Below are 42,888 nucleotides of genomic sequence, written 5' to 3'. Positions count from 1 at the left end.
CCGTTGAGCTTCCGAATCCGCCGACCGAACGCGTCGTATTCGAAGTGCGTCGTCCCGACACCAAGCCGGTCCTTCGTCACGACGGTCTTCAACTGATTCCAGTCGTCGTACTCAAGCACCAGCTCTTTGGCCGGCCCGTGCCCACTCAGCTTGCGAACAAGCCTTCCATATACGTCGTACTCGAAGCGCTTGTCCTCGAACATCTTGAGCCGGTTGTGCTCAACGAAGCCTCCCGGGTGATCGCTCGACACCAGGTTCGCCGCCGCATCCCGGCGAAACACTTCCGACGGCAATCCCGCCCGGCCGCCTGTTCAATGCGACCGGTCGCGTCATAGCGATAACTCGTCGTGCCATAGCGCAGATCCCGCTTCTGGATCACGTCGCCTGCGGCATCGTATTGCCATTGCTTCGCCAACAACTCGTCCGCCGCCCGACCTCGCTGTGCAACTTGCCGAGCACGACGACCAACCGCGTCGTACCCAAAATGACTCGTCAGCTTGCCTTGCGTCCGCAGAACTTCCCGATGCAGATCATCGCGCTCAATGTCGGCGTCAGCTGGTCAACGGATAATTCTCGAGCACCTCTCCGCACTCCCGGCATTTCTACTTAATCCGATTTTTCAGCGACGGGCTACAAGTGACCAGCGTGTGCAACTCGGCATCGCAAAGATTCACATGTGCATCCCTTGCTCACACTCAACTTGAAGTTTGAAAAATCAGCAGCGTCTTTGCTCTGGATGCCGTCACGTTCGAATCAGCCAGCGACGCGCATAGATCGATGAGAATGTCCGTCACAATAGAAAAAGCTTCCGGCTCTAGTACTTTCATACGACCAGCGTTTGGCCAGAAGATGGCTATTCTCTCCTGCTCCACTTCGCTCAAACCCGACCACAGAGAATCTGCTAAAGCGTCCCAACTCCGATTGCTGTATAACGGTGGAACTAGAGGGCACGTGCTACGAACCGCATCAAAGAGCTGATCCTTGGATGCAATTCCTGCAGGCAAAAAAATGATCAACCAATCACCATGACCGCACTCTTCAGCGATGTGCTTCGCTTCGGTCGATTCGATCACATAAAGTCCCGGCCTATTCCGCATCATTAATCATCCGATCCGAACAAATGCGCGACTACCCGTACCGACACAACTCTCCATGCTCAACAATTAGTAGACAGCGTTCCGCACACCAACACGCGCAGGTTATACATGTGCGCGACGTGTAGCTATCCGGGCCGCATATCCGCATCGCACCCCAAGATGAATCCGCCCACAAAAATCAATTTCTAAATTCATCATTTTCACGATAACAATTCACCTCCTCAACAAACCACCTTACCCCCTCCCTCTTGGCAATCTTATTTTTTAAAATATAGTCCAGCTGATCCACCAACATCCAACACCTCAAGTTGTATTTCTCAACCGACTTCGGCATCTCCATATCCTCATCATCCAGATATATTTCATCAGCACTCAAATCCTGGATGTAATCCCACGGAATGTAAAAAAATCTCGACTCTTCCGGATTACGCTTCCACGAATTCAAGTTGACATAAATCCAGTCCTTTCCAGGCAAAGATGGAATATTTTCAATCAACTCAATCAGAGACTTATAAATTTTCACATTCGCATCGGTCATACATGACTTACTTTGTAGCCCATCGCCTGATCGCATTTCACCCGCACCACCGCGTTACCGATCCGTTTTTAATGAAAGGGACGTGATGCATACCACCCTTTACAGCCGAATATTTTGCGGTTGCAGCACGTGAGCAGGCATTGACATCACATCGTGCGCCTGCTCCCAATGCCGCTCCTATTCATCTACAATTTCTACTTTATCGACCCTAACCTTCTTCCATTTTTTTTGGCTAATTTTTTCGTAAACATTTTCGTTGACCAATATCCCAAGCTCAGCACAAGAAATCGGATCTATTGGACACTCTGATTTCGGCAAAAAAAACGGCCCTCTTTCTCGTCGAGATTTAAACCCGCATTCCGGACAGATATAGATCCGCTCATCCTCCGGAAATTTTCGGCCACCCAACATTAATGGAGTTCGCCCTCTCAATGTGACATAAGGACGAACCCCTGTGAAAGCGACGTAAGGCTGCTCTTCTCTTACCTCACCTACCTGAGAAAACACTTTCCCGATGTTTATATATCTATCGAGATCCTGCCCGAGTGCATCGCACATGTGGCGCGACATAACCCCAGGAATCAGACCAGAAAAAATTATATCTGCACGCTCACGAACTTCCTCCTCAAGAACCACGTCGAGAGCCGATTTGAAATATTTTTGGCGATGACAGGTTTTACAGAAAAAATCCTCATTCTGCTCATGCCATGAAGAATCGAAATCGTGCCTATCCATTCCCGAATAGCACAGGAGATAAATAAACTCATTTTTCATGGGTACACCTGAAATCTGCCATTAACAATATTATCCCAAACAGCACTTGTTAGTTGTGTTCCGTACTTTGCATCAACTGTTCTAGCCGCGTCCAGAGTTGCATCAAGTGCTTGACGTTGCATTCCAGGCGAGCTTCTCATTGCGGCTGCCCAGTCAGCAGTTCCGCCGCCCGGTCCGCCACCTCTCATACCAAACAGATCCTTTAGATTGCCATTCAATTGATTATGAAACTCAACGTGAGGATCTTTTGCAAGACTGATTAGATTTTGCTTCTGATTTCCGCCCAGGAATTTTGGAATAGGATGGTGACCTTGAGATGCACCGCAAAACCATCCCCACGGGTCGACCTAAGAAATAGGGTTCCGTGCATACTGGTATAAGTTGCTTCCCCCATCAACCCGATTGGATCCGGATTGATAAAGCGCCCGATGTCAGGATCGTAGAACCGGAACGTGTTGTAGTGCAGCCCGGTTTCCCGATCCAGGTATTGCCCTTGGAAGCGCAAGTTCTGCGGCCGTGGCACGTGGGCAGGAGTTGCAGAAGCCAATTGCGCCTCGCCCCATTCCGGCACTGACTGCTGCGGGGCCCGCGCGATCCATTCCTCCTGTACCGCGTTGCCCCAAACCTTGTAGCGCGCCTGCCAGATCAACTCACCATCGGCGCTGGTCAACTCCTCCGGCAACCCCGACACATCGTTGTGGAAATAGTAGACCGCATCCCGTGCGTTAGCATCGTTAGCCGCCGCCTTACCCTGATCGATCCGCGCCAGAGGCACATAGCTACTGGACGCATACAAGTACGTCAGTGCTTCCTCATCCTGACGATTCAGATACGCACGGCAAGTTGCTGCCTCCCGATTTACTTATCAAAATCACTCGCATCGATTCAACCCTCGCTTGCGAGCATTGACCTACATCACTTAGATGATTGAGCTACAAAATAGACAAGTGCGTTGTTAGTTAGATATTTTCCGTTCGAGCCATTGTATTTCGCTGCAGCATCCGGCCCAGAAAAAAAACGAGTTTCCGGCTTTTCACTTACGACTTCGGTCTCACGATTAACCAAGTATGTTTTAAGTGCGAATTTCTTGAATATTTTCCAAACCGATTTAACAAAAGCATCCATATCCGGCTCTGAGTCGGAGTCATAGGAAGCTGCCAAGCGTCCGTCTCGTAGGCACCCTGGCGCATATTTAGCCTCATGCGACCGGAGAAACTGAATCATTCCCGGGCCTACATTTCCGCCAATATAACCACTCCCGCCGGGGTGAGCGCCAACGAATTCATGCGTATAGCGTTCAACGCTGCAAATAGACTCGTCAATAATGACAATGTTGGAAAACGGCTGCCCGCAGCACTCTGTCATGCTGTCGTAGGCAGGGGGAATCGGCGCGCTCCAAATGTACGAATCGATAAACTTGACTCGCGGAATATGCGCTTTCAGTAGATCCGAGAACACTGCTTCATCGGCTGGCGTCATGAAGGTCTGCAGCGTCGGCATCTTGGTAGACAAAATGTACTCCTTTCATTCATTTGATGGCGACAGTGCCAGGGATCATCGTCGACGTATTCAGGTCGCCAGGTTGCAGTGGCGCACCTTTCACGACCGTGACAACAATTGCACTCGGATCCTGCTGTGTGATGCGATTCGCATTCGTCCATTCTCGTTGCGACATCCCATTCACCGAACCTTTATCGACTGTCTGGACATGGATGCTATTGCCTTGAGGATCCTGGAATGTCATGTCAGTATAAGAGCTTCCCTTACGTCCATTGCCACTGACCGGCGGAAGGTACGTTTCCGGTAGTTCGTTACCCATCAAAACATCACGTCCACCCGCAACATGCATATGAGTCGGATTATCAGCAAGATATTGATCTCTGACGTTATCCATATGGTTCTTGGTCGCCTGATTACCTCGGCGACACCATCCCCACGGATCGATCCAGGTTAGCGGGTTCCCGGCATAGTGATACAAGTTGGCGCCGCCGGCGAGCCCGATCGGATCCGGGTTGATGAACCGACCGATATCCGGATCGTAGAACCGGAACGTGTTGTAGTGCAGCCCGGTTTCCCGATCCAGGTATTGCCCTTGGAAGCGCAAGTTCTGCGGCCGTGGCACGTGGGCAGGTGTTGCAGGTGCCAGTTGCACCTCGCCCCATTCCGGCACCGATTGCTGCGAAGTCCGCGCGATCCACTCCTCCTGCACCGCGTTGCCCCAAACCTTGTATCGAGCCTGCCAAATCAACTCGCCTTAAGCGTTAGTCAGTTCCTCCGGCAACCCCGACACATCGTTGTGGAAATAGTAGACCGCATCCCGCGCATTGGCGTCGTTAGCCGCCGCCTTACCCTGATCGATCCGCGCCAGCGGCACATAGCTGTTGGACTCATACAAGTACGTCAGCGCTTCCTCACCCTGACGGTCGTGGTACGTCTCCTGCACGAGCCGCATGCCGTCCCACAGGAAGTCCGTACTCGCGTAACCGCCGTTGAGCTTCCGAATCCGCCGACCGAACGCGTCGTATTCGAAGTGCGTCGTCCCGACACCAAGCCGGTCCTTCGTCACGACGGTCTTCAACTGATTCCAGTCGTCGTACTCAAGCACCAGCTCTTGGGCCGGCCCGTGCCCACTCAACTTGCGAACCAGCCGCCCATAAACGTGGTACTCGATGCGCTTGTCCTCGAACATCTTGAGCCGGTTGTGCTCAACGAACCCTCCCGGGTGATCGCTCGACACCAGGTTGGCTGCCGCGTCCCGGCGAAACACTTCCGACGGCAATCCCAGCCCGGTCGCCTGTTCAATGCGATCAGTCCTTCAACGAAATCGGACCTGAGTACATATTGATAGAGAGTTATCTCTCCGTGAGTATCTTTTGGACAAGATCAAACCCACACACTTCCATCGTTGTGTATTTTGCGTAATCGGAAACAGGAATGCGCTCTATCTCTTCATCCCCATTGAATAGTCCACCCGCATAATTAAAAATCCTCATTTTCATTTTTTCATCAGATAAACCACAATTCCCGACAATAGGCCACTCGCCTTTCGCAATAAGCTGATTACCGGAAAATATAACCTTGACCTCCTTCTTGAATTTCAGAAAAATCATCGGGGGAAAGTCATCGATTCTATCGAGATTAAAATCTCGCCCCTCCTGAATTGACAAAACGCAAAAAGCAAATGCTTTTTTAAATTTACCTTGAGAGGAAAAAACTATCTGGCAGACGGAAAACCTCCCATCATTCAACTCAATGGTAAAAACATCTCCCTCTTTGTATGCAACATTCATAGTCCGTGACCTTGCAAAACAGAAAGTGCATCGTTCAAGATTTTCTGCCCCCATCCAGCACTATGCCCCGCGATGTCATAGGTGCTCGCATTAGGATTTTGGGGGCTATACGATCGAATCTGATTAAGAAGATTCGTTAGCGGATTGGTGGATTGCGCACCACCATTCAAGTCCATAATCTTCTGCTCCAAAAATTCCGCTTCAGACTTCGTCAAATTATTATCGAAAATAGTCAACTGTGCCAACTGGGACTTACCTGGCGTATTGGCATGAATTCCCAGTCGCGAAGGCGCATCGCCTCTACCGACGCACAAGATTTTCTGTCCATCATGCAAAACATAAAGTCCCTGTCCGTTGACTCGATCATAACTAGATCCGGTACCACCGGACTTACGTGTTGACGGCAGACCACGGCAGGGCGTCAAACCCCAAGGATCAACCCAGCTTATCGGGTTGGGCGCATATTGATAGAGGTTGATCCCACCGCGCAATGAGATTGGGTCGGGGCTGATGAACCGTCCTATGTCCGGATCATAGAACCGGAACGGGTTGTAGTGCAGCCCGGTTTCCCGATCCAGGTATTGTCCCTGGAAACGCTAGTTCTGCAGCCGTGGCACGTGAGCAGAAGTTGCAGAAGCCAATTGCACCTCACCCCATTCCGGCACCGACTGCTGCGGAGCCCGCGCAATCCACTCCTCCTGCACCGCATTACCCCAACACCTTGTATCGAGCCTGCCAGATCAACTCGCCATCGGCGTTGGTCAGTTCCTCCGGCAACCCCGACACATCGTTGTGGAAATAGTAGACCGCATCCCGCGCATTGGCGTCGTTAGCCGCCGCCTTACCCTGATCGATCCGTGCCAGCGGCAAATAGCTATTCGACTCATACAAGCACGTCAGCGCTTCCTCGCCCTGACGGTCGTGGTACGTCTCCTGCACGAGCCGCATGCCGTCCCACAGGAAATCCGTACTCGCGTAACCCCCAATTGAGCTTCCGAATCCGCCGACCGAGCGCGTCGAATTCGAAATGCGTCGTCCCGACACCAAGCCGGTCCTTCGTCACGACGGTCTTCAACTGGTTCCAATCGTCGTACTCAAGCACCAGCTCTTTGACCGGCCCATGACCACTCAATTTGCGAACCAGTCGCCCATATACGTCGTACTCGAAGCGCTTGTTCTCGAACATCTTGAGCCGCTTGTGCTCAACGTAGCCTCCGGGGTGATCGCTCGACACGAGGTTCGCCGCCGCGTCCCAGCGAATCACTTCGGACTGCAATCTCAGGTTTCAGGATAGACACGAATTTTTTCTTTATCACGAATTTCGAATATCGTTACACTATCCCCTTCCCCAATTACTTCAAGCACACGGTCCGGAAACGGGCCATCCGGCCAATGAACGGTAATGTTGCTGACGACTCCAGAGGAGCCCCGAGAATAAATCGTCTCAGTATATTCGAGATCATCCCTCTCAATTTGAAATGCCTTGTCAACTCCATCATTTATATTAGCAAACTGAACAATGCGAGTTATTTCCGAATCCGGATCTTCACGGAAGGTATCGTCATATACATATCGTGTCGCGACACCATCAGAGTAGTCATAAAACTCATCCGAGCGTACCCAATCACGGTTTTCAGCGGGCCCCATCAATTTTCCGTATTTGACTACATGTATGACACGTCCTTCATCGTCGTACGAATAGCAATATCGCCGAGGACCCGGTTCTGACTCGCCTTTCAACATACGACCGGGTTTGATTCCCAACATTTCCATACGATAAGGCTCGAGAGACCACGGCGCACCAACTCCCGTTCCCCATCGCCGTGATTTAGTGTTCTCCATGGCTGTTTGGAGAAATCGTGGATAAGCGCCGTCGCATTCACTCAGCAGTTTTACTAGACTCTCTTTTTTCATTTCTCACCTATCGCTTCGTGGGGAAAGTTTTCCCGCCTTTTAATTCACCCCTGAGATTATCCAACCCAGCGATGAACTCAGGTTTTGTTTTCGCATCAATCAGATTATCGAAAACATACTGCTTATACGCATCACTGTGAACCCCTTCTCCTGAATGAGCTGTCGACAAGTCGCCAGTGAGTCGCGAGTTCGCATCTTTGGGTAACCACGCGCCATTCTTGGCTCCGTTCAGCGGAACACCTAAATCCTGCATCTGTTGTCGTAGTGCGACCATCCTCGGATCTTTCGAGTTAGACATCACAATATGGTGAGCTCGATAGTCAACACTAGGTCTATTGCGAAGATTTTCCGCCAGTTCTTTCGCATCACTAGAGCAGGACCAGCCCCATGGATCGATCCAAGAGACCGGATTCGGTGCGTACTGGTATAGGTTGTCTCCACCTGCTAGCCCGATGGGGTCCGGATTGATGAACCGCCCAACATCCGGGTCGTAGAACCGGAACGTGTTGTAGTGCAGCCCGGTTTCCCGATCCAGGTATTGTCCTTGGAAGCGCAAGTTCTGCGGCCGTGGCACGTGGGCAGGAGTTGCAGAAGCCAATTGCGCCTCGCCCCATTCCGGCACTGACTGCTGCGGGGCCCGCGCGATCCATTCCTCCTGTACCGCGTTGCCCCAAACCTTGTATCGTGCCTGCCAAATCAACTCGCCTTCAGCGTTAGTCAGTTCCTCCGGCAACCCCGACACATCATTGTGGAAATAGTAGACCGCATCCTGTGCATTGGCGTCATTAGCCGCAGCCTTACCCTGATCGATCCGCGCCAGCGGCACATAGCTGTTGGACTCATACAAGTACGTCAGCGCTTCCTCGCCCTGGCGGTCATGGTACGTCTCCTGCACGAGCCGCATGCCGTCCCACAGGAAATCCGTACTCGCATAACCCCCATTGAGCTTCCGAATCCGCCGACCGAACGCGTCGTATTCGAAGTGCGTCGTCCCGACACCAAGCCGGTCCTTCGTCACGACGGTCTTCAACTGGTTCCAATCGTCGTACTCAAGCACCAGCTCTTTGGCCGGCCCGTGCCCACTCAACTTGCGAACCAGCCGCCCATAAACGTCGTACTCGAAGCGCTTGTCCTCGAACATCTTGAGCCGGTTGTGCTCAACGAAGCCTCCCGGGTGATCGCTCGACACCAGGTTCGCCGCCGCGTCCCAGCGAAACACTTCGGACGGCAATCCCGGCCCGGCCGCCTGTTCAATGCGACCGGTCGGGTCATATCGGTAGCTCGTCGTGCCATAGCGCAGATCCCGCTTCTGGATCACATCTCCCGCAGCGTCGTATTGCCATTGCTTCGCAAGCAACTCGTCCGCCGCCCGACCTCGCTGTGCAACTTGCCGAGCACGACGACCAACCGCGTCATACCCGAAATGACTCGTCAGCTTGCCTTGCGTCCGCAGAACTTCCCGATGCAGATCATCGCGCTCGATGTCGGCCACTGCAGCACCGTCAACGCGAATCTGGTGCACGTGCCCCGAACCGTAATGCAGCCAATCGATCGTCCGCTCGCCCGAGATCGTCGTGCTGACGCGGTTACCCAGCTCATCGTAAGCATGCGCAAGCCAGCCCGTCGGCGTGTATTCCTCTAGCACCTCACCGCGCGCCCCGTACTTCAGGCTGACCCGATTCTTCAGCGACGAACCACGAGCGGCCAGCGTGTACAACTCGGCCGACGCGATTCGGCTTGCCTTGTCGTACAGGTATTCACATCGCTCATGCGTGGCTTGCTTCGCCGTCAGTCGTCCGATCGCATCGCGCTCGTATCGTGTCTCGATCTTTCCATCCCGCACGATCGTGCCTTGGCCGCACACGTCGTATTCGTACGTGCGCTTGTGGCCATCGAGCCCGACCTGCGCAGCTACCAGATCGCGACGGTCATACTGAAAGCGATACGACTCACGATTTTCGTTGGTCAAGCTCGCGAGCCGGAACGCATCGTCGTACCCGAATCGCACGACGCGATTAGCCGCGTCGGTACGCGAAAGCAGCAATCCACGCGGATTGAGTTCATACCGCGTGCTGCGCTGATTTGCATCGACAACCTCAATGAGACGCCCAGCCACGTCATAAAAGAACGCCTGACGAGCACCATCGGCCGTCCCGATCCCCGTGACCCGCCCCATCGCATCCGTTTCGTACACGGTCGCCTGCCCGGCCGCATCGGTCACACGTGCCAACGCACCACGTGCGTCATACGCAAACCGCGTGACCTTACCGGAACAATCGGTATACGACGTCAACTGCGCACGGCCGTTCCACTCGAGGAACTTGTACCCACCCCGCGCATCACGAATCGTATGCACGAGCCCGCGCTCGTCCCGGTGATACTCGGTCGCAAAACCCGCCGGATCGCGCGTCATCGTCAGGTTGCCGAGATCGTCGTAACGGTAAATCCAGCGCGAATTCGCCGGATCGGTTTCCGCTACGGGCAGGTCGTAGTACCCGTTCCACTCGGTCCGCTCGACCTGGCCAAGCGCATCGATACGCTGCGTCTGCCGCCCGCGCTCGTCATATTCGAAGCGCGTCGTGTTCCCGGCCGGATCGGTCGTGCTGACCAACTGCCGCTTTGCATTCCACTCCAACTGCCACACGTGGCCTTCGGCATCCGTATGGCTCGTCGGCTGTTGATCCTCGTTCCACGTCCAGTGCGTCACACGACCGATCTGGTCGGTAATCGTCACCGAACGCTGCGCGAGATCTGCGTTGAACGTGTACGCTTCGCCGTCGTTGGTCCAGTGGCGCACGACGCGCGCATCGCGACCAACACCCTGCCACGCGTAAAAACACTGCAGACCGCCACGCAGCGTGTGCTGGACCATCAGTCCACGCTCGTATGCAAAGCGTCGCCCGATATGGCCGCTGCGATCGGTAACGGCCACCAGCTCGCCGGCATTGCTATACGCATACCGCACCAACGTGTCTGGTTGTTCGCCGTCGACACCTCGCGTCAGCTCGATCGCGGCAATACATTGCGAATGCAACTTATCGTAGGACAGTGTCAGCAAGCGACCGGCGCTATCGTGCAACCGTACGGGCCGCGCAACGTCGTCGTGAGCCTCTTGCTCAACCTCGATCCAGTTACCGTTGCGATCTTCGAGGCGCCACAGCTTGAGCGTCTCGCCATCCGCATCGGTACGAGCACGACCGAAATCGCGATACACACCGTCGACCGTCTCGACCACGTAGTGGCCACCCTCGGTGCAGATCAGGTAAATGCCTTCCGGCACACTGAAATGGCTCTCACCCGGCGACACAGCCGGGAACACGATCTCGCGCCCCTGCTCGTCCCAGTACGTAATCGACGCAACCTCGCCATGTTCACGCGCAAGCCGCAACTCGACGCTGATCGGCACACTCCATCCTGTCCCGAACAGGCTGTCGGCACGATCATCGAGGCTGCTATAGAAACGCTGCCAGACGATCGGCAGCGGCCCGGGCAATACGAAGTCGGTATCGTCCGTGCCATCGAGCACCTTGCTGCCGGTAATGACGTTAACCGGATGCCCCGCCGACGGCCGCGCCAGACTACCCAGCCAGGTACCGAACGCACCCGCCGCGAAATTCATCGCGATACACGGCACCTTGCTCTTCAGAAAGTTGCCCCAGCTCATCTTCCCGCGGCCGCACACCGCGAGCGCGATACCGAGCGCAGCCCCCAGCCACCCGAGCCGCGTGGCCGACTTCACGTCCCGCACCCGCTGCGTCCCACCGCCGATGAAAACGTTGTCCGAGCCTTCGGCAATCGTCCCGTCGCACGTCGTCTTGTCGCCAACCCGCGCGGCCGGTTGATCGTTGATATAAACGCTGCCCGACCCGTCCGCAATCATCTGCGGCCCCGGATGATCGGTACACGCAACGGTATCGAGATCGCCCGGCTTCGCCGCCCGTGAAGCCGGCTTGTTGTTGACGTAAACGTTCCCCGACCCGCTTGCGATCTTGCCTTTGATCACGGGCGGCACGAGCGAATTGGCCACCGACTTCGCACCGTCGTCGATGGCCTCGTTCATGCCGCTCGCTTCCATCAGCGCGCCCGAGCCGACCGCCACGCCTACACCGATCGCAATCACGAGCGGCGTCGCCAACCCCGCGGTGCCGATCTCGAGCGCAGCGAGGCCGGCGAAGATCAGCCCCTCCATCGCCTCTGCCACCAACGCACCGACGATGGCGCCGCCGACCACGGACCCGACCGTGCCGACAAGCTCCCCCATCAACGTCGTGTGCTGGATCGGATCTTCGAAGCGAGCGGCCGCGAAGTTTTCCGCGCTCACGACGCGTCACCCGGCCCGAGCAGGGACGGCCGCGCCGCGCGCGGCTGGAAACTGGCGAGCATGCGTTCACCGATCGCCTGCTGTTCTTCGGTCAGCGGTGCCGCGCTGGTCAACGTCATCACCAGCACGCGGCCGGCGTCGTCCGACGGAAACATCGTCTGCACCTGGTGCCAGAGCCTGCCGTCGCGCTCAAGCGTGGAATCGATCTGAACGCCCGCACGGGAACCCACCGTCACCGGCCGACGCGCTTTCTCGGTCAGCATCCTGGCGTCGCGCGACGCCACGTCCCATTCGCGCGCGACGAACGCGTCGAGATTCTCCCCGTCGCGCAACCGCCCGCGGGCGATCACGAGATTGAGGCCGCCGGGGCCGGCGTTCATCACCAGGATGTTGACGGTGCGGTCGAGCGCAGCGTCCGGCAGTTCGAAGGTGCCTTCGTGGATTGCGTAGTGCATGGCTGGTTTCGTTCGTCTTATTTGTTGAGGTCGATACGCGTGCCGTTGACCATCACGCCGTCGTCGGTCATCAGGATCACGGAGCCCTTGTGCTCGAGGCGGATGCCTTCCGGCGCGAGCGAGATCGAGCTGTCCATCACCTTCAGCAGGATGCCGCGCTCGGCCATGTGGACCTGCGTGCCGCCGCCGCCATCCTTGGCCGGCGTCATCACCTCGACGGTGGTCGCGGTCGTGCTGCGCTTCTCGGCGATCGTCTCGGTCAGGTTGCCCTGCGGAATCTGCTTCTCTTCGCTGCCCGTCGCCACCAGCACGGTACGCATCGGCCCCAGCACCTTGTGCGTCTCGTTGTTCTCGACGACGGTATTCATGTCCTTCTGCGCATGCATGAAGAATTCCTGCATGCCGTTCGTGTCGGTCATGCGGATTTCGTTCGACCCCTGCCCCTTGTGCGTCTGGCTCTTGATCCCCATCGTCTGGCCGGCCGCACCGTGATACGGGTTGCCCTGCTCGCCGTTGAACACGCGGCCGACGATCACCGGGTTATCCGGATCGCCCTGGTTGAACGCCACGAGCACTTCCTGCTTGATGCGCGGAATCGCGGCCGCGCCCCAGCCGTCGCCCGCCCACGGTTGCGATACACGCACCCACATCGAATCGGAGCCGTCCTTCTTGCCGCGCCGGTCCCACGGGAAATGCACCTTCACTGCGCTGCCGTTCGTGTAGATTTCCTCGCCCTTCGGCCCGACGACCATCGCCGACTGCGTGCCGTGAATCACCGGCTTCGGCGTGCCGCGCGGCGCGCGATACGGCACCTTCTTCGGCAGCAGCGCGAAGCTGTTGCGGTACGGCAGCTTCGCGCTGTGCTGCGTGTAGTCGTTCACCGCCTCGTGACGCACCTGCAGGATCACGTATTCCTGGTTGTTCTCGAGCACCGGGTGATTCGCCACGGTGACGGCGCCCGCTGTGGTCATGCGCCACGCGTAGCCGCCGCCGGTAAAACGATGGGCCTGCGCCTCTTCGGCTTCCATCGCGAAACGGGCGTAGCGGTTACCGTCGTCGCCGTGGTCGTACAGCGACTGGTGTTCGAACCGCTCGGTCGCGTCGAGCCGCGCATGCTTGAGGTTCTGCGGCCCGGCCTCCACCAGCATCAGCGGCGACGACGGGTTCTGGTGGTTGAAGTCGCGGAACGTGACCTTGCCGACGCCGAAACGCCGGCCTTCGTGCAGTTGGTCGATGCCGCTGTCCTCGCTCGCCTCGGTGGCCGCGAACGGCACGGTGGCGAGCCCGTCGATCGGGCGGAACAGCAGGTTCGAATCGCCGATCACCAGGATGTGCTTGTCCTTCTCGTAGCGGTGCGTCCAGACCAGCCCCTCCTGCTCCATCAGCCGCGCGCAGAAGTTGAAGTAGCTCTCCTGGTACATCACGACGTATTCGAGCGGCTTCTGGGCCGTCCGGATATCGAACACGAAATCGGAGAAGCCGTGCTCCTGGAAGATCTCGGTGAGGATGTCCTGCGCGGTCTTGTTCTGGAAGATCCGGCAGTCGGTCGAGCGTGTCAGGAACCAGAACCACGGCACCGCCGTCAGGTGATACTGCGTGACGTTGCCGGGGTTGCCGGCCCGGTCGAACGACGCGACGTAGCCGTCGAAGTATCGGTCGTTGTCGGCCGCGCCCGATGCGACGACGCGCTCCAGCGTCGACAGGCGAGCCTGCTGGTCGAACCGGATCTTCACTTGCTGACCGATCAGATCCTCGGGGCGCAGGTCGTGGCGATGCGACAGCAGGTCGAGATGGATTTCCGGCAACCGGTTCACGTGCTCGTCGACGACGGCGGCGCTGACCAGCAGCACGTCCGGGCCGAGCGGCGTATCGAGCGTCACGTAGCGGTTGAGCTGGGTCAGGCGCGCGGGGTTCGCGGCGCCGTTGATCGCCTCGGCGATCGCACCAGGCGTCTTGTCCATCAGCGAAAAGCCGGTCTGCGCGAGCTGCATCGCGCGCTGGACGGTGTCGACGTGCCCGGCCAGGCCCGCGAGCGGCCCGAGACTGCCGGCGACACTCGACGCAACCGGGCCGGCGAGTCCGCCGAGCGCGCTCAGCGAGCCGAGCGCACTACCGCCCATTCCAGTGGGAATACCCCCGTTCGGAGCGAAACTCATTCTTGTTCCTTCTTGTGGTCTCAGGTTCCAGGTGCCGGCTGACCGGCCCGAAGCCCCGATAATGTAGGACAAAACCCGGACGCGTGAAAGACACCCGCAAACGTTTCCGCTCAGGCCCTCGATAATACAAAAACGGGCCGCCCAGGCGCGGCTGCTCATACCGACGCACCGCGCCGGCACGCGCGGAACACGACACAATCTGCATGAAACGTGTGACAGATCCGTACGGGGCGAGGCATCGCCCCTGTCACGATGGAATAGTGCGAACACTCTGGAAGGAAACGCGCGCCGGCTGGCGCTACAGCGCCACTACGCGCTATCGATCATCGCGTTCGATAGCATGATTTCCGGCGCTTGCACGCGCCTTTCACCCTGCCCGGGGAAACCGCCCCGGTTCAGCGCGGCGACACCACGATCGCCGCCCGCCGGTTCTGCGCCCGCCCGCCAGGCGTCTTGTTATCCCCGACCGGATCGCTCTTCCCCTTCCCGACGATCGCGACGCGCTTCGTATCGAGCCCGACGTCGACCAGTTCAAGCGCAACGACCTCCGCCCGCCGCCTGGATAATTCGAGGTCATACTCGTCCACGCCTTCCTGGTCCGAGTAGCCATAGACCCGTACCCCGTTAATCCCCGCCGACCGGAGCGTGCGACCGATCCGTTCGACGATCCGCCGCACATCGGGCTTGAGGTTGTACCGATCGAAATCGAACAGGATCGGCCCGGTCGAGCCGAACTCGAAACCCTGCTGGGTTTCCTGGAAGCCGGCCGACTTGAGCGCCGTGACCTGCGTCTGCGTCAATCCACGATGAAGCGGCGGCGCCTTGCAGCCGCCCAGCAGCATGCACAAAAGCAGCGCGCTGCCGACGCACAAGCGCCCAATGCCCACCGGAAACATGTTGTTCATCATTGACCCCTTCGATTGCACCCGCATCGCGAGCGCTCTTTCAACCCACTGCCGCGGCCTCGCCCGCAGCGTGAAACGATGAACCTCAAGCCGCCCCCGCGACCCCTTCCGCCAGTTGCCACGAGCCTGGGCGGGCGCGCTTGGCGCGGTACATCGCGGCATCCGCCGCCCGCAGCAAACCGCTCGCATCCGACGCGTGATCGGGATACAGCGCAACGCCGGCACTCATCATGGTGGCCACCACGCGGCCGTCGGACAGCTCGATCGACGGCGCCATGCCGGACAGGATCTCGTCAGCAATACGACATACGCTACCCGCTTCGCGCACGGCCGGCAGCATGACCGCGAATTCGTCGCCGCCCAGGCGCGCGACCAGGTCGGCCTCACGCACCTGCGTGCGCAGCCGTGACGCGATGCCGATCAGCACCGCGTCGCCGGCGTCGTGGCCGAGACAGTCGTTGATTTCCTTGAAGCGGTCGCAATCGAGATACAGGATCGCGACCCGCTGCCCCGTCACCCCGGCTTCGCCGAGGGCGAGTGCCAGACGCGACTCGAACTGCACGCGGTTGGGCAGCCCCGTGAGCGCATCGTGCGTCGCCTTGTGTTCGAGCGACGCGTTCTCGTCGCGCAGCGTGTTCTGCCAGTCTTCGAATTCGTCGAGCAGCGCATTGAAGTCGTCGCCGAGCTGGTTGAGTTCGGCAATCGACGCCGGCTCGACGCGCTGCGCGAACGCACGTTCGCGCCGCACTGCGTGGGCGACGCTGGCCAGCGCACGCAACGGCGAAACGATATTGCGCAACAGGCGCTTCGAGCTGATATACGCGCCGATCACGCTGACGGCCAGGCAACCGAGAATGCCGCCCACGCCGCCAAGCAGGAATCCGAAGAACTGATGGCCACGGCCGCGCACGACGACGTGGCCGACGACGATGCCGTCATGCACCACCGGCGCGGTCACGGGCCCCGGCAGCGCGAGGTCGGCGACGACGCGCTCGAGCCGCGCGATCCCGCTGCCGGCAGGCAGCTGCCACGTCGCGAACGGCTGGCCCTTGCTATCCGTCACCACCACCTGTGCGACGTCCTCGTCGCCGGCGATCAGCCCGATCGCCTCGGCCGCCGCGACGCGGTCGCCGAACACGAGCGCGGCCTCGACCGTATAACCGAGCGAGCGGGCCAGCAGGTTCAGGTTGTTGCCGGCATATGCACGCAATGCGATCACGGCCACCACGATCAACGACACGGCGGCCATCGCGACAGCGACGAACGCAAGGCGCAGGTGCGCGCGACGCAGCACGCTTTGCAGCGTCGGGCGCGGCACGCGCCGCAGCGAAACGGGCGGGGCGGGCCGTGTCATGGTGCCCCCGGCCGCCGCGCGAGATTGAGCACGTTCGGATGCACGCGCACGCCGCTGCGTGCGACCGCGTCGAGATTGATGTCGAACGACACACGTTCGCCGTCGACGTTGAGACAGAACATGCCGCCCGCGGTGCACGATGGATCGTGTTCCGAAATCGTCAGCACCGGATGGCCGGCCACCGCAACTCTCACGCGCGCTCGCTCATCTGCGCCCAGGTTGCCGAGATAGACGATGTCGCAGGCGATGCCGAGCGCGGGATCGTCGAAGCGCACACGCTGCACGTCGAGCAGTGTCGAGCCGGCCTGCAGCGTGTCGGTCAGGCCGCGCGCGTAGTCGGGGCGGCCCGTGACGCACAGATGCAGGCGAACGGGTGTCGTCGGCCAGTGGGTGAAGCTGATGATGCCCAGCACGACCTGACGCACGGCCGTGTCGTGTGATGCAGCAGAGGAATCGGCAGAGTCCGCGGGACTTGCGGCAGCAACGATGCTCACCGCGTCGGCCGGATCGACAACCTCGGCGGACGCCCCGGCAAGCACGGCCTGCGCGGCCCCCAGAACGCAAACGATTGCGGCCAGCGCGTGCCGCAGCGGAGCGGTTCGACCAGGACGGCCGGGCACCGTTCGCGCGGCGATTGCCGCCGCGTCCGCTGGCGTCGCTGCAGTCGCGAGACTGACAGCCGACGCGCACACTTTCGCATCCATGATGGCAACATCCGCTGGCGTCGCTCCGGCGCTGCCTCCCGCCTCCCTCCATGCGCGTGCAGGCACCGAATTACGCGCATGATGGCTTCATCTTAGGTAAAAATTCGCATCACCAACCAGTGGGAAACACCCGCGAGCAGCGGGAGAAAGTCTGCGGAATCGGCACTAGCGCACGACGATGCCGGCGAACGCGTTCGCCGACGTCGATCCGGTTGCGACGTCGGCAAATTGATCAGCGGATTGGCGGCCGATGCAGGTCAAACTTCATACGTTCCGCCACGCTACGCGATCGCCGACAAATCGAAAGGCGTCTCCCGCAACCGCTTCCCCGTCAGCCGGAACACCGCGTTCGCGATCGCCGGCGTCACCGCCGGGCTCGACAGCTCGCCGACACCGCCCGGCTTCGCCGGATCGCCCTGCACGATATGAATGTCGGTATCCGGCATGTCGCTCATCCGCATCACGCGATACGTATCGAAGTTCGACTGCTGCACGCGGCCGTGCCGGAAATCGATGCGATCGGACGTCGCATGGCCGAGCCCCCACATCAGGCCGCCGTACAGTTGCTCGTCGACGCCGGCGGGCGACACCGCGATCCCGCAATCGGCGACGCACGTCAGCTTCTCCACGCGCACCGCGCCGTCCTTGCGCACGACACGCGCGACCACCGCGACATAGCTGTCGTACGCCTGGTTCGTCGCGATGCCGAGTGCGACACCGTCCGGCAACGGCTGCCCCCACCCCGCCCGTTGCGCCGCTTCACGCAGCACGGCCGCATGGCGCGGCCGGTCGCGCATGTGTGCAAGCCGGAACTCGACCGGGTCGCGCCGTGCCGCATGCGCAGCCTCGTCCATCACCGATTCGACTGCGAACACGTTCGGGATGTAGCTCACCGCGCGAAACCAGCCGGTCGGCACGCCCGTCTCCATCCGGATCCAGCCGATGTCGCGATGCGGCGCCGCGTACGCGAACTCCCATTTCGTGAGCGCCTCGGTCGTGCTGAAATCCATCCGGTCGGTGCGCTCCAGATAGCCGGGCTCCCACTGTTGCGGCGATGCGGGCATCACGCCGCGCAGCCACAGCGAGGCCAGATTGCCCTGCGCATCGAGCACGGCGCGCGCGCGGTGGTAACTTGCCGCGTGATAGAACAGCGCACGCATCTCGTCCTCGCGGCTGTTCATCAGCTTCACCGGCTTGCCGGTCTTCACCGCGAGCCACGTCGCCTCGAACAGCCAGTACTTCGATTCGCGCGCGCCGAAGCTGCCGCCCGACACCAGCTCGTGCAACGTCACGCGATGCGAAGGAATGCCACCGATCACTTCAGCCGCTTCCATTGCGGTGGACGGCACCTGCAACCCGCCCCAGTATTCGATGCCACCGTTGCGCGCCCACACGGTGAGGTTGATCGGCTCCAGCGGATTCGCGGCCTTGTGCGGCATCGCATACGACGCCTCGATCGTGCGCGCGCCGGCCGCGTGCGCCTTCGCCGGATCGCCGTCGGCAATCGTCGGCACGACGCGCGCGGCCGGATCGTCGACCCACGCGGCCTGGCGCGCGGCGAGCGTGCTGCTGTCGAACGTCTCGAACAGGCTGTCCTCCCATTCGATCGTCAGCGCGGCCTGCCCCTTGTGGGCTGACCAGTAGTCGTCCGCGAGCACCGCGACGCCGGCCTGGTTACCGCCGAGCACGTCGGGGCGCGGCGGGATCTGCAGCACGTCGCGCACGCCGGGAATCCCGAGCGCCGCCTTCGCATCGACACTGCGCACGCGGCCGTCGATCACCGGCGCACGCGTGACGACCGCGACCAGCATCCCCGGCAGCGACACGTCGATGCTGTACGGAAACGACCCGTCGGCCTTCTGCGCGGCGCCGCGCTTCCTGCGCAGCTTGCCGATGTAGCGGAACTGCGCGGGATCTTTCAGCACGACCTGTTTCGGCGCCGGCAACTGCGCGGCCGCCGATGCGAGCGAGCCATACGTCGCCCGGCGGCCGCTCACCGCATGCAGCACGGCGCCGTCTGCCGTCGTACACGCAGCGGCGGACACGCCCCATTGCTGCGCCGCCGCCTCGACGAGCATCGCACGCGCGGTCGCGCCCGCACGACGCAGCCGGTCGTACTCCATCGCGACGCTCGTGCTGCCGCCGGTCGAAAACACCTTCCACAGCGGGTGGATGTAGTCCGCAAAGAACGGATCTTCCGGTGTGATCACGTCGACCCGGAACGGATCGGCGTCGAGCTCCTCGGCCACCACCGCCGCGAGTGCGGTGCGCGTGCCGGTGCCCGAATCGTGCTTGTGCACGACGAGCTTGATCGTGTCGTCGGGCAGCACGCGCACCCATGCGTTCGGTTCGAATTCGCCGGCGGACGGATGGGGATCGCCGCTCGCGTTCTTGCCCGCGGCCGCCGCGTCGGGCATCCGGAAGCCGATCGCGATGCCTGCGGCAAGCAGTACCGAACTCTGCTTGAGGAAGCGACGGCGCGGCGTGCCGTCGTCGTGCGGTGCGTCCGATGCATCCGGTGCGTGATCGTCGCGCATGTCACGCCTCCTTCGCGGGTTCGACCGCGGCCTTCAGCGCCGGATCGCCAGACGCCGCACGCTTGATCGCACGGTGAATGCGCGCATACGTACCGCAGCGGCAGATGTTGCCCGACATCGCCTGCACGATCGCGTCGTCGTCCACCGGCTGCCCGCCCTTCAGCAACGCGGCAGCCTGCATCAGTTGCCCCGGCTGGCAATAGCCGCATTGCGGCACGTCCTCGGCCACCCACGCGAGTTGCAGCGGATGGCGCCCGTCCGGCGACAGCCCCTCGATCGTCGTCACGTGCCGCCCGTGCGCGGCGACGGCCGGAATCAGGCACGCGCGTACGGCCTGCCCTTCGAGATGCACGGTGCACGCGCCGCACAGGCCCTTGCCGCAGCCGAACTTCGTGCCGGTGAGCTTGAGCCGGTCGCGCAGCACCCACAGCAGCGGCATATCCTCCGGTACATTCTCGAGCGAATGGCGTGTATCGTTCACGACGATGTCGATCATGCGCTGTCTCCTGATTCGCATTCATGATGTCGGCCCGCGTCCGTGGCGCGGTTCCGGAGCATTATCGAAACGCGATGCACGGGTACGCCAGCGATCATTTCGTCGATTCCCTGTCAGTCGGACTAACAGATGCTCAAGCGATACCCTTCGATCCAGTCGATGCAGGCGTTTCTGCAGGCCGCGCGGGTCGGCAGTTTTTCCAGCGCGGCACGCCAGCTGGCGCTCACGCACAGCGCGATCAGCCAGCAGATTCGCTCGCTCGAGGAATTCATCGGCCAGCCGCTGTTCGCCCGCGCCGGCGGCCGCGTGATGCTGACCGATGCCGGCACGCTGTTCGCGAACCAGTTGTCGGACGGGCTCGAGCAGATCGATCGCGCGCTGTCGTCGGTAAAGGGGCGCACGACCGGGCCGTCACTGCGGCTCGACGTCGATCCGGAGCTGATGCAGGGCTGGCTGCCCGCGCGGCTGCCGGCACTGATGCACACGCTCGACGGCACGACGCTGACGGTCCTGTCGGCACCGCGCCACGACCGCGATGCATTCGATCGCGTCGATGTTGCGCTGCGCTACGGCTACGGGGAATGGGAAGGCGTGGACAGCGCGCTGGTCTGCCCCGACCGGCTGACCGCGATGGCCGCACCCGCGCTGCTCGAACGTTACGGGCTGACCGCGCCGCTCACGCCCGAACAGGTGCTCGAACTGCCGCTGCTCGGCTATACGAAGCGATCGTGGATTCCGTGGCTCGAAGCGGCCGGGCTCGAACCCGTCGAACCGGAGACGATCGCCGTGTTCGACAACGCGGCGGGGCTCGTCGCGACGCTCGCATCGGGGCTCGGTGCCGGGCTGGTGCGCGGGTTGCTCGCCGCCGATGCGCGCCGCGACGGCCGGCTCGTCGAACTCTGCACGATCGCGATTCCAACGCACTACAACCTGCATGCGATCTGGCCGCGCGAGCGCCATGCGCGCGTGAAGCCGCTGATCGACGCGATCGGCGCGCTCGTCGCGCAATCGCTCGGGCACTGATACGCCTCGCTACGCGCTGAATTCCGCCGCGACCTCGCGCACGGTGTCGAGGAACGCGCCGAGCACCGCGGACGTGTCGTCCGCGCGGTAGCGCGCCTGCAGCGATACCTCCAGCTCGGGCGGCAGCAGCGGCACGAACACGACGCCGCCCGTCGAGATCTGCCGCGACGACGCGGGCAGCAGCGCGACGCCCAGCCCTTCGCGCACCAGCGACAGCAGCGTGTGCACCTCGACGACCTCGTGCGCGATCTGCGGCGTGAAGCGCGCATCGACGCAGCTCTGCTGCAGGAAGCGCGCCAGTTGCGAATGCCGCAAGCCGAATGACACGAACTGCTCGCCGGCCAGCTCGCCGAGCGCGATTGCATCGCGCGACGCGAGCGGATGGCCAGACGGCAACACGGCCACGGCCGTTTCGCGCACAACGATCTCGCTGCGGATCGACGGATCGTCCTGGAACAGCCGGAAGAAGCACACGTCGAGCCGCTTCTCCTTCAGCGCGTCGATCTGCGCGGCCGGCGTCATCTCGTGCAGCGACCAGTGCACGTGCGGATGGCGCTCGGCGAACACGCGCAACGCACGCGGAATCGGCACGACCATCGCCGAGCTGATGATGCCGACCGCGAGCCGCCCCACTTCGCCACGCCCCGCGCAGCGCGTGAGATCGATCGCGCGATCGAACTGCGCGACGATCAGCGGCACCTGCTCCTTCAGTGTTTTCCCTGCCTCGGTCAATTCGACGCGATGTTGCGAGCGCACGAACAGCGCGGTGCCGAGCTGCTCTTCGAGCAGCCGGATCTGCTGGCTCAATGGCGGCTGCGAGATATGGAGCCGCGCGGCTGCGCGCCCGAAATGCAGTTCGTCGGCCAGCACCGCGAAGTACCGCAACACACGCATGTCCATATCGCAAACGTATCAAGAGCGTCAGTAAAAAATATTGTACAGAGCACATTCGGCTGGTGACACTCGGTCCCAAGCAGCAGTGCACGTCGCAGTGTGTCACTCGATGCCGGCGAGGGGAAGGCGCGAAAAAAATTGCGCCTTGCAAAGGGCCGCATGAATCCGACCGACCGGTCGCTTCATCGACGTGCCTGCCCGCGATACGGCAACCGGCTTTTCCGGTTCCTCTCAAGGAGATCGAGTAGATGATCATCGACACCAGCTGTTACCCGACGAATCTCGTCGACCTCGCATGGCGTCACGACGGCCCGCCGTTCACCGGCGAGCGCCTGATCGAGACGATGAACGGCCCGTTCCTCATCAACGGCAAGCCGCGCCGCGTCGACAAGGCATTCATCCAGCCGCCGCAAGGCAACACCATCTATACGTATACCGACGGCGAGAAGTCGGGCGCCGAATCGATCGACGCGTACATGGCGTACACGGTCGAGATGGTGCGCAAGCACCCCGACCGCTTCATCGGCTGCTTCGTCTACAACCCGCGCTGCGGCGTGGAGAACGGCGTGAACGCGATCGATCACTACGTGCGCAAGCTCGGCTTCAAGATGGTGCAGTTCCAGGCCAACATGCATGCGTACCGGCCCGACCGCGCGCTCGACTGGCTGCGCCCCGCGCTGAAGAAGTGCGCGGAGCTCGGCGTGCTCGTGAAGCTGCACACCGGCGACGGCCCGTACAGCATCCCGACCGAGTGGGTGCCGATGATCAAGGAATTCCCGACGGTCAATTTCATCATGGCGCACTTCGGCGTGCAGACCGGCGGCGTCTACTGCTTCGAGCCGTTCCAGCTCGCGATGGACCTGCCGAACGTGTATTGCGAATCGGGCTGGTGCCTGCAGTCGCGGATCGTCGAATTCGCGAAGGTGCTGCCGAAGCACAAGATCCTGTTCGGCTCCGACACGCCGCCGAACGAACCGGGAATGTGGCTGCGGCTGCTCGAAGTGCTCTGCTTCGATCCGCCGCAAGGGATGAATCTCGACGAGGACACGCTCGAGGATTACCTCGGCAATAACACGGCCCGGATGATCGGTCTCGAACCGACGCCCGCGCCGCGCACCGTCGACGAAGCGAAAGCACTGCTCGCCGCCTGACGCTCGCGCCCCTCTCTCCCGATTCCGGAGCATTGCATGATCATCGATACGCACCTGCACCCGACCAACCTCGTCGACGAGGCCTGGCGCCACACCGGCGAACCGTTCACCGGCGAACGCCTGCTGAAGATGATGGACGGCCCGTACATCATCAACGGCAAGCCGCGCCGCATCGACATGGGCTTCATCCAGCCGCCGCCCGGCAACACCGGCTATCGCGACGGCAACCGTCGCGGCCGCGAAGGCATTCGCGACTACATGGCGTACATCGCCGAACTCACGCAGAAGTACCCCGACCGCTTCATCGGCAACTTCACGTACAACCCGCGCTGGGGCCCGGAAAACGGCGCGGCCGAGCTCGAATTCCACATCAAGGAGTACGGCTTCAAGATGGTGAAGCTGCACGCGAACATGCACGGCTACCGTCCCGATCGCGCGCTCGACTGGCTGCGCCCGGCGATGAAGGTCTGCGCGAAGTACAACATCGTCGTGCTGATCCATACCGGCGACGGGCCGTACACGATCCCGACGCAGTTCTATCCGATCATCCGCGAGTTTCCGATGGTGAACTTCATCATCGGTCACTTCGGCATCCAGACGGGTGGCAACTACTCGTTCGAAGCGTTCTGGATGGCGATGGATACGCCGAACGTGTACTGCGAATCGGGCTGGTGCTACCAGTCGCGGATCGTCGAGTTCGCCCGCGAGCTGCCGCGCAACAAGATCGTGTTCGGCACCGATTCGCCGCCGAACGAACCCGGCATGTGGCTGCGCGAGCTGGAGATGCTGTGCGGGCCCGCGCCGCAGGGGATGGATCTCGACGAGGACGGCCTCGAGGATTACATGGGCAACAACATCGCCCGCCTCGTCGGCATCGAGCCGACCAAGCCGCCGAAGGATCTCGACGAAGCGCAGAAGCGCCTCACATCGACTTACCTGTAACGCGCCGGCAGCCGGATCGCGTGCCGCCTTGAACACGCGTGCGATCCGGCCCTTCCCCTTCCGTATCCGACGGAGTGCATCATGGCGTCCAGCCTTTTCGCCGAGCAGCAGGATTTCCATCACTTCGCGAACGCGTATCGCGAACGCTTTCCGGACGACGTGCTGACGCTCGCGCAGCCGCTATCCGCCGACCAGGACGTCACGGCCGTGGTCGCGTCGCTCGCCGCGCGCGGGCGGCACGAGATGCTCGTCTGCGAGCGCGTCGACGGCCTTTCGACGCCGCTCGTCACCAACGTATTTGCGTCCCGCACGCGCATCGGCCGGCTGTTCGGCGTCGATGCGAACGGCCTGCTCGACGCGTGGCAACAGCGTGCGAACGCGCCCGTCGCGCCGGTCGTCGTGCCGCACGGCCCCGTGCTCGATCATGTGACCGAAGGCGATGCGGTCGATCTCGCACAACTGCCGATGATCCGCCACTTCGAAACGGATCGCGGGCCCTACGTGACCAACGCGGTGATCGTTGCCGAAGATCCCGTGACGGGCGTCGCGAACCTGAGCTACCACCGCTCGATGCCGCATGCACGCAACGCGCTGGCGACGAGCCTGCATTCGCGCGGCCATCTGTGGCGGATGCTGCAGACCGCGAAGGCGCGCGGCGACACGCTGAAAGTCGCGATGGTGATCGGTGCGCATCCGCTGTGCATGCTCGCAGCCGCCGCGCGCGTGCCGTTCGGCGCGGACGAGCGCGCGATCGCCGGCGGACTGTTCGGCGCACCGCTGCAACTCGTGCGCACGCCACGTCACGGCATCGGCGTACCGGCCGCCGCCGAGTTCGTGCTCGAAGGCACGATCGATCCCGATGCGCATGCGGAAGAAGGCCCGTTCGGCGAATTCACCGGCTACTCGTCGGACCGCTCGACCAACAACGTGCTGCACATCGACGCGATGATGCGGCGCAAGGATGCGTGGCTCGTCGATGTGGTCGGCGGCCCGTACGCGGAGCACCTGACGCTTGCGCGGCTGCCGCGCGAAGCCGAGATGAGCGAAAAGCTGAAGGCGCGCTTTCCTTCCGTCACCGCCATTCACTACCCGAATTCCGGCACGCACTTCCACTGCTACGTCGCGCTGAACCAGTCGCGCGACGGCGAAGCGCGCCAGATCATGCTCGCGCTGCTCGGCTGGGACCCGTACCTGAAGAACGTCGTCGCGGTCGACAGCGACGTCGACATCACCGACGACGCGCAGGTGCTGTGGGCGATCGCGACGCACTTCCAGCCGCACCACGACCTGTTCGTCGTCGACGGCCTGCCCGGCAGCCCGCTCGATCCGTCGTCGTCGGCCGACGGCACGACGTCGCGGATGGGGATCGACGCGACGCGCGGCTCGCGCTTCGACGGCGTGCGCGCACGTGTCGGCGACGCCGCGATGCAGCGCGCCGCCCAAGTGATCGCGCAACTCGGCGGAGCATCGCGATGAGCACGCGGCGGCTCGTGGTCGGCATCAGCGGTGCATCCGGCTTCGTGTACGGGATGCGGCTGCTCGCGCTGCTGCGCGAACTCGACATCGAGACGCACGTGGTCGTGTCGCGCGCCGCCGCGTTGACGATGGCGCACGAGACCGACTTCAGGCTGTCCGACATCACCGCGCTCGCGAGCGTGCTGTACCGCAGCGACGACATCGCGGCACCAATCTCGAGCGGATCGTTCCGCACGCTCGGGATGATCGTCGCGCCCTGCTCGATGAAGACACTCGCCGAGATCGCGAGCGGTCTTTCGTCCGGCCTGATCTCGCGCGCGGCCGACGTCGTGCTGAAGGAGCGCCGCCGGCTCGTGCTGCTCGCGCGCGAAACGCCGTACACGCTCACGCATCTGCGCAACATGGCCGCCGTCACGGAAATGGGCGCGATCGTCGCGCCACCCGTGCCGGCGTTCTATGCGCGCCCCGCTTCGCTCGACCAGATGATCGACCACACGCTCGGCCGCGTGCTCGACCTGTTCGACCTCGATTCCCGCACCGTCCATCGCTGGAAGGACAGCGAATCCCGGCCCAACCCGCAGCCCAACCGCCTCAACGGAGACGCATCATGACCCACATCCACACCACCCACAGCGACGTCGAAAAGATTCCGGTCACCGTGCTCACGGGCTTTCTCGGGGCGGGCAAGACCACGCTGCTGAACTACATCCTGCGCGAGAAGCACGGCCGCAAGATCGCGGTGATCGAGAACGAGTTCGGCGAAATCGGCATCGACGGCGGGCTCGTGCTCGAATCGACCGAGGAAATCTACGAGATGACCAACGGCTGCGTGTGCTGCGTCGGCGCGGTGCGCGAGGATCTCGTGCGGATCGTGCGGATGCTCGTCGCGCGCCCCGACCGGCTCGATCACATCATCGTCGAGACGAGCGGCCTCGCCGATCCGTATCCGGTCGCGCAGGCCTTCTTCCTCGACGATCCGATCGCGAAGGAAGTCGCGCTCGACGCGGTCGTCACGATGGTCGATGCGAAGCATATCCGCGCGCATCTCGACGATCTGGTGCTCGACGGCCGCGACAACCAGGCCGTCGACCAGATCGTCTGCGCGGACCGGATCGTGATCAACAAGGTCGATCTCGTCGACGAACCGGACGTCGATGCGCTGACCGCGCGGCTGCGCGAGCTCAACACGACGGCCGAAATCGTCACGTCGAGCTACGCGCAGGTCGATCTCGACCGCATTCTCGGGATCGGCGCGAACGAATTCGCGCAGATCCTCGTCGAGAGCGACGGGTTGCAGGCCGATGCACCGCATGCGGACGAACAGGCGCACGAGCACGAGCAGGAGCACGAGCATGACCACGACGGCCACGCTCACGAAGCCCACGCACACGACGACGATCACGATCATCACGAGCACGACGAAAGCGTGTCGTCGGTCGGCATCGAAGTCGATGCGGACGTCGATCTCGACGCGCTCGAAGCGTGGCTCGGCGAGCTGCGTAGCGCCGATACCGCGAACCTGTTCCGGATGAAAGGCATCCTCGCCGTGCAGGGCCGTGCGCAGCGCTACGTGCTGCAGGGCGTGCACGGCGTGATCGAACTGCGCGCCGCGCAGGCGTGGGGGTGCGAGCCGCGCTCGTCGCGCATCGTTTTCATCGGCCGCGATCTCGATCGCGCCGCGCTGACCGACCGTTTCCATGCCTGTCTCGCCGCGGCGGTCGCGGCCTGACGGGCACGCCAGGCGGGCGCGTCGCGCGCTCGCCCGAAAACGAACCTCAGGAGACTCGCCCATGAACGCTGCTTCACATCCCGTCGATCGGGTCCTGCCGCGCCGCCAGATGCTGACGCTCGGCCTGCAACACATGCTCGTCGCCTATATCGGCGCGATCGCGGTGCCGCTGATCGTCGCGTCGGCGTTGAAGATGTCGCCCGCCGACACGACCGTGCTGATCAGCACCGCGCTGTTCTGTTCCGGCATCTCGACGATCCTGCAAACGGTCGGCGTCTGGAAGCTCGGCGTGCGCCTGCCGATCCTGCAGGGCGTCGCATTCAGCAGCGTCGGCCCGGTGATCGCGATCGGCCTGACGCCGGGTGTGGGGTTCGCGGGCGTGTGCGGCGCGGTGATCGGCGCTGGCATCATCACGACCTTCGCCGCGCCGCTGGTCGGCCGGCTGCGCCGCCTGTTCCCGCCGGTCGTGACCGGCTGCATCGTCACCGTGATCGGGTTGCAGCTGTTTCCGGTCGCGTATCAATGGGCCGGCGGCGGCGACGCGGCGAAGCTGCAGTTCGGCGAGCTGTCGTTTCTCGCGGTCGCGCTCGTCGTCGCGGTCGTGATCCTCGCGGTCAACCGCTTCGCGAACGCGTTCCTGCGCAACCTGTCGGTGCTGATCGGGCTCGTCGCCGGCAGCCTGCTCGCGATCGCGCTCGGGATGGGCAACTTCACGAACGTCGCGGCCGCGCCGTGGTTCACCGTGCCCTACCCGTTCCACTTCGGCACGCCGGTGTTCGCGATCGTGCCGGTGCTGACGATGGTCGTCGTGATGATCGTGCAGATGGTCGAGTCGATGGGCCTGTTCGTCGCGATCGGCGACATCGTCGAGAAGCAGGTGAGCGAGGAGGACGTCGTGCGCGGGCTGCGCGCGAACGGCGTCGCGAGCGCGATCGCCGGTACGTTCGCCGCGTTTCCGTTCATCGCGTTCATGGAGAACGTCGGGCTCGTGATCCTGACCGGCGTGCGCAGCCGCTGGATCGTCGCGGTCAGCGGCGTGCTGATGTGCGTCGTCGCGCTGGTGCCGAAGATCGGCGCGATCGTCGCGTCGACGCCGTCGGCCGCGCTCGGCGGTGCGGGCATCGCAATGTTCGGCGTGGTCGTCGCCGCCGGCGTGCAGACGCTCGCGAAAGTCGACTTCGAGAACAACCGCTACAACGTGCTGATCGTCGGCTTCACGATCGCGACCGCGCTGATTCCGGTGATGGCGCCGAAGGTGTTCGCGCACATGCCCGACTGGACGCAGCCGTTCCTGCATAGCGGCGTCGTGCTCGCGTGCCTCGTGTCCGTGCTGCTCAATGCACTGCTCAACGGCGTGCCGGCGGCCGACCCCGTTGAATCGCACATTCACGCCGACGCAACGCACGCCAGCCCGATGGCGCGCGAGTGCGACTGACGGGCTTCATGCCGCGCGCGACATCGAGCCTGCGCGCGGCGCCCGACGAATCACGACCCGACTATCCGAACCAGAGGAGACCCGACCATGAGCGTTCCTTCTTCTTCGCTGCTGATCCGCAACCCGATCGCGGTCATGAGCGGCCGCGCTGGCGACGACGCGCGGCTCGGCTCCGCCGACCTGCGTATCCGTGACGGCCGGATCGACACGATCGCGCCCGGCCTCACGCCGCTGCCCGGCGAACGCGTGATCGACGCGACCGACTGCGTCGTCTACCCGGGCTGGGTCAACACGCATCACCACCTGTTCCAGAACCTGCTGAAAGCCGTGCCGTCCGGCATCAACGCCGGCCTGCAGGAATGGCTCGCGGCCGTGCCGTATCCGCGCGTCGCACGCTTCACGCCGGCACTCGCGCGCATCGCCGCCCGGCTCGGCTTCGCGGAGCTGCTGCTGTCCGGCGTGACGACCTGCGCCGATCATCACTACCTGTATCACGCGGGCGGCACGACCGAGACGGGCGACTTGCTGTTCGACGAAGCGGCCAGCTTCGGGATGCGCTTCGTGCTGTGCCGCGGCGGCGCGTTGCAGGCGGCCGGCGATCATCCGGGCTTCGCCGGCACCGCGCTGCAACCCGAGACGCTCGACCAGATGCTTGCCGACATCGAGCGGCTGAAGGCGCGCTATCACGACGCGGGCACGGCATCGATGCGCCGCGTGGTCGTCGCCCCGACGACGCCGACCTTCTCGCTGCCGCCCGACCTGCTGCCCGAGGTCGCGCGTGCGGCGCGCGGGATGGGCCTGCGGTTGCATTCGCACCTGTCGGAAACGACGCGCTACGTCGATTTCTGCCGCGAGCGCTACGGCAAGCTGCCCGTCGAATTCGTCGCGGAGCACGAATGGCTCGGGCCCGACGTGTGGTTCGCGCACCTCGTTCACCTCGAAGCGAACGAAATCGCGATGCTCGCCGAAACGGGCACCGGCTGCTCGCACTGCCCCGTCAGCAATGCGCGGCTCGGCAGCGGCATCGCGCCCGCGCCGCGCATGGCGGCGGCCGGCGTGCCGGTGTCGCTCGGTGTCGATGGCGTCGCGTCGAACGAATCCGGCAGCATGACGCACGAAGCGAATTTCGCGTGGCTCGTGCATCGCGCGGCGCACGGTGCGGCGGCCACCACCGCCGAGGAGGTGCTGCACTGGGGCACGCAAGGCGGCGCGCGCGTGCTCGGGCTGAACGCGGTCGGCACGCTCGAAGCCGGCCAGGCCGCCGATCTCGTGCTGTACGACGTGAGCGGGCCGCGCTTCAACGGCTTCCACGACTACGCGATCGCGCCGGTCGCGGCCGGCGAACCCGTGCCAGTGAAATACAACATCGTGAATGGCCGTGTCGTGGTGGACAACGGCGAGATTCCGGGCCTCGACCTGGCTGCGCTGCGCCGTGCCGCCGTCGATGCGGTGCGTCAGTTGCTCGATTGAACGGAAGCCCTGCGATGAATCCGCGCATCCGCATCGGCATCCTGACGCCGTCGTCGAACACCGCGCTCGAACCGCTGACGACCGCGATCGTCGCCGGCTTGCCGGACGTCAGCGTGCATTTCGCTCGCTTCACCGTGACCGAGATTGCGCTCACCGAGACCGCGCTCGACCAGTTCGATGCGGCACGCATGCTGGTCGCGGCGCGGCAGCTCGCGGATGCGCGGGTCGACGTGATCGGCTGGAGCGGTACGTCGGCCGGCTGGCTCGGCTTCGAACGCGACGCGGCCCTGTGCCGCGGCATCGAGAAGGCCACCGGCATTCCTGCGACGACGTCCGTGCTCGCGTTGAACGAACTGCTCGAACGCACCGGCGTGCGGCGGCTCGGCCTCGTCACGCCGTATCTCGACGACGTGCAGCAGCGGATCGTGCGCCAGTATGCGCAACTCGGCATCGATTGCGTGGGCGAACAGCATCTCGGGTTACGCGACAACTTCAGCTTCGCGGAAGTGCCCGACACGCAGCTTGCCGGGTTGATGCGCCAGGCTGCGCGGGCGCGGCCGGATGCGGTGGCGACGTTCTGCACGAACCTGCATGCCGCCCATCTGGCCGCGCCGTTCGAACAGGCGACCGGGATCGCCGCTTACGACACGGTGTCGACCGTGGTGTGGAAAGCGCTGCGGATGGCGGGGGTCGATACACGCGTGCTGGCGCGATGGGGGAAGCTGTTCGCAATGAATTGACGATGCGGTGGACTGCCCGCGCGCCCGGCAGGCGCCGGGCGTGTCCGATCATCGCTTGTCGGCTTCCTCGACGAAAATCTCGAACCACGCGTTCATCACGGCCCAGAAATCCACGGGCTCGAGTTCGGTCGGGTTCTCGTGCCACCATAACCACCCTGCCGGGTTGCCACCGCCGGGCCCTTCATTCGAATCAACGCACAGCCAATCGCCGCTGCCGTTATGAAACACGGCCCGCACGAGATCCGGGTTCACGCCGAGCTTGCGTGTCTCGGCGGGTGTCAGGTCGAGCTTGTCCGCGAGCGCAGCCTGATCGGCGAGCGGCACCGGCCCCATCGAATTCGCGGGAAAGAACGTCCAGCCGTCATGCACGGTTTGATGAAAGCGCCGCAGATCTTCGGGCAATGCAGCCCAGGACGACTCATCATCGAGCCCCCGCTCGCCCAACGGCGCGCGGCCGATGAAGAAATTCAGGTCGTCGTGCTCGACCGTGTACGGATAGAGCAACGCGACGTCGCCACCGTCGTTGCGGAACACGGCCGGACGCGCGAGCTTTTCGTGAAAGAACTGCGCAACGGCCGGCAATCGATCGATGACGCCGGCCCACATCTGCACGAGCGTATCCGCTCGCATGTCGTCCGGCGTGGCGAGCAACGCGCGCCATGTAGCCGGCACGTCGACATCGGCCGGAATCTCGTCCGCCGCGAGCCAGACGCGGCCGGTCGCCCGGAAGCGTTTCAACTCCGCCGCATAAACCGCTGCGGTCAACTCGATCATCGCGCGTCACCTTCGAAGGCCGGAATCCGCGCATTCTACTGCCCGCGTCGTCGCGACGATCGCGAATCGTCTCGCCCGGGCCACCTGCCATGCGCGGGCCACACGCGTCCGCTTGGTGCCCCACGCCGCCGCGAGTATGCTTGCAGTTCGAAGGCTCTCCAACCCGGGCGCACAAGCCTCATCGCGGGCGCGCGCCGCTAACCGTCACTCACCATCGATGGATTTCGACGTCATCGTTCTCGGCGCAGGCATCGTCGGCGTCTCCGCGGCACTCCACCTGCAGGATCGCGGCCGCAAGGTCGCCCTCGTCGATCGCGGCGCACCCGGCGAAGGCACGAGCTTCGGCAACGCGGGGCTGATCGAGCGCTCGTCGGTCGAACCGTATCCGTTCCCGCGCAGCCCGTTCACGCTGATGCGCTACGCGCTGAACCGCTCGACCGATCTCTACTGGCACAGCACGTCGCTGCCCGCATTCGCGCCGTGGCTTGCACGTTTCTGGTGGGAATCGGCGCCGCTGCGTCACGCGGCGGCGTCGCGCGACATGCTGCCGCTGATCGAGCGCTGCATCGTCGAGCACGACGCGCTGATCGCGCGGGCCGGCGCCGGCGAACTCATCCGCGCGAACGGCTGGCTGGAGGCATTCCGCACACCGGCCGCATTCGAACGCGGCGTGGCCGAAGCCGGACTCACCGCGCGCCGCCACGGGCTCGGCATCACACCGCTCGACTTGGCCGCGCTGGCTGCGCACGAACCGAGCCTCGCGCCCGGCTTCTGCGGCGCGCTGCACTGGCTCGACCCGAAAAGCGTCGTCGACCCGTCCGAGCTCGTCAAAGCGTACGCGCACCTCTTCGTGCAAGGCGGCGGCACGCTGCTGACGGGCGACGCCGCGAGCCTCGACGCGCTGTCGCCGGGCTGGCAGGTCAGCACGCAGGACGGCATGGCCGCCGCGCCGGCGGTGGTCGTCGCGCTCGGCCCGTGGTCCGACACGGTGTTCGGCAAGTTCGGCTACAAGATTCCGCTGCGCGAGAAGCGCGGCTATCACATGCACTACACGCCGTCCGCGCGCGGCGTGCCGTCGGCGCCGATCGTCGATCGCGAATACGGTTACGTGATCGCGCCGATGAAGCGCGGGCTGCGGCTGACGACCGGCGTCGAGATCGCGCGGCGCGGCGTGCCGCCGACCGGCGTGCAGCTCGAACGCGCGGAACGCGTTGCGCGGCCCGTGTTCGGTTTCGGCGAGCGGCTCGACCCGCAACCTTGGCTCGGCTTCCGGCCGTGCACGCCCGACATGCGCCCGGTGATCGGCCCCGCGCCCGCGCATCGCGGGCTGTGGTTCTCGTTCGGGCACAACCATCACGGGCTGACGCTCGGCCCCGTCACGGGCCGCCTGCTGGCCGAGATGATGACCGGTGAAGCGCCGTTCACCGATCCGGCGCCGTATCGCGCGGATCGCTTCTGACCCGGTAACGGGTCACGCGTCGACGCGCGCTCAGTCGAGCGCGCGGCCGAAGATGCGGATCACTTCGTCGAGATGCTCGGCCATCGCGCGGCGCGCGGCGTCCGGGTCGCGTGCGCGGATCGCATCGAGGATCGCACGGTGCTCCAGTTCCGACCGGTGCGGCATGTCGTTCGGCATGTACAGCGACTGCAGCCGCTGGAACATCAGGTCGTACTTGTGCGCGAGCAACTGCTTGATCATCAGCGCATACGCGGCGTTGTCGCTCGCTTCCGCGATGCGGATATGAAACAGCCGGTCGCCCGGATGCGTGAGCGAGCCGCTGCGGTTGTCTTCCTGGTTGCGCAGGTACGCCTCGTGGATCCCTTCGATCTGCTCGTCCGAGCCGTGCTTCGCGGCCAGCGACGCGGCTTCCGGCTCGATCAGCCTGCGCGCCTGCAGCAGCGCGAACGGCGGGATTTCGGTATCGAGGTCGAGTGCGATGCCGAGTTCGGGATCGATCTCGATGATCGTGAACGGCGCGGCTTTCGTATCGGGTTCGGGTGCGGTGGTGGCTTCAGGGTGGCGCACCTTCACGCCGTCGCCGACGCGCACGCTCACGAGCCCGCTCACTTCGAGGGCGATCAGCGCCTCGCGCACCGAGGTGCGCGACACGCCGAACTGTTCGGCCAGTTCGCGCTCGGGCGGCAGATAGCTGCCCGGCGGAAAATCGCCGGACTCGATCATCGCACTGAGCTTGTCGGCGATCTGCTGGTAGAGGCGGCGGTTCTGAATCGGCTGGATGGACATACGTCGGAGCTGGTGATCGGTTTCATTCCGGACGGTTGAGCGCGCATCGCACGCAACCGTTTGCGCATATTCTAAAGGCTCGGCCCCGGACATCGGGCGAAGAATCGATGCGACCGCAACCATCGACACGCTGCGGCATCCGCCACCATTCGTCGGACGAAACCGCGCCCCGCCGCACACGCCCGCGCGCTCACGTCGGCACCCCGTAACACCGCGCGGCGGTACCGCCCCACAGCGCGTTGCGCTCGGCCGCCGACAGCCGCGACTCAGCCCAGCGCTCGATGATCGACGCGACTTCGTCATACGACGCGGCCAGCAGGCACACGGGCCAGTCCGACCCGAACATCAGCCGCTGCGGGCCGAACGCGTCGAGCGCCGCGTCGAGACACTGCTCGATATGCCGGACGTCCTTCCCGCGCAGGCCGCGCTTCCAGTCGGCCTCGGTCACGAGCCCCGACAGCTTGCACGCGACATGCGGCAGCGCACCCAGCTCACGCAACGCGGCGCGCCAGCGCGCCAGCGCCGTGTCGTCGCGCTCGAAGTCGGCGAGTGCCGGCTTGCCGACGTGATCGAGCACGAGCCAGTGCGCGTCGTGCCGCGCACAAAATGTCCACATGTCCCGCAACTGGTGCTCGAACGCGAGTACGTCGTACACATACCCGTTCGCCTGCAGCCACACGATGCCGCGATTGAAATCCGGCTCCGCGACGAACGCGCCTGCATCGGCTTCGTCCTGCACCTGGTGACGAAAGCCGCGCAGCTTCGGGCTGCGCCATTCGGCAACGCGATCCGCGAGCTGCGGCGCGGCGAGATCCTCCCAGCCGACCACCGCCGCGATGCGCGCATCGTCGCGCGCGAGATCGAGCAGGAACGCCGTCTCGTCGCGCCCGGCGCGCGCCTGCACCGCGATCGACGCGCCGATCGCCTGCGCATGCATCAGCGGCCACAGCGCGTCGGGCAGGTAGTCGCGCGCGAGCACCCCCATCCCGGCGTCGATCCACGGATAGTCGGCGGCGCGATAGCGCCAGAAGTGCTGATGGGAATCGATACGCACTGCGCCCATGATGCCCTCGTGTCCGGTCGCCACGGCGGCGGCGCGCGCCACCGCCGCTCGACGCAACGTTCAGTCGTACAACACCGCCGCGATCTTCGGATCGTCGATATTGGTCTTGTCGTACCAATAGAAACCGGTATCGATGACCTTCGGCAGCTTCTCGCCCTTGATCGCCTTCACGGCTGCCTCGACCGTCTTGTAGCCGATCCCGATCGGGTTCTGCGTGATCGCGCCGGCCATCAGCCCGCTACGGATCGCGTCCTTCTGCTGCTTGCCGGAATCGTACCCGACGATCACGACCTTGCGCTTCATCTCGCGCACGCCGTTGACCACGCCGATCGCCGAGCCTTCGTTCGTGCCGAACAGCCCCTTGAGCTTCGGATACGCCTGCAGGATCGACTTCGTCACCTCGGTCGACTTCAGCTGGTCGCCTTCACCGTACTGAACCGTCACGACCTGCACCTTCGGGTGCGCCGACTTCATTCGTTCGAGGAAGCCGTCGCGGCGATCGATGCCGGTGCGGCTCGTCTGGTCGTGCGCGACCACGGCCACCTCGCCTTCGTCGCCGATCAGCGCGGCGAGCTTGTCGGCGGCGAGCGACGCGGCGGCCTTGTTGTTGGTCGCAGCCGTCGTCACCGGGATGTCGCTGTCCACGCCCGAGTCGAACGCGATCACCGGGATCTTCTCGGCCTGCGCCTTCTTCAGCAGCGGCAGCGCGGCCTTGCTGTCGAGCGCCGCGAAGCCGAGCGCGGCCGGCTTCTTCGCGATCGCGGCCGACAGCATGTCGATCTGCTTGTCGACCATCGCCTCGGTTTCGGGCCCTTCGAACGTCACCTTCACCTTGTAGTCCTTCGCGGCCTGCATCGCGCCCGCTTTCACGGCCTGCCAGAACTGATGCTGGAAGCCCTTCGAGATCAGCGGGATGTAGGTCTCCTGCGCCTGCGCGCCGGCCGTGACGCCGACAGCGAACGTCAGCCCGACGATCGCGTTCAACACCTTGCTCCTGATCACTTCGCGTCTCCTTTTTTCGTATCGACTAAAACGACTGGAACGACTGGGACGCCGGCCGGAGCCGGCGATGAAGCACAAGCCTGCGTGAATGCGTGCGTCAGCGGCGCCGCCGGCGCAGGATATCGACGTAGACGGCGAGGATGATGATCACCCCCGTCACGACCGTCTGCCATTCCTGCGCGACCGACATGATGCGCAGGCCGTTCGTCAGCACGCTCATGATGAACGCGCCGATGATCGTGCCGACGATGCTGCCCGCGCCGCCCGACAGCGACGTGCCGCCGATCACGACGGCCGCGATCGCGTCGAGCTCGTAGCCCTGCCCGAGCGCGGGCTGCGCGGAATTCAGCCGCGATGCGATCAAGAGCCCGGCAATCCCGCACACCGCGCCGCTGAACGTGTAGACGGCGATCTTCCACGCGTCGACATTCACGCCCGACAGCCGCAGCGCTTCCTCGTTGCTGCCGAGCGCGAATGTATAGCGGCCGAAGATCGTGCGGTTCAGCACGATCGACGCGCCGATCGCGACGAGGAACAGGATCAGCACCGCGTTCGGAATCGGCAGCGCGGGAATCAGGTTGCCGATCAGCGAATCCTGCGCGATCGACGTGAAGCCCGGCGTGTCGTTGAAGTAGATCGGCCGCGTGCCCGAGATCACGAGCGACAGCCCCTTGAGCAGCATCATCATGCCGAGCGTCGCGATGAACGGCGGCACCTTCATCTTCGCGATCACGAAGCCCGATACGCTGCCCGACAGCGCACCGAAGCACAGTGCAGCCAGGATCCCGAGCGGCAGCGGCATGCCCCATTTCGTCAGCACGACGCCGGCCATCACCGCGCAGAACGTCATCAGCGTGCCGACCGACAGGTCGATGCCCGACGTGATGATCACGTAGGTACACGCGACGGCCAGCACGCCGTTCACCGCGGTGGCCTGCAGGATCGCGACGAGGTTGTCGACTTCGAGGAAGTTCGGCGACGCGATGCTGAAGAACACGATCAGCAGCACGAGGCTCGCGAACGCGAGCAGCTTCTGCCGCGCGGCCGGGTTGAAGAAGCGGGCTTTCAGGCTCGCTGCCGCGGCCGGCGTGTCGCCGGGCGCGAGAGGCGGAACGGGATGCGTATCGTTGGACATGATCGTAGGGGTTGAATCAGGACAATACGGTCGACTCGCGCTGCGTCGCGAGCCGCATGATCTTTTCCTGCGTGGCGTCGGCCGCGCGCAATTCGCCGGTCACGCGCCCTTCGCACATCACGAGAATCCGGTGGCTCATGCGCAGCACTTCGGGCAGCTCCGACGAGATCATCACGATCGCCTTGCCGTCGGCGGCGAGCGCGTCGAGCAGCTTGTAGATCTCGCTTTTCGCGCCAACGTCGATGCCGCGCGTCGGTTCGTCGAAGAACAGGATGTCGCAGTCGCGCAGCAGCCACTTCGCGATCACGATCTTCTGCTGGTTGCCGCCCGACAGCAGCCGCGCCGGCTGCGTCACCGACGGCGTGCGGATCGCGAGCTGCCGCACGTACGATTGCGCGGTGTCGCGCAGCGCACGCGCGTCGAGGAACACGCCGCGGCGCACGAAGCGGCGCATGCTCGACAACGCGATGTTGTTCTGCACGTCCATCCCGACCGCGAGCCCGAAGTGCTTGCGATCCTCGGACAGGTAGCCGATGCCGTGCTTCACCGCATCGGCCGGCGTACGGATCGTCACGGTCCTGCCGTGCACGCGGATCTCGCCCGCGTCGACCGGGTCCGCGCCGAACACCGCGCGCGCGACTTCGGTGCGGCCCGCGCCCATCAGCCCCGCGAAGCCGAGGATCTCGCCGCGCCGCAGCGTGAAGCCGACATCGCGAATCGCCCGGCCGCGCGACAGCCCGCGCACTTCGAGCGCGACGTCGTTCGCGGACGTATCGGGCGGCGTGCGGAATTCGGTCGCGAGCTGGCGGCCGACCATCATCGCGATGATCGCGTCCATCGACGTGTCCGCCATCGGCACGGTCGCGACATACTTGCCGTCGCGCATCACGGTCACGCGATCGGCGATCTGGCGCAGCTCGTCCATCTTGTGCGAGATGTAGACGATGCCGACACCGTGTGCGCGCAGGTCGCCGATGATGCGGAACAGCTCGGCGATCTCCGCGTTGTTGAGCGCGGCGGTCGGTTCGTCCATGATCAACACGCGCGAGTCGAACGACAGCGCCTTCGCGATCTCGACCATCTGCTGCTTCGCCACCGTGAGCTGTCCGACCGGCGTACGCGGGTCGAGATCGAGCCGCATCCGCGCGAAGATCGCGGCTGCGTCGCGGTTGAGTGCCGCTTCGTCGACGAACACGCCGAAGCGGCCGCGCGGCTCGCGGCCGATGAAGATGTTCTGCGCGACGCTCAGGTGGTTCATCAGGTTCAGTTCCTGATGGATGATGCCGATCCCGAGCGCCTGCGCGGCGCGCGGATCGGCGATTTCCACCGCACGGCCGTCCATCCGGATCTCGCCGTCGTCACGCTGGTAGACGCCTGCGAGAATCTTCATCAGCGTCGACTTGCCGGCGCCGTTCTCGCCCATCAGCGCATGCACTTCGCCGGCACGCAGGTCGAAATGGCAGTCGTCGAGCGCCTGCACGCCGGGGAAGCGCTTGCCGATACCGGTCAAGGCGATCAGCGACGGCGCGGGGTTCGGAGTCAGGTCGGATTGCATGGATCGCCGCCCTTAGCTGATCGCACGGTCGAGATGCGTATAGCCGCCGTCGACGAACAGCCACTGGCCCGTCGTGTGCGCTGCGCGTTCCGACAACAGGAATACGGCCGTATCGGCAATTTCGTCGGCCGTCGTGAAGCGTTTGCCGAGCGGCACCTTGCCGGCGATGCCGGCCAGCTTCGCGTCGGGGTCGTCGAAACTGTCGAGCCATCTCCGGTACAGCGGCGTCATCACTTCGGCCGGGATCACCGCGTTCACGCGCACGCCGTCGTCACGCAACGCGACGGCCCATTCGCGCGTCAATGCAAGCTGCGCGCCCTTCGATGCGCAATAGCCGCTCGTGTTGCCCTGCCCGGTGACGGCCGTCTTCGACGACAAATTGACGATCGCGCCGCGCGTCGCCTTCAGGTGCGGCACACAGTAGTGCGCCATCACGTAGTAGTGGATCAGGTTGCGTTCGAGCGACGCGACAAACGCATCGCGCCCGGCATCGAGCCCGATGCTGTCGTTGACGCCCGCATTGTTGACCAGGCCGTCGAGACGGCCGAAACGCGCGATGGTTTCCGCAACCGCATCGCGGCATCGCGCATCGTCCTGCAACTCGACAGAGATGCAGGCGGCACGCGGCTGCTTCTGCACGAGTGCGCGCCAGAACGCATCGTCGGGCGCGTGGCGCGCGAACACCACCGGAACCGCGCCTTCCTCGGCCAGCCGCATCGAGATCGCGGCGCCGATGCCCGACGCGCCGCCGGTCACGATCACGACCTTGTGTTGCAGATTCAAATCCACTTCGCGTCTCCGTCGTTCATGTTGTCGGCACGCTCAACGCGTGTCAGCCGCGGAACCGGTACTGCTCCAGCGATTCGGGCTTCATCTCGATCGAGAAACCGGGCGCCGTCGGCGGCATGTACGCCGCGCCGCGCACGACACACGGTTCGACGAAATGCTCGTGCAGGTGATCGACGTACTCCGTCACACGCCCTTCCTTCGTGCCGGCAATGCAGATGTAGTCGATCATCGACAGATGCTGCACGTACTCGCACAGCCCGACGCCGCCCGCATGCGGACACACCGGCAGCCCGTACTTCGCGGCCATCAGCATCACCGCGAGAATCTCGTTCACGCCGCCGAGCCGGCACGCATCGATCTGCACGACGTCGATCGCGCCGCGCGCGATGAACTGCTTGAACAGCACGCGGTTCTGGCACATCTCGCCGGTCGCGACCTGCACGGGTGCGATCGCCTCGCGGATCTTGCGATGCCCTTCGACGTCGTCGGGGCTCGTCGGCTCCTCGATGAACCACGGCCGCGCGAACGCCAGCTCGCGCACCCAGTCGATCGCTTCGTCCACTTCCCACACCTGGTTCGCGTCGATCATCAGCTTGCGGTCCGGACCGATCACCTCGCGCGCGATCGTCACGCGGCGGATGTCGTCTTCCAGGTTGGCGCCGACCTTCAGCTTCACGTACTCGAACCCCGCTTCGACCGCTTCGCGGCACAGCCGCCGCAACTTGTCGTCGCTGTAGCCGAGCCAGCCGGCCGACGTCGTGTAGCACGGGTAGCCGTCGCGCTCGAGCAGTGCGATCCGCTCGGCCTTGCCGGGCACTTGCCGGCGCAGCAGGTCGAGCGCTTCGTCCGGCGTCAGGCAGTCGGTCAGGTAGCGGAAGTCGATCGCGCGCACCAGTTCCTCGGGGCGCATGTCGGCCACGAGCCGCCACAACGGCTTGCGCTCGGCTTTCGCCCACAGATCCCATACCGCGTTGACGACGGCCCCCGTCGCCAGATGGATCGCACCCTTGTCGGGGCCGATCCAGCGCAACTGGCTGTCCGACGTGACGTGCCGCCAGAAGCGGCCCATGTCTTCGCGGATCCAGTCGAGGTCGAGGCCGACGACGAGGTGACGCATCGCGTCGATCGCCGCGCAGCAGATCTCGTTGCCGCGCCCGATGGTGAACGTGAGCCCATGACCTTCAAGCCCGTCGCGGTCGGTTTCGAGCACGACGTAGGCCGCCGAATAATCGGGGTCCGGATTCATCGCATCGGAGCCGTCGAGCTGGCGCGAGGTCGGGAAGCGCACGTCGAGGACGCGCATCGATCGAATGATAGGCATGACGAATCGTCCGCGAAAGGAAATCAGGCCTGCACGGTGCGCTGGCGTTGCTCGCCGAGACCGTCGATGCCGAGCGTGATCACCTGCCCGGCGCGCAGATAGACGGGCGGCTTCTGCCCGAGACCGACACCCGGCGGCGTGCCGGTCGAGATCACGTCGCCCGGCTGCAGGCTCATGAAGCGGCTCAGGTAGCTGATCAGGTGCGGCACGCGGAACACCATCGTCGCGGTCGTGCCGTTCTGGTAGCGATGGCCGTCGACGTCGAGCCACAGCCGCAGCGCATGCGGATCGGGCACGTCGTCGGCCGTCACGAGCCACGGGCCGAGCGGCCCGAACGTGTCGTTGCCCTTGCCCTTGTCCCACGTGCCGCCGCGTTCGAGCTGGAATTCGCGCTCCGACACGTCGTTCACGACGCAGTAGCCGGCGACGTGCGACAGTGCGTCGGCTTCCGCGATATAGCGGCCGCCCTGGCCGATCACCACGCCGAGCTCGACTTCCCAGTCGGTCTTCTCCGAGCCGCGCGGAATCTCGACGTCGTCGTTCGGCCCCGAGATCGCGCTCGTCCACTTGCCGAACACGACGGGCTCCTTCGGCACTTCCATCCCCGATTCGGCCGCGTGGTCGGAATAGTTGAGCCCGATGCAGATGAACTTGCCGACGCGGCCGACGCATGCGCCGAGCCGCGGCGTGCCTTCGACGAGCGGCAGCGACGACGGCGGGATATCGCGCAGCCGTGCGAGCGACGCCGGCGTCAGCACATCGCCGGCGATGTCGTCGATCACGCCGGACAGGTCGCGAATGTGGCCGTTCGCATCGAGCAGGCCGGGCTTTTCATGGTGTTTGTCGCCAAATCTCAGCAGTTTCATGTCGTGTTGAGCGGAAACGGAAAGTAAAGGGGAAGGCTTGGTCAGTTCGACCAGCCGCCGTCGATCAGGTGGATCGCGCCGGTCGTGAACGACGCTTCGTCGGATGCGAGGTACAGCGCGAGCGCGGCCACTTCTTCCGCGCTGCCGATGCGGCCGATCGGCTGGCGCGCGACAAAAGCCTGGCGCACCTCGTCGGTCGACACGTGGCGCGTACGCGCCTGGTCCGCGATCCGTTGCTCCAGCGACGGCGATTCGATCGTCCCCGGGCAGATCGCGTTGCAGCGGATGCCCCGCTCGACGAAATCGGCGGCCACCGCCTTGGTCAGCCCGATCACGGCCGCCTTGGTCGTGCCGTAGACGAAGCGGTTCGGCACGCCCTTCACGCTCGATGCGGCCGACGCCATGTTGATGATCGACGCGCCGCCGGCTTCGAGCATCGCCGGCAGCAGCGCGCGGATCAGCCGGTACATCGACGTGACGTTCAGGTTCAGCGAGAACGCCCAGGCTTCGTCGTCGCAGTCGAGGATCGAGCCGTGGTGCACGAAGCCCGCGCAGTTGAACAGCACGTCGAACGCACGCTCGCTCGCGGCGAGCGCCGCGACGTCCTGCGCATCGGTCACGTCGAGCCGCCGCGTGGTCAGCCGGCCGCCCGCGCGTTCGGCGTCGGCCTCCAGCCGCACGAGCGCGGCTTCGTTGATGTCGGTCGCCAGCACGTCCGCGCCCTCGCGCGCGAACCA

41 protein-coding genes and 1 pseudogene are annotated in these 42,888 nt (G+C 63.7%); 10 read left to right on the top strand and 32 right to left on the bottom strand.

The features are described 5' to 3' along the window. The 21 genes and pseudogenes from G3O00_RS43350 to G3O00_RS14530 form a co-directional block, all read right to left on the bottom strand. On the bottom strand, positions 1-293 hold a 293-nt coding region (locus tag G3O00_RS43350), incomplete at its 3' end, for an RHS repeat protein (RefSeq protein ID WP_241025141.1). A 402-nt stretch (positions 294-695) separates the two neighbouring features. After that, the gene (locus G3O00_RS14625; RefSeq protein ID WP_206143392.1) at positions 696-1,073 is read right to left on the bottom strand and encodes a barstar family protein; all 378 of its coding nucleotides are present in this window, start codon (positions 1,071-1,073) and stop codon (positions 696-698) included. A gap of 202 nt (positions 1,074-1,275) precedes the next feature. After that, the gene (locus G3O00_RS14620) at positions 1,276-1,635 is read right to left on the bottom strand and encodes a hypothetical protein (protein ID WP_206143391.1); all 360 of its coding nucleotides are present in this window, start codon (positions 1,633-1,635) and stop codon (positions 1,276-1,278) included. Between the two features lie 177 nt (positions 1,636-1,812). Continuing rightward, a complete protein-coding gene (locus tag G3O00_RS14615) occupies positions 1,813-2,409 on the bottom strand; it encodes a hypothetical protein (protein ID WP_206143390.1) in 597 nt (198 codons plus the stop codon). A gap of 259 nt (positions 2,410-2,668) precedes the next feature. After that, entirely contained in the window at positions 2,669-3,205 is a 537-nt protein-coding gene (locus G3O00_RS14610; protein ID WP_241025140.1) for an RHS domain-containing protein, read from the bottom strand. Positions 3,206-3,324: 119 nt separating this feature from the next. Continuing rightward, the gene (locus G3O00_RS14605; protein WP_206143389.1) at positions 3,325-3,921 is read right to left on the bottom strand and encodes a hypothetical protein; all 597 of its coding nucleotides are present in this window, start codon (positions 3,919-3,921) and stop codon (positions 3,325-3,327) included. A 16-nt stretch (positions 3,922-3,937) separates the two neighbouring features. Continuing rightward, on the bottom strand, positions 3,938-4,657 hold the full coding sequence (locus G3O00_RS43345) for an RHS repeat-associated core domain-containing protein (RefSeq protein WP_241025139.1): 720 nt from the start codon (positions 4,655-4,657) through the stop codon (positions 3,938-3,940). A gap of 6 nt (positions 4,658-4,663) precedes the next feature. Further along, positions 4,664-5,188 carry a hypothetical protein gene (locus G3O00_RS43340; protein WP_241025138.1) on the bottom strand — a complete coding sequence of 175 codons (525 nt, stop codon included), beginning with the start codon at positions 5,186-5,188 and terminating at the stop codon, positions 4,664-4,666. Positions 5,189-5,261: 73 nt separating this feature from the next. Continuing rightward, positions 5,262-5,699, bottom strand: coding sequence for an Imm26 family immunity protein (locus G3O00_RS14595; RefSeq protein ID WP_206143388.1), 438 nt, complete (start codon positions 5,697-5,699; stop codon positions 5,262-5,264). Continuing rightward, the gene (locus tag G3O00_RS14590; RefSeq protein WP_206143393.1) at positions 5,696-5,944 is read right to left on the bottom strand and encodes a hypothetical protein; all 249 of its coding nucleotides are present in this window, start codon (positions 5,942-5,944) and stop codon (positions 5,696-5,698) included. The genes G3O00_RS14595 and G3O00_RS14590 overlap by 4 nt, the downstream gene beginning before the upstream one ends. 237 nt (positions 5,945-6,181) lie before the next feature. Continuing rightward, positions 6,182-6,259, bottom strand: a pseudogene (locus G3O00_RS43335) (RHS repeat-associated core domain-containing protein); the annotation flags it as partial. A gap of 148 nt (positions 6,260-6,407) precedes the next feature. Beyond that, complete coding sequence (locus G3O00_RS43330; protein ID WP_346778979.1) at positions 6,408-6,743, bottom strand: RHS domain-containing protein; 336 nt, start codon at positions 6,741-6,743, stop codon at positions 6,408-6,410. A gap of 234 nt (positions 6,744-6,977) precedes the next feature. After that, positions 6,978-7,613 (bottom strand): hypothetical protein, encoded by a 636-nt coding sequence (locus G3O00_RS14580; RefSeq protein WP_206143387.1) that lies wholly within the window; start codon positions 7,611-7,613, stop codon positions 6,978-6,980. A 7-nt stretch (positions 7,614-7,620) separates the two neighbouring features. Continuing rightward, positions 7,621-11,934 carry an RHS repeat-associated core domain-containing protein gene (locus G3O00_RS43325; protein WP_346778978.1) on the bottom strand — a complete coding sequence of 1,438 codons (4,314 nt, stop codon included), beginning with the start codon at positions 11,932-11,934 and terminating at the stop codon, positions 7,621-7,623. After that, positions 11,931-12,389: a DUF1795 domain-containing protein gene (locus G3O00_RS14560; RefSeq protein WP_206143385.1), complete on the bottom strand. Its 459-nt coding sequence runs from the start codon at positions 12,387-12,389 to the stop codon at positions 11,931-11,933. The genes G3O00_RS43325 and G3O00_RS14560 overlap by 4 nt, the downstream gene beginning before the upstream one ends. A 17-nt stretch (positions 12,390-12,406) precedes the next feature. Further along, the gene (tssI, locus tag G3O00_RS14555; RefSeq protein ID WP_041493198.1) at positions 12,407-14,545 is read right to left on the bottom strand and encodes a type VI secretion system tip protein TssI/VgrG; all 2,139 of its coding nucleotides are present in this window, start codon (positions 14,543-14,545) and stop codon (positions 12,407-12,409) included. A gap of 395 nt (positions 14,546-14,940) precedes the next feature. Continuing rightward, positions 14,941-15,450, bottom strand: a complete 510-nt coding sequence (locus tag G3O00_RS14550) for an OmpA family protein (RefSeq protein ID WP_174931391.1) — start codon at positions 15,448-15,450, stop codon at positions 14,941-14,943. A gap of 85 nt (positions 15,451-15,535) precedes the next feature. Next, on the bottom strand, positions 15,536-16,804 hold the full coding sequence (locus G3O00_RS14545) for a diguanylate cyclase (protein WP_174931324.1): 1,269 nt from the start codon (positions 16,802-16,804) through the stop codon (positions 15,536-15,538). Beyond that, on the bottom strand, positions 16,801-17,508 hold the full coding sequence (locus G3O00_RS14540; protein WP_206143384.1) for a YfiR family protein: 708 nt from the start codon (positions 17,506-17,508) through the stop codon (positions 16,801-16,803). The genes G3O00_RS14545 and G3O00_RS14540 overlap by 4 nt, the downstream gene beginning before the upstream one ends. Positions 17,509-17,789: 281 nt before the next feature. After that, a complete protein-coding gene (locus G3O00_RS14535) occupies positions 17,790-20,045 on the bottom strand; it encodes a molybdopterin cofactor-binding domain-containing protein (RefSeq protein ID WP_206143383.1) in 2,256 nt (751 codons plus the stop codon). Position 20,046: 1 nt separating this feature from the next. After that, positions 20,047-20,541, bottom strand: a complete 495-nt coding sequence (locus G3O00_RS14530) for a (2Fe-2S)-binding protein (protein WP_174931321.1) — start codon at positions 20,539-20,541, stop codon at positions 20,047-20,049. Positions 20,542-20,670: 129 nt separating this feature from the next. Here G3O00_RS14530 and G3O00_RS14525 point away from each other — a divergent pair, with 129 nt between their 5' ends. Then, complete coding sequence (locus G3O00_RS14525; protein WP_174936607.1) at positions 20,671-21,564, top strand: LysR substrate-binding domain-containing protein; 894 nt, start codon at positions 20,671-20,673, stop codon at positions 21,562-21,564. Between the two features lie 9 nt (positions 21,565-21,573). Here G3O00_RS14525 and G3O00_RS14520 read toward each other — a convergent pair whose 3' ends face one another. Continuing rightward, the gene (locus tag G3O00_RS14520) at positions 21,574-22,464 is read right to left on the bottom strand and encodes a LysR substrate-binding domain-containing protein (RefSeq protein WP_206143382.1); all 891 of its coding nucleotides are present in this window, start codon (positions 22,462-22,464) and stop codon (positions 21,574-21,576) included. A gap of 242 nt (positions 22,465-22,706) precedes the next feature. Between G3O00_RS14520 and G3O00_RS14515 the strand changes: the two genes are divergently transcribed. From G3O00_RS14515 to G3O00_RS14480, 8 genes are all read left to right on the top strand, one after another. Beyond that, positions 22,707-23,609 (top strand): amidohydrolase family protein, encoded by a 903-nt coding sequence (locus G3O00_RS14515; protein WP_174936600.1) that lies wholly within the window; start codon positions 22,707-22,709, stop codon positions 23,607-23,609. A gap of 36 nt (positions 23,610-23,645) precedes the next feature. Further along, the gene (locus tag G3O00_RS14510; RefSeq protein WP_174950674.1) at positions 23,646-24,551 is read left to right on the top strand and encodes an amidohydrolase family protein; all 906 of its coding nucleotides are present in this window, start codon (positions 23,646-23,648) and stop codon (positions 24,549-24,551) included. 81 nt (positions 24,552-24,632) lie between these two features. After that, positions 24,633-26,027: a UbiD family decarboxylase gene (locus G3O00_RS14505; protein WP_206143381.1), complete on the top strand. Its 1,395-nt coding sequence runs from the start codon at positions 24,633-24,635 to the stop codon at positions 26,025-26,027. Beyond that, positions 26,024-26,638 carry a UbiX family flavin prenyltransferase gene (locus G3O00_RS14500; protein WP_206143380.1) on the top strand — a complete coding sequence of 205 codons (615 nt, stop codon included), beginning with the start codon at positions 26,024-26,026 and terminating at the stop codon, positions 26,636-26,638. The genes G3O00_RS14505 and G3O00_RS14500 overlap by 4 nt, the downstream gene beginning before the upstream one ends. Continuing rightward, positions 26,635-27,756: a GTP-binding protein gene (locus G3O00_RS14495; protein WP_206143379.1), complete on the top strand. Its 1,122-nt coding sequence runs from the start codon at positions 26,635-26,637 to the stop codon at positions 27,754-27,756. Before G3O00_RS14500 ends, G3O00_RS14495 begins: the two co-directional genes overlap by 4 nt. Positions 27,757-27,817: 61 nt before the next feature. Beyond that, entirely contained in the window at positions 27,818-29,191 is a 1,374-nt protein-coding gene (locus G3O00_RS14490) for a nucleobase:cation symporter-2 family protein (protein WP_206143378.1), read from the top strand. 87 nt (positions 29,192-29,278) lie between these two features. Then, complete coding sequence (locus G3O00_RS14485; protein ID WP_206143377.1) at positions 29,279-30,661, top strand: amidohydrolase family protein; 1,383 nt, start codon at positions 29,279-29,281, stop codon at positions 30,659-30,661. Positions 30,662-30,675: 14 nt separating this feature from the next. After that, entirely contained in the window at positions 30,676-31,401 is a 726-nt protein-coding gene (locus G3O00_RS14480; RefSeq protein WP_206143376.1) for an aspartate/glutamate racemase family protein, read from the top strand. Positions 31,402-31,449: 48 nt separating this feature from the next. On the opposite strand, the gene G3O00_RS14475 is transcribed toward G3O00_RS14480, so the two are convergent. Next, the gene (locus G3O00_RS14475) at positions 31,450-32,175 is read right to left on the bottom strand and encodes an SMI1/KNR4 family protein (RefSeq protein ID WP_206143375.1); all 726 of its coding nucleotides are present in this window, start codon (positions 32,173-32,175) and stop codon (positions 31,450-31,452) included. A 217-nt stretch (positions 32,176-32,392) separates the two neighbouring features. Here G3O00_RS14475 and G3O00_RS14470 point away from each other — a divergent pair, with 217 nt between their 5' ends. Next, on the top strand, positions 32,393-33,634 hold the full coding sequence (locus G3O00_RS14470) for an FAD-binding oxidoreductase (RefSeq protein WP_206143374.1): 1,242 nt from the start codon (positions 32,393-32,395) through the stop codon (positions 33,632-33,634). 30 nt (positions 33,635-33,664) lie between these two features. Here G3O00_RS14470 and G3O00_RS14465 read toward each other — a convergent pair whose 3' ends face one another. The 9 genes from G3O00_RS14465 to G3O00_RS14425 form a co-directional block, all read right to left on the bottom strand. Continuing rightward, a complete protein-coding gene (locus G3O00_RS14465) occupies positions 33,665-34,420 on the bottom strand; it encodes a FadR/GntR family transcriptional regulator (protein WP_206143373.1) in 756 nt (251 codons plus the stop codon). A 190-nt stretch (positions 34,421-34,610) separates the two neighbouring features. Next, entirely contained in the window at positions 34,611-35,483 is an 873-nt protein-coding gene (locus G3O00_RS14460; RefSeq protein ID WP_206143372.1) for an amidohydrolase family protein, read from the bottom strand. 60 nt (positions 35,484-35,543) lie between these two features. After that, entirely contained in the window at positions 35,544-36,485 is a 942-nt protein-coding gene (locus G3O00_RS14455) for an ABC transporter substrate-binding protein (protein WP_011354234.1), read from the bottom strand. A gap of 97 nt (positions 36,486-36,582) precedes the next feature. After that, positions 36,583-37,620 carry an ABC transporter permease gene (locus tag G3O00_RS14450; RefSeq protein WP_174931310.1) on the bottom strand — a complete coding sequence of 346 codons (1,038 nt, stop codon included), beginning with the start codon at positions 37,618-37,620 and terminating at the stop codon, positions 36,583-36,585. Positions 37,621-37,636: 16 nt separating this feature from the next. Beyond that, complete coding sequence (locus G3O00_RS14445) at positions 37,637-39,175, bottom strand: sugar ABC transporter ATP-binding protein (protein WP_206143371.1); 1,539 nt, start codon at positions 39,173-39,175, stop codon at positions 37,637-37,639. A 12-nt stretch (positions 39,176-39,187) separates the two neighbouring features. Beyond that, on the bottom strand, positions 39,188-39,964 hold the full coding sequence (locus G3O00_RS14440) for an SDR family oxidoreductase (RefSeq protein WP_206143370.1): 777 nt from the start codon (positions 39,962-39,964) through the stop codon (positions 39,188-39,190). A 43-nt stretch (positions 39,965-40,007) separates the two neighbouring features. Then, positions 40,008-41,285, bottom strand: a complete 1,278-nt coding sequence (locus tag G3O00_RS14435) for an L-fuconate dehydratase (RefSeq protein WP_174931307.1) — start codon at positions 41,283-41,285, stop codon at positions 40,008-40,010. A gap of 23 nt (positions 41,286-41,308) precedes the next feature. After that, positions 41,309-42,151: an ureidoglycolate lyase gene (locus G3O00_RS14430; protein ID WP_011354229.1), complete on the bottom strand. Its 843-nt coding sequence runs from the start codon at positions 42,149-42,151 to the stop codon at positions 41,309-41,311. A 41-nt stretch (positions 42,152-42,192) separates the two neighbouring features. After that, positions 42,193-42,888, bottom strand: a 696-nt coding sequence (locus G3O00_RS14425) for an SDR family oxidoreductase (protein WP_206143369.1), incomplete at its 5' end; no start/stop codon positions are given.

Source organism: Burkholderia sp. Ac-20384 (assembly GCF_017104605.1).
Classification (GTDB): domain Bacteria; phylum Pseudomonadota; class Gammaproteobacteria; order Burkholderiales; family Burkholderiaceae; genus Burkholderia; species Burkholderia lata.
Note: the sequence above shows the minus strand (reverse complement) of the source record. Positions and strands in the feature narration are given on the sequence as shown.

Bases quoted from the DNA above. Each gene is read 5' to 3' on its own strand.
- G3O00_RS14615 (WP_206143390.1), bottom strand. From the start codon at position 2,409: ATGAAAAATGAGTTTATTTATCTCCTGTGCTATTCGGGAATGGATAGG.
- G3O00_RS14470 (WP_206143374.1), top strand. From the start codon at position 32,393: ATGGATTTCGACGTCATCGTTCTCGGCGCAGGCATCGTCGGCGTCTCC.
- G3O00_RS14445 (WP_206143371.1), bottom strand. From the start codon at position 39,175: ATGCAATCCGACCTGACTCCGAACCCCGCGCCGTCGCTGATCGCCTTG.
- G3O00_RS14510 (WP_174950674.1), top strand. From the start codon at position 23,646: ATGATCATCGATACGCACCTGCACCCGACCAACCTCGTCGACGAGGCC.
- G3O00_RS14505 (WP_206143381.1), top strand. From the start codon at position 24,633: ATGGCGTCCAGCCTTTTCGCCGAGCAGCAGGATTTCCATCACTTCGCG.
- G3O00_RS14545 (WP_174931324.1), bottom strand. From the start codon at position 16,804: ATGACACGGCCCGCCCCGCCCGTTTCGCTGCGGCGCGTGCCGCGCCCG.
- G3O00_RS14580 (WP_206143387.1), bottom strand. From the start codon at position 7,613: ATGAAAAAAGAGAGTCTAGTAAAACTGCTGAGTGAATGCGACGGCGCT.
- G3O00_RS14485 (WP_206143377.1), top strand. From the start codon at position 29,279: ATGAGCGTTCCTTCTTCTTCGCTGCTGATCCGCAACCCGATCGCGGTC.
- G3O00_RS14435 (WP_174931307.1), bottom strand. From the start codon at position 41,285: ATGCCTATCATTCGATCGATGCGCGTCCTCGACGTGCGCTTCCCGACC.
- G3O00_RS14560 (WP_206143385.1), bottom strand. From the start codon at position 12,389: ATGCACTACGCAATCCACGAAGGCACCTTCGAACTGCCGGACGCTGCG.
- G3O00_RS14500 (WP_206143380.1), top strand. From the start codon at position 26,024: ATGAGCACGCGGCGGCTCGTGGTCGGCATCAGCGGTGCATCCGGCTTC.
- G3O00_RS14450 (WP_174931310.1), bottom strand. From the start codon at position 37,620: ATGTCCAACGATACGCATCCCGTTCCGCCTCTCGCGCCCGGCGACACG.
- G3O00_RS14465 (WP_206143373.1), bottom strand. From the start codon at position 34,420: ATGTCCATCCAGCCGATTCAGAACCGCCGCCTCTACCAGCAGATCGCC.
- tssI (WP_041493198.1), bottom strand. From the start codon at position 14,545: ATGAGTTTCGCTCCGAACGGGGGTATTCCCACTGGAATGGGCGGTAGT.
- G3O00_RS14430 (WP_011354229.1), bottom strand. From the start codon at position 42,151: ATGAAACTGCTGAGATTTGGCGACAAACACCATGAAAAGCCCGGCCTG.
- G3O00_RS14525 (WP_174936607.1), top strand. From the start codon at position 20,671: ATGCTCAAGCGATACCCTTCGATCCAGTCGATGCAGGCGTTTCTGCAG.
- G3O00_RS14595 (WP_206143388.1), bottom strand. From the start codon at position 5,699: ATGAATGTTGCATACAAAGAGGGAGATGTTTTTACCATTGAGTTGAAT.
- G3O00_RS14620 (WP_206143391.1), bottom strand. From the start codon at position 1,635: ATGACCGATGCGAATGTGAAAATTTATAAGTCTCTGATTGAGTTGATT.
- G3O00_RS14475 (WP_206143375.1), bottom strand. From the start codon at position 32,175: ATGATCGAGTTGACCGCAGCGGTTTATGCGGCGGAGTTGAAACGCTTC.
- G3O00_RS14495 (WP_206143379.1), top strand. From the start codon at position 26,635: ATGACCCACATCCACACCACCCACAGCGACGTCGAAAAGATTCCGGTC.
- G3O00_RS14460 (WP_206143372.1), bottom strand. From the start codon at position 35,483: ATGGGCGCAGTGCGTATCGATTCCCATCAGCACTTCTGGCGCTATCGC.
- G3O00_RS14540 (WP_206143384.1), bottom strand. From the start codon at position 17,508: ATGGATGCGAAAGTGTGCGCGTCGGCTGTCAGTCTCGCGACTGCAGCG.
- G3O00_RS14515 (WP_174936600.1), top strand. From the start codon at position 22,707: ATGATCATCGACACCAGCTGTTACCCGACGAATCTCGTCGACCTCGCA.
- G3O00_RS14550 (WP_174931391.1), bottom strand. From the start codon at position 15,450: ATGAACAACATGTTTCCGGTGGGCATTGGGCGCTTGTGCGTCGGCAGC.
- G3O00_RS14535 (WP_206143383.1), bottom strand. From the start codon at position 20,045: ATGCGCGACGATCACGCACCGGATGCATCGGACGCACCGCACGACGAC.
- G3O00_RS14480 (WP_206143376.1), top strand. From the start codon at position 30,676: ATGAATCCGCGCATCCGCATCGGCATCCTGACGCCGTCGTCGAACACC.
- G3O00_RS14520 (WP_206143382.1), bottom strand. From the start codon at position 22,464: ATGGACATGCGTGTGTTGCGGTACTTCGCGGTGCTGGCCGACGAACTG.
- G3O00_RS14530 (WP_174931321.1), bottom strand. From the start codon at position 20,541: ATGATCGACATCGTCGTGAACGATACACGCCATTCGCTCGAGAATGTA.
- G3O00_RS14490 (WP_206143378.1), top strand. From the start codon at position 27,818: ATGAACGCTGCTTCACATCCCGTCGATCGGGTCCTGCCGCGCCGCCAG.